This window comes from Caulobacter sp. GW821-FHT05F04 (assembly GCF_059419665.1).
In genome coordinates this window covers 166,435-220,629 of the sequence record NZ_JBWKSF010000009.1, presented here as the reverse complement: position 1 = coordinate 220,629, position 54,195 = coordinate 166,435, and the positions used below count along the sequence as shown (strand labels likewise).

57 protein-coding genes and 1 pseudogene (2 of these 58 cut by a window edge) are annotated in these 54,195 nt (G+C 68.0%); 28 read left to right on the top strand and 30 right to left on the bottom strand.

Annotation, left to right across the window (positions count from 1 at the left end; translation table 11 throughout):
* On the bottom strand, positions 1 to 2,579 hold the 5' portion of the coding sequence (locus AC07R7_RS21995) for a M1 family metallopeptidase (protein WP_494636580.1). It extends 94 nt beyond the left edge of the window; only the first 2,579 of its 2,673 coding nucleotides appear in the window; its start codon is at positions 2,577 to 2,579; its stop codon lies off the left edge, out of view.
* A 92-nt stretch (positions 2,580 to 2,671) separates the two neighbouring features.
* On the opposite strand from AC07R7_RS21995, the gene AC07R7_RS21990 reads away from it, so the two are divergent.
* Positions 2,672 to 3,289 carry an alpha-ketoglutarate-dependent dioxygenase AlkB gene (locus tag AC07R7_RS21990; protein WP_494636579.1) on the top strand — a complete coding sequence of 206 codons (618 nt, stop codon included), beginning with the start codon at positions 2,672 to 2,674 and terminating at the stop codon, positions 3,287 to 3,289.
* On the opposite strand, the gene AC07R7_RS21985 is transcribed toward AC07R7_RS21990, so the two are convergent.
* The 4 genes from AC07R7_RS21985 to AC07R7_RS21970 form a co-directional block, all read right to left on the bottom strand.
* The gene (locus AC07R7_RS21985) at positions 3,286 to 3,759 is read right to left on the bottom strand and encodes a MerR family transcriptional regulator (RefSeq protein ID WP_494636578.1); all 474 of its coding nucleotides are present in this window, start codon (positions 3,757 to 3,759) and stop codon (positions 3,286 to 3,288) included. The two genes, AC07R7_RS21990 and AC07R7_RS21985, sit on opposite strands and share 4 nt — an antisense overlap.
* A 113-nt stretch (positions 3,760 to 3,872) precedes the next feature.
* Positions 3,873 to 5,348, bottom strand: a complete 1,476-nt coding sequence (gene dnaA, locus AC07R7_RS21980; RefSeq protein WP_492887278.1) for a chromosomal replication initiator protein DnaA — start codon at positions 5,346 to 5,348, stop codon at positions 3,873 to 3,875.
* A 404-nt stretch (positions 5,349 to 5,752) separates the two neighbouring features.
* Positions 5,753 to 6,028 carry a 30S ribosomal protein S20 gene (gene rpsT / locus AC07R7_RS21975; protein ID WP_004617408.1) on the bottom strand — a complete coding sequence of 92 codons (276 nt, stop codon included), beginning with the start codon at positions 6,026 to 6,028 and terminating at the stop codon, positions 5,753 to 5,755.
* A gap of 207 nt (positions 6,029 to 6,235) precedes the next feature.
* The gene (locus AC07R7_RS21970) at positions 6,236 to 7,024 is read right to left on the bottom strand and encodes an enoyl-CoA hydratase (protein ID WP_492887279.1); all 789 of its coding nucleotides are present in this window, start codon (positions 7,022 to 7,024) and stop codon (positions 6,236 to 6,238) included.
* A gap of 182 nt (positions 7,025 to 7,206) precedes the next feature.
* Here AC07R7_RS21970 and AC07R7_RS21965 point away from each other — a divergent pair, with 182 nt between their 5' ends.
* Entirely contained in the window at positions 7,207 to 9,351 is a 2,145-nt protein-coding gene (locus AC07R7_RS21965; protein ID WP_494636577.1) for a hypothetical protein, read from the top strand.
* Between the two features lies 1 nt (position 9,352).
* Here the strand turns inward: AC07R7_RS21965 and mutM are convergent, their stop codons facing one another.
* Entirely contained in the window at positions 9,353 to 10,216 is an 864-nt protein-coding gene (gene mutM, locus AC07R7_RS21960; protein WP_494636576.1) for a bifunctional DNA-formamidopyrimidine glycosylase/DNA-(apurinic or apyrimidinic site) lyase, read from the bottom strand.
* 85 nt (positions 10,217 to 10,301) lie between these two features.
* Between mutM and AC07R7_RS21955 the strand changes: the two genes are divergently transcribed.
* The gene (locus tag AC07R7_RS21955) at positions 10,302 to 11,060 is read left to right on the top strand and encodes a class I SAM-dependent methyltransferase (protein ID WP_492887282.1); all 759 of its coding nucleotides are present in this window, start codon (positions 10,302 to 10,304) and stop codon (positions 11,058 to 11,060) included.
* 153 nt (positions 11,061 to 11,213) lie between these two features.
* A complete protein-coding gene (gene ubiB, locus AC07R7_RS21950) occupies positions 11,214 to 12,722 on the top strand; it encodes a 2-polyprenylphenol 6-hydroxylase (RefSeq protein WP_494636575.1) in 1,509 nt (502 codons plus the stop codon).
* Positions 12,723 to 12,724: 2 nt separating this feature from the next.
* Here ubiB and AC07R7_RS21945 read toward each other — a convergent pair whose 3' ends face one another.
* Entirely contained in the window at positions 12,725 to 13,288 is a 564-nt protein-coding gene (locus AC07R7_RS21945; RefSeq protein WP_494636574.1) for a hypothetical protein, read from the bottom strand.
* A gap of 167 nt (positions 13,289 to 13,455) precedes the next feature.
* On the opposite strand from AC07R7_RS21945, the gene coaBC reads away from it, so the two are divergent.
* Both coaBC and dut read left to right on the top strand, forming a co-directional pair.
* Positions 13,456 to 14,652: a bifunctional phosphopantothenoylcysteine decarboxylase/phosphopantothenate--cysteine ligase CoaBC gene (gene coaBC, locus AC07R7_RS21940; protein ID WP_492887285.1), complete on the top strand. Its 1,197-nt coding sequence runs from the start codon at positions 13,456 to 13,458 to the stop codon at positions 14,650 to 14,652.
* A gap of 70 nt (positions 14,653 to 14,722) precedes the next feature.
* Positions 14,723 to 15,190 (top strand): dUTP diphosphatase, encoded by a 468-nt coding sequence (gene dut, locus AC07R7_RS21935; RefSeq protein WP_492887286.1) that lies wholly within the window; start codon positions 14,723 to 14,725, stop codon positions 15,188 to 15,190.
* A gap of 57 nt (positions 15,191 to 15,247) precedes the next feature.
* On the opposite strand, the gene AC07R7_RS21930 is transcribed toward dut, so the two are convergent.
* Complete coding sequence (locus tag AC07R7_RS21930; protein WP_492839018.1) at positions 15,248 to 15,376, bottom strand: hypothetical protein; 129 nt, start codon at positions 15,374 to 15,376, stop codon at positions 15,248 to 15,250.
* A 309-nt stretch (positions 15,377 to 15,685) separates the two neighbouring features.
* Here AC07R7_RS21930 and AC07R7_RS21925 point away from each other — a divergent pair, with 309 nt between their 5' ends.
* The 3 genes from AC07R7_RS21925 to AC07R7_RS21915 are packed head-to-tail and all read left to right on the top strand — an operon-like array spanning position 15,686 to position 19,035.
* Positions 15,686 to 16,804: an HlyD family secretion protein gene (locus AC07R7_RS21925; RefSeq protein ID WP_492839017.1), complete on the top strand. Its 1,119-nt coding sequence runs from the start codon at positions 15,686 to 15,688 to the stop codon at positions 16,802 to 16,804.
* Positions 16,805 to 16,820: 16 nt separating this feature from the next.
* Positions 16,821 to 18,410: a DHA2 family efflux MFS transporter permease subunit gene (locus tag AC07R7_RS21920; RefSeq protein WP_492887288.1), complete on the top strand. Its 1,590-nt coding sequence runs from the start codon at positions 16,821 to 16,823 to the stop codon at positions 18,408 to 18,410.
* A 16-nt stretch (positions 18,411 to 18,426) separates the two neighbouring features.
* Positions 18,427 to 19,035, top strand: coding sequence for a TetR/AcrR family transcriptional regulator (locus tag AC07R7_RS21915; protein WP_492887289.1), 609 nt, complete (start codon positions 18,427 to 18,429; stop codon positions 19,033 to 19,035).
* 54 nt (positions 19,036 to 19,089) lie between these two features.
* Here the strand turns inward: AC07R7_RS21915 and AC07R7_RS21910 are convergent, their stop codons facing one another.
* The 4 genes from AC07R7_RS21910 to AC07R7_RS21895 form a co-directional block, all read right to left on the bottom strand.
* Positions 19,090 to 19,905, bottom strand: coding sequence for an enoyl-ACP reductase FabI (locus AC07R7_RS21910; RefSeq protein ID WP_494636573.1), 816 nt, complete (start codon positions 19,903 to 19,905; stop codon positions 19,090 to 19,092).
* A gap of 72 nt (positions 19,906 to 19,977) precedes the next feature.
* Positions 19,978 to 21,192: a beta-ketoacyl-ACP synthase I gene (gene fabB / locus AC07R7_RS21905; RefSeq protein WP_492839013.1), complete on the bottom strand. Its 1,215-nt coding sequence runs from the start codon at positions 21,190 to 21,192 to the stop codon at positions 19,978 to 19,980.
* Between the two features lie 104 nt (positions 21,193 to 21,296).
* Complete coding sequence (gene fabA, locus AC07R7_RS21900) at positions 21,297 to 21,812, bottom strand: 3-hydroxyacyl-[acyl-carrier-protein] dehydratase FabA (protein ID WP_125158983.1); 516 nt, start codon at positions 21,810 to 21,812, stop codon at positions 21,297 to 21,299.
* 80 nt (positions 21,813 to 21,892) lie between these two features.
* Positions 21,893 to 22,417, bottom strand: coding sequence for an SH3 domain-containing protein (locus AC07R7_RS21895; protein ID WP_492839011.1), 525 nt, complete (start codon positions 22,415 to 22,417; stop codon positions 21,893 to 21,895).
* Between the two features lie 72 nt (positions 22,418 to 22,489).
* Between AC07R7_RS21895 and AC07R7_RS21890 the strand changes: the two genes are divergently transcribed.
* Entirely contained in the window at positions 22,490 to 23,476 is a 987-nt protein-coding gene (locus tag AC07R7_RS21890) for a 2-hydroxyacid dehydrogenase (protein ID WP_492887292.1), read from the top strand.
* 4 nt (positions 23,477 to 23,480) lie between these two features.
* On the opposite strand, the gene AC07R7_RS21885 is transcribed toward AC07R7_RS21890, so the two are convergent.
* The 4 genes from AC07R7_RS21885 to AC07R7_RS21870 form a co-directional block, all read right to left on the bottom strand.
* Positions 23,481 to 23,864 carry a group II truncated hemoglobin gene (locus AC07R7_RS21885; protein WP_492887293.1) on the bottom strand — a complete coding sequence of 128 codons (384 nt, stop codon included), beginning with the start codon at positions 23,862 to 23,864 and terminating at the stop codon, positions 23,481 to 23,483.
* Between the two features lie 82 nt (positions 23,865 to 23,946).
* Entirely contained in the window at positions 23,947 to 25,461 is a 1,515-nt protein-coding gene (gene scpC, locus AC07R7_RS21880) for a succinyl-CoA:acetate CoA-transferase ScpC (RefSeq protein WP_492839007.1), read from the bottom strand.
* 79 nt (positions 25,462 to 25,540) lie between these two features.
* Entirely contained in the window at positions 25,541 to 26,503 is a 963-nt protein-coding gene (locus AC07R7_RS21875; RefSeq protein ID WP_494636572.1) for an alpha/beta fold hydrolase, read from the bottom strand.
* Between the two features lie 58 nt (positions 26,504 to 26,561).
* Positions 26,562 to 27,299 carry a HesA/MoeB/ThiF family protein gene (locus AC07R7_RS21870; RefSeq protein ID WP_494636571.1) on the bottom strand — a complete coding sequence of 246 codons (738 nt, stop codon included), beginning with the start codon at positions 27,297 to 27,299 and terminating at the stop codon, positions 26,562 to 26,564.
* 5 nt (positions 27,300 to 27,304) lie between these two features.
* On the opposite strand from AC07R7_RS21870, the gene hslV reads away from it, so the two are divergent.
* The 3 genes from hslV (at position 27,305) to hslU (ending at position 30,120) form a co-directional block, all read left to right on the top strand.
* On the top strand, positions 27,305 to 27,904 hold the full coding sequence (hslV, locus tag AC07R7_RS21865) for an ATP-dependent protease subunit HslV (RefSeq protein WP_494636570.1): 600 nt from the start codon (positions 27,305 to 27,307) through the stop codon (positions 27,902 to 27,904).
* A gap of 84 nt (positions 27,905 to 27,988) precedes the next feature.
* Positions 27,989 to 28,828, top strand: coding sequence for a DUF4440 domain-containing protein (locus AC07R7_RS21860; RefSeq protein ID WP_494636569.1), 840 nt, complete (start codon positions 27,989 to 27,991; stop codon positions 28,826 to 28,828).
* The gene (hslU, locus tag AC07R7_RS21855) at positions 28,825 to 30,120 is read left to right on the top strand and encodes an ATP-dependent protease ATPase subunit HslU (RefSeq protein ID WP_494636568.1); all 1,296 of its coding nucleotides are present in this window, start codon (positions 28,825 to 28,827) and stop codon (positions 30,118 to 30,120) included. Before AC07R7_RS21860 ends, hslU begins: the two co-directional genes overlap by 4 nt.
* A gap of 111 nt (positions 30,121 to 30,231) precedes the next feature.
* On the opposite strand, the gene AC07R7_RS21850 is transcribed toward hslU, so the two are convergent.
* Together AC07R7_RS21850 and AC07R7_RS21845 are read right to left on the bottom strand one after the other, a co-directional pair.
* A complete protein-coding gene (locus AC07R7_RS21850) occupies positions 30,232 to 31,134 on the bottom strand; it encodes a methylated-DNA--[protein]-cysteine S-methyltransferase (RefSeq protein WP_494636567.1) in 903 nt (300 codons plus the stop codon).
* Between the two features lie 73 nt (positions 31,135 to 31,207).
* Positions 31,208 to 31,684, bottom strand: coding sequence for a DUF2244 domain-containing protein (locus AC07R7_RS21845; protein ID WP_494636566.1), 477 nt, complete (start codon positions 31,682 to 31,684; stop codon positions 31,208 to 31,210).
* A 69-nt stretch (positions 31,685 to 31,753) separates the two neighbouring features.
* Here AC07R7_RS21845 and nth point away from each other — a divergent pair, with 69 nt between their 5' ends.
* Positions 31,754 to 32,461 (top strand): endonuclease III, encoded by a 708-nt coding sequence (gene nth / locus AC07R7_RS21840; RefSeq protein ID WP_494636626.1) that lies wholly within the window; start codon positions 31,754 to 31,756, stop codon positions 32,459 to 32,461.
* Here the strand turns inward: nth and AC07R7_RS21835 are convergent.
* Entirely contained in the window at positions 32,458 to 33,315 is an 858-nt protein-coding gene (locus AC07R7_RS21835) for an ATP-grasp domain-containing protein (protein WP_492887300.1), read from the bottom strand. The genes nth and AC07R7_RS21835 overlap by 4 nt on opposite strands.
* A 146-nt stretch (positions 33,316 to 33,461) precedes the next feature.
* Between AC07R7_RS21835 and AC07R7_RS21830 the strand changes: the two genes are divergently transcribed.
* From AC07R7_RS21830 to AC07R7_RS21805, 6 genes are read left to right on the top strand one after another with little or no spacing between them, the layout of a single operon-like run.
* Positions 33,462 to 34,451 (top strand): adenosine kinase, encoded by a 990-nt coding sequence (locus tag AC07R7_RS21830; RefSeq protein WP_492887301.1) that lies wholly within the window; start codon positions 33,462 to 33,464, stop codon positions 34,449 to 34,451.
* A 24-nt stretch (positions 34,452 to 34,475) separates the two neighbouring features.
* Positions 34,476 to 35,066 (top strand): imidazoleglycerol-phosphate dehydratase HisB, encoded by a 591-nt coding sequence (gene hisB / locus AC07R7_RS21825; RefSeq protein ID WP_492838991.1) that lies wholly within the window; start codon positions 34,476 to 34,478, stop codon positions 35,064 to 35,066.
* Between the two features lie 9 nt (positions 35,067 to 35,075).
* Positions 35,076 to 35,717: an imidazole glycerol phosphate synthase subunit HisH gene (gene hisH / locus AC07R7_RS21820; RefSeq protein WP_492887302.1), complete on the top strand. Its 642-nt coding sequence runs from the start codon at positions 35,076 to 35,078 to the stop codon at positions 35,715 to 35,717.
* The gene (gene hisA, locus AC07R7_RS21815; protein WP_199170688.1) at positions 35,705 to 36,439 is read left to right on the top strand and encodes a 1-(5-phosphoribosyl)-5-[(5-phosphoribosylamino)methylideneamino]imidazole-4-carboxamide isomerase; all 735 of its coding nucleotides are present in this window, start codon (positions 35,705 to 35,707) and stop codon (positions 36,437 to 36,439) included. Before hisH ends, hisA begins: the two co-directional genes overlap by 13 nt.
* Positions 36,439 to 37,215: an imidazole glycerol phosphate synthase subunit HisF gene (gene hisF, locus AC07R7_RS21810; protein WP_492838985.1), complete on the top strand. Its 777-nt coding sequence runs from the start codon at positions 36,439 to 36,441 to the stop codon at positions 37,213 to 37,215. The genes hisA and hisF overlap by 1 nt, the downstream gene beginning before the upstream one ends.
* Positions 37,212 to 37,538 (top strand): phosphoribosyl-ATP diphosphatase, encoded by a 327-nt coding sequence (locus AC07R7_RS21805; RefSeq protein WP_492838984.1) that lies wholly within the window; start codon positions 37,212 to 37,214, stop codon positions 37,536 to 37,538. Before hisF ends, AC07R7_RS21805 begins: the two co-directional genes overlap by 4 nt.
* A gap of 18 nt (positions 37,539 to 37,556) precedes the next feature.
* Here AC07R7_RS21805 and AC07R7_RS21800 read toward each other — a convergent pair whose 3' ends face one another.
* The 3 genes from AC07R7_RS21800 to timA are packed head-to-tail and all read right to left on the bottom strand — an operon-like array spanning position 37,557 to position 39,908.
* Positions 37,557 to 38,123: a Smr/MutS family protein gene (locus AC07R7_RS21800; protein WP_492839142.1), complete on the bottom strand. Its 567-nt coding sequence runs from the start codon at positions 38,121 to 38,123 to the stop codon at positions 37,557 to 37,559.
* Between the two features lies 1 nt (position 38,124).
* Positions 38,125 to 39,303, bottom strand: a complete 1,179-nt coding sequence (gene mltA / locus AC07R7_RS21795; RefSeq protein ID WP_494636565.1) for a murein transglycosylase A — start codon at positions 39,301 to 39,303, stop codon at positions 38,125 to 38,127.
* Positions 39,303 to 39,908 (bottom strand): TIM44-related membrane protein TimA, encoded by a 606-nt coding sequence (timA, locus tag AC07R7_RS21790; protein ID WP_494636564.1) that lies wholly within the window; start codon positions 39,906 to 39,908, stop codon positions 39,303 to 39,305. Before timA ends, mltA begins: the two co-directional genes overlap by 1 nt.
* Positions 39,909 to 40,052: 144 nt before the next feature.
* Here timA and secB point away from each other — a divergent pair, with 144 nt between their 5' ends.
* Positions 40,053 to 40,559 carry a protein-export chaperone SecB gene (gene secB, locus AC07R7_RS21785; protein WP_492887305.1) on the top strand — a complete coding sequence of 169 codons (507 nt, stop codon included), beginning with the start codon at positions 40,053 to 40,055 and terminating at the stop codon, positions 40,557 to 40,559.
* A gap of 56 nt (positions 40,560 to 40,615) precedes the next feature.
* Positions 40,616 to 40,739: pseudogene (locus AC07R7_RS21780) on the top strand (hypothetical protein); the annotation flags it as partial.
* 15 nt (positions 40,740 to 40,754) lie between these two features.
* Here the strand turns inward: AC07R7_RS21780 and AC07R7_RS21775 are convergent.
* Complete coding sequence (locus tag AC07R7_RS21775) at positions 40,755 to 41,441, bottom strand: response regulator transcription factor (RefSeq protein ID WP_492839141.1); 687 nt, start codon at positions 41,439 to 41,441, stop codon at positions 40,755 to 40,757.
* 130 nt (positions 41,442 to 41,571) lie between these two features.
* On the opposite strand from AC07R7_RS21775, the gene AC07R7_RS21770 reads away from it, so the two are divergent.
* Positions 41,572 to 42,081 carry a L,D-transpeptidase family protein gene (locus AC07R7_RS21770; protein WP_494636563.1) on the top strand — a complete coding sequence of 170 codons (510 nt, stop codon included), beginning with the start codon at positions 41,572 to 41,574 and terminating at the stop codon, positions 42,079 to 42,081.
* On the opposite strand, the gene AC07R7_RS21765 is transcribed toward AC07R7_RS21770, so the two are convergent.
* The gene (locus tag AC07R7_RS21765) at positions 42,078 to 42,731 is read right to left on the bottom strand and encodes a YggS family pyridoxal phosphate-dependent enzyme (RefSeq protein WP_494636562.1); all 654 of its coding nucleotides are present in this window, start codon (positions 42,729 to 42,731) and stop codon (positions 42,078 to 42,080) included. The genes AC07R7_RS21770 and AC07R7_RS21765 overlap by 4 nt on opposite strands.
* Before the next feature lie 5 nt (positions 42,732 to 42,736).
* On the opposite strand from AC07R7_RS21765, the gene AC07R7_RS21760 reads away from it, so the two are divergent.
* Entirely contained in the window at positions 42,737 to 43,375 is a 639-nt protein-coding gene (locus AC07R7_RS21760) for a thiamine phosphate synthase (RefSeq protein ID WP_492887308.1), read from the top strand.
* Here the strand turns inward: AC07R7_RS21760 and AC07R7_RS21755 are convergent.
* Positions 43,365 to 43,775 (bottom strand): NtrZ family periplasmic regulatory protein, encoded by a 411-nt coding sequence (locus tag AC07R7_RS21755; RefSeq protein WP_199743570.1) that lies wholly within the window; start codon positions 43,773 to 43,775, stop codon positions 43,365 to 43,367. The two genes, AC07R7_RS21760 and AC07R7_RS21755, sit on opposite strands and share 11 nt — an antisense overlap.
* A gap of 252 nt (positions 43,776 to 44,027) precedes the next feature.
* Here AC07R7_RS21755 and AC07R7_RS21750 point away from each other — a divergent pair, with 252 nt between their 5' ends.
* The 4 genes from AC07R7_RS21750 (at position 44,028) to holA (ending at position 48,871) form a co-directional block, all read left to right on the top strand.
* Positions 44,028 to 44,555, top strand: a complete 528-nt coding sequence (locus tag AC07R7_RS21750; RefSeq protein ID WP_492887309.1) for a DUF3576 domain-containing protein — start codon at positions 44,028 to 44,030, stop codon at positions 44,553 to 44,555.
* A gap of 141 nt (positions 44,556 to 44,696) precedes the next feature.
* Positions 44,697 to 47,282 carry a leucine--tRNA ligase gene (gene leuS, locus AC07R7_RS21745; protein WP_494636561.1) on the top strand — a complete coding sequence of 862 codons (2,586 nt, stop codon included), beginning with the start codon at positions 44,697 to 44,699 and terminating at the stop codon, positions 47,280 to 47,282.
* Positions 47,283 to 47,299: 17 nt separating this feature from the next.
* Entirely contained in the window at positions 47,300 to 47,806 is a 507-nt protein-coding gene (lptE, locus tag AC07R7_RS21740; RefSeq protein ID WP_492838973.1) for an LPS assembly lipoprotein LptE, read from the top strand.
* Positions 47,807 to 47,818: 12 nt separating this feature from the next.
* Complete coding sequence (gene holA, locus AC07R7_RS21735) at positions 47,819 to 48,871, top strand: DNA polymerase III subunit delta (protein WP_494636560.1); 1,053 nt, start codon at positions 47,819 to 47,821, stop codon at positions 48,869 to 48,871.
* A 218-nt stretch (positions 48,872 to 49,089) separates the two neighbouring features.
* Here the strand turns inward: holA and AC07R7_RS21730 are convergent, their stop codons facing one another.
* The 5 genes from AC07R7_RS21730 to mnmE form a co-directional block, all read right to left on the bottom strand.
* Positions 49,090 to 50,001, bottom strand: coding sequence for a ParB/RepB/Spo0J family partition protein (locus tag AC07R7_RS21730; protein WP_492887313.1), 912 nt, complete (start codon positions 49,999 to 50,001; stop codon positions 49,090 to 49,092).
* 40 nt (positions 50,002 to 50,041) lie between these two features.
* Positions 50,042 to 50,845 carry a ParA family protein gene (locus AC07R7_RS21725; protein ID WP_492887314.1) on the bottom strand — a complete coding sequence of 268 codons (804 nt, stop codon included), beginning with the start codon at positions 50,843 to 50,845 and terminating at the stop codon, positions 50,042 to 50,044.
* On the bottom strand, positions 50,835 to 51,470 hold the full coding sequence (gene rsmG / locus AC07R7_RS21720) for a 16S rRNA (guanine(527)-N(7))-methyltransferase RsmG (RefSeq protein WP_494636559.1): 636 nt from the start codon (positions 51,468 to 51,470) through the stop codon (positions 50,835 to 50,837). The genes AC07R7_RS21725 and rsmG overlap by 11 nt, the downstream gene beginning before the upstream one ends.
* A 4-nt stretch (positions 51,471 to 51,474) precedes the next feature.
* Entirely contained in the window at positions 51,475 to 53,331 is a 1,857-nt protein-coding gene (gene mnmG, locus AC07R7_RS21715; protein WP_492887316.1) for a tRNA uridine-5-carboxymethylaminomethyl(34) synthesis enzyme MnmG, read from the bottom strand.
* Between the two features lie 170 nt (positions 53,332 to 53,501).
* Positions 53,502 to 54,195, bottom strand: partial view of a tRNA uridine-5-carboxymethylaminomethyl(34) synthesis GTPase MnmE gene (gene mnmE / locus AC07R7_RS21710; protein WP_494636558.1) — the 3' portion only. Its footprint extends 647 nt past the window's final position; 694 of the gene's 1,341 nt are visible here — the last part of the coding sequence; its start codon lies off the right edge, out of view; it ends in the stop codon at positions 53,502 to 53,504.

The following is a 54,195-nucleotide window of genomic DNA, read 5'->3' as shown; positions in this document are numbered from 1 at the left end:
TCCTTGCGCGAACCTTCCGCCAGATTGGCCGCGGCCCAGGCCTTGATCTTCTCGGCCATGGCCGGGTTCGACGAGCCGGCGCCCAGACCGGGGATGAACCGGGTGCGCGAGGTGGAGTCGACCTTTTCGTTGACCTTGTCCTTGTTGGCCACGGCCCAGTCGAAGGTCATGTCCGGATGCGCGCCGGCGACGCGTGAAATCATCGTGCTGGACATGGTCTCGCCCGGCTCCGGCGTCAGGGCCAGTTCCAACGCCTTCCTGGCCAGGGTCTCGTCCTCGGCCGAGGCCAGCAGCGAGAACAGCTGGGCGCGGATCAGCGGGGTCTTCTCGGCCAGGGCCTGGGCATGGATGGCGTCCCAGGTGGCGGCGTCGGCGTGACGGGCCACGACGCTGAGGATGGTCTTGCGCAGCGGACCGGGGATGGCCGACGGATCGGTCTTCTCGGCGTTGAACCGGCGGGTGGCCTCGGCCACGACCTCCGGGTCACCCAGGCCGCCCAGCGCGCCAATCAGTTCGCCACGCAGGATGGCGGTGCTGTCGGGCTCGCCCGACCGGGCGGTCCAGCCCACCTTGGCCAGCAGCGGGCGCAGCTTGGCGACGGCCAGCTTGCGGAACGCCGCGCGTTCGGCCGGCATGCCCTCGTAATAGCTGTTGATGCTGGAATAGACGCCGGCGATCTTCGAGAACACCTGCGGGTCGGCGTCGGCCGGCGTGGCCTTGGCCAGGTCGAGGAAGTCGGTGGCGGGCTGGTAGCCGGCCAGGCCCATCGACCAGGCGTCGCTCATCACGCCCAGCTGGTCGATCGCCGGCAGCTTGGCGAAGCTCTGGACGATGCCGCCGAAGCGCTCGGCGCCGTATTGGGTGCGGAAATAGCCGTTCTGGCCGGCATTGACCACGACCGGGCCGCAGCCGTCGACCGTGACCGAGCCCTTGCCGCCGGTGACCAGCGTCTTGGCCTCGCCGCCGCCGACGGCCTGGACGGTGACGGGCACGCGCCACAGCAGAGGCTTCTTGCCCGGCATGTCCTTGCTGAACTCGCCCTGCGTCAGGGTCAGGGTGGTCTTGCCGGCAGCGCAGGTCGCCGCGTCGACGGTGATCAGCGGCACGCCGGGCTGCAGGGTGAAGTCGTGGGCGATGGCGGTGATCGGCTTCCTGGCCGCGCCCTCGACCGACGACCACAGGTCGTCGCTGACCGTGTTGCCGTGGGCGTGCTTCTTCATGTAGGCGCGCACGCCGTCGCGCCAGGCGTCGTGACCCACATAGCTTTCCAACATGTGGATGACGGCTTCGCCCTTCTGGTAGGTGATGCCATCGAAGGCTTGGCTGGCCTGCTCGACGGTGGTCACATGCTGAACCACCGGATGGGTGGTCGACAGGGCGTCCAGGCCCATGGCGTATTCGCGGCCGCCCACGGCGTTCAGGTTGGCGTTCCATTCCGGGTGGAAGTGCTCGGTCGCCCGGCCCTCCATCCACGAGGCGAAGCCCTCGTTCAGCCACAGGTCGTCCCACCAGGCCATGGTGACCAGGTCGCCGAACCACTGGTGGGCCATCTCGTGGGCCACGGTGGTGAAGACGGTCTGCTTGTCGCTCTCGGTGGAGATCTTCGGGTCCAGCAGCAGGGCGTATTCGAAGTAGAAGATCGCGCCCCAGTTCTCCATCGCGCTGAAGAACTGGCTGCGGCCCGGAGCGGCGATGTTGTCCAGGACCGGCAGCGGGTACGGGGTGCCGAAATAGTCGTTGTACCAGGGCAGGATGTCGGCGGCCGCCTTCAGGGCGAACTGCGCCTTGGGGGTGTCGCCCTTCTTTGTGACCACGCCAACGTCGGCGCCGGCGGCCCTCACCGAGGCGCGATCGAACTCGCCCAGGCCGAAGAACAGCAGGTAGGTCGACATCTTCGGCGACGTCGCGAACTTCACCAGGGTCTTGCCGTTCCCCAGGTCCTTGGACGCGGCGATCGGCATGTTGCCCAGCGCCATCTGGCCGGTCGGGATCGTCGCCTCGACGCTATAGGTCGCCTTGTAGAACGGCTCGTCCCACGAGGGGATGAAGCGGCGGGCGTCGGAGTTCTCGAACTGGGTGTAGATCGCGCGCTTCTTGCCGGTCTCGGTCTCGTAGTCGAGCGCGAACAGGCCGGCGGCCTGGGTGTAGATCTTGCCCGTGTAGTCGAGAGCCAGGACGTACTTGCCCTTCGGAAGCGGCTTGGCGAACGTGAAGCTGGCGGTCTGGGCCTCGTCGTCGACCTTGACCTTCGCGACGCCCACGCCAGCGATCTCGGCCTTGGAGAACGCCAGGTCGGCGGCCTGTAGGGTAACGGTCGCGGTCGGCTCGACCACCTCGATGGCGATCTTCACGCTGGCGGCGAAGGTCATCTTGTCCGCATCGGGCGTGAACGACAGGTCGTAGTGCGTGGGCCGGACGTTGCGCGGCAGCTGGGTCGTCACCGAGGCGAAGGTCGCGCCCTTGCTCCCGGCCTGGGCGGCGGCGACGGTCGGCTTGGCTTTCACGACGGTCGCGGCGGACGCGGCGCCGGCGGCGAACAAAATCACGGCGACGGCCGCGGAGGACATAAGACGGCGCATGTACGGTCCTGATATGGAAAAATAGTCCGGCGCCCGCGCCGGAGGCGCAAACCAACACCTTCCGTCCCTATGGCGCGTCTTAAATTTCAGTAATGTTTCAGCCCCTCTCCGTTATTCCCGGTTTCGACCTCTGGCCCGGCCTGCTGGACCTGTCGGCTCAGCGCGCGCTGATCGACGCGGTGATGGCCGCGGCGAAGACGGCCCCGTTCGCCCGCTACGACACGGCCCATGGCAAGGCGATGAGCGTGGCCATGACCGCCTTCGGTCCGTTGGGCTGGACCAGCGACAGGGCGGGATACCGCTACGCCGAACGCCATCCGGGCACGGACCAGGCCTGGCCCGAGATGCCGCAAGCGCTGCTCGATCTCTGGAAGGCGCTGGGCGACCCCGACACCCCGCCGGACTCCTGCCTGGTGAACCTCTATCGCGGCGAGGCCCGCATGGGCCTGCACCAGGATCGCGACGAGGCCGATCCAGCCTTTCCGGTGCTGTCGGTCTCGCTGGGCGACACGGCGGTGTTCCGGATCGGCGGGATCAGCCGCAAGGATCCGACGCGGAGCCTGAAACTGGCCTCGGGCGATGTCTGCCGGTTGTCGGGTCCCGCGCGGCTGGCCTTCCATGGCGTCGACCGGATCCTGGCGGGATCTTCGAGCCTCGTGCCGGACGGCGGGCGGATCAATCTGACGCTCCGCCGGGCGAGGCCGGCCTAGGCGTCCTCGTCTTCGAGCGCCTCGCGCATGGCCTTCAACGCCGCCTGCAGCCGCGACTGCGGCGGTCCGTCGGCGCTCGAGATCAGCACCTCGACCCCCGGCGCCACGCGATAGCGATGCGCGGGTTCGGGCACGTTCCAGCGGGAGCGGAAGCGCTGCTCGATCTCCAGCCGTTCGGTCCGGCCGGTCCAGACGGCCAGCGCGCTCTCGAAACCCGACGGACGCCCGGCCAGTTCGGCCTCCAGCTCGCGCAGATAGTCGCCGATCGCCTCAAGATCGTTGCCTGCCCGCTGCATGGCCCGGATGAGCCGCAGCCGGGTCAGGTGGTCGTCATCGAAATTGGCCCCGCGCCCGCGCGCGTCCGGCGGCGGCAGCAGGCCCTCGGCGACATAGTAGCGGACGGTGCGCTCGGAGATGTCGCACAGGGCGGCGAGATCCCGAGCTGTATAGCGAGGCGGATCGTCGGTCATGTCGACATACTGACAGTTCAGTGTCGCATTTCAACTGTCTATTTTATAAGTTCGGACACGAAAAAGGCCGCTCCTTTCGGAGCGGCCTTTTTGTCGGTCGATCGGAGGCCGGATCAGCCGCGCAGCTTGCGGGTGATGACTTCCAGGTCGTGGTTCAGGGTGCTGTCCTCGGCGCGCAGGGCCTCGATGCGGCGCACGGCGTGCAGGACGGTCGTGTGGTCGCGACCGCCGAAGCGACGGCCGATGTCCGGCAGCGAACGGGTGGTCAGCTGCTTGGCCAGCCACATGGCGGCCTGGCGCGGACGGGCCACGGCGCGGTTGCGGCGCTCGCTGAGCAGGTCGGCCTGTTTCATGCCGTAGTGGTCGGACGTCGCCTTCTGGATGTCGTCGATAGTGATGCGCTTCTCGCCCGACCGCAGGTGCGGACGCAGGACCGCCTGCACCTCGTCCAGAGTCATGCGCGACAGGCCCTCGCCCGCGCGGGCCGACAGGGTGTTCAGCGCGCCTTCCAGCTCGCGGACGCTGTCGGTGAAGCGGTCGGCCAGGAACTGCAGCACGTCCGGACGCATGGTCGGCTCGAAGCCGTGGGCCACGGCCAGGGTCTGGATCTTACGTTCCAGGATGCCCAGACGCAGGTTGCGGTCGGCCGGCTCCAGGCCGCACACTAGGCCCGCCGACAGGTGCGAGCGCAGGTGGGCGTCCATCTCGGTCATGGCCGACGGCGGACGGTCCGCCGAGAACACGACCCGGCCGCCGTCGCCGACCAGGGCGGTCAGGGTGTGGAACAGCTCTTCCTGGGTCGACTGCTTGCCGGCGATGAAATGCACGTCGTCGATGATCAGCAGGTCCGCGGCGCGCAGCTCTTCCTTGAAGGCCGCCGTCTGGCGATCCATCAGGGCGCGCACGAAGGTCGACAGGAAGCGTTCGGCGGTCAGATACACGACGCGCTTTTCCGGCGCGTTGCGCATGGCCTCCCAGGCCAGGGCGTTCAGCAGGTGCGTCTTGCCGAAGCCGTAGGGGCCGTGGAACAGTACGGGATTGAAGTGGCCGTCGGCCCAGTTGGCGATCCGGCGCGCCACGGCGTGGGCGAACTCGTTGGCCGGACCCGGGACGAAGGTCTCGAAGGTGAAGCGCTCTTGCAGACCCTGGGTGCGGGTCGACTTGGTGATCGGGGCCGGCACGTCGCTGGACACCGGCAGAACGATCTCGATGGGCTCGGCGGCCACGGCCTTGGGGGCGGCCTCGACATAGGCGGCGCCGTTACCAGCCAGAGCGGCCTCGAACTCCAGGCGCGACTTCAGATCGATACGACGCCCGGTCGGGTCGTTGGCGGCCCACAGCTCGCCGATGCGGCGCCAGGCGCTGCGACGGATCCAGTCGCGGGCGATGCCCGTCGACGTGACCAGGACGACGTCGCCGGCCGCGGCCTCGCGCAGAGCCGCCGGAGCGATCCATGACCCGAAGGCCGCATCGCCAAGCTCGCGTTTCAGAGCCACGCAAACCTTCGACCACACACTCGTCGCCGGCTCTACAGCCGCCGCGATCGCTGTCGAGAAGTCCTGGCTGGCCACCCCGCCCTTCATCGTCATTCGTCCACCGCCTTGTACAAAAAACAACCGCCGCTACCATTCCTGCCGCCCGCCCCCCATGGCGTACGGCCGGTTCACTCAACGCACACAGGTTCTTACCCGGCGAACACAATGGGTCCGCCGCCGCCTCGTTTTTTCCAAGACTGGAGAAGCGCTGAGACGCTTAAACTAGCCAGCGGCGGGGGCCGGTCAAACGGAAAACTTGCGTCCGAGCCCGGATATTTCTGTTGACTCGCGAGAGCCCCTCGCCCGGCAAGGGAATAGTGAAGTCAGCTACTCAGATCACAGATTGCAACGACAGGAATAGGGCGTTGGATTCAAAGCAAAAGCCGACCAGGCGGACCTGATCGGCTTTTGTAAATACTTGAAATCGTTAGACGAACAGTGTTCGTCCAGAATTTGGACTAGGCGGCGGCCTTGTCCAGCTTCTTCAGACGGGCCGCCAGACGCGACACTTTGCGCGAGCCCGTGTTGGGGTGAACCACGCCCTTCGAAACCGCGCGCATCAGCTCCGATTGAGCCTCCACGAAAGCGGCCTTGGCGACGGCCACATCGCCCTTGGCGATGGCGTCTTCGAACTTGCGCAGGAAGGTGCGCACGCGCGAGCGACGAGCGGTGTTGACTTCGGTGCGGCGAGCGATCTTGCGGATCGCTTTCTTGGCGCCGGGATTATTGGCCATTAGGTCGGACCTTCAAACGGACAGCCACGCGGGCGGCCGCGAAGCAGGGAAAATAGAGCGCGCGGATATACGGGAAGCGCCGGCCGGGGTCAACGGTCCACAGGCGGAATCCTGCGAGCCATCCTGACGCAATCGTTTCTAAGCGTGACAGCCGGAAGAGGAGCCCGGTTCCGGCGACGCTCACGCATAAAAAGGACATGCGGCAGATCACACGCCCTTGAACGCCGGCTTCCGTTTCTCGACGAAGGCGGCCATGCCTTCCTTCTGATCTTCGAAGGCGAACAGCGAATGGAACAGGCGCCGCTCCAGCGCCACGCCCGTCGTCAGGGTCGTCTCATAGGCGGCCTCGACCAGTTCCTTGTTCATGGCCACGGCCAGCGGCGACTGGGCGGCGATCTTCGCCGCGACGGCCAGAACCTCGTCGATCAGCGTGTCGGCCGGGAAGACCCGCGAGACCAGACCCGAGCGCTCGGCCTCCTCGGCGCCCATCATCCGGCCGGTCAGGATCATGTCCATGGCCTTGGACTTGCCGACGAAGCGGGTCAGGCGCTGAGTGCCGCCGATGCCCGGCGAGACGCCCAGCGTGATCTCGGGCTGGCCGAACTTGGCGGTGTCGGCCGCCAGGATGAAGTCGCACATCATCGCCAGCTCGCAGCCTCCGCCCAGGGCGTAGCCGGCGACGGCGGCGATGATCGGCTTGCGGCACTGCTCGACCGCCCGCGCCCCGGCCGTGAAGAAGTCGGCCTTGAACATCTGGGCGTAGCTCTTGTCCGACATCTCCTTGATGTCGGCGCCGGCCGCGAAGGCCTTGGCCGAGCCGGTCAGCACGATGCAGCCCACCGCGTCGTCGGCCTCCGCCGCGGCCAAGGCCTGGGCCAGCTCGCCCAACAGCGCCGTGTTCAGCGCATTCAGGGCCTCGGGCCGGTTCAGGCGGATCAGGGCGACGCCGGGCGCGGCCTCGGGCGCTTCGACGATCAGGGTCTGGTACTCGGCCATCGATGAGTCTCTCCTGCTTGAGCGGTGCATTTATAGAGAGCCGGGCGGCGTTGGGGAGCCCTTTAGGCGGCCGGTCGCCGATGCTTGACCGCCGCCTGAGATTTAGACCAGACTCTGATTCAATTTTGAGTGGCGTCGTGGCCTTGCATCTGTCCGCGCGCTTGTGGGCAGGGAGTTTCGGCATGGGCGTCTTCATCGGTACGTCGGGCAACGACACGATCGACGGCGGCCCCGTCAACGACACGCTGATCGGGCTCGATGGCGACGACATCCTCAGGGGCGGCCAAGGCCACGATATCCTCGAGGGCGGCCCCGGGGACGATCTACTCGATGGTGGGACAGGCTCCAACACCGCCGACTACACCCGCGCCACAAGCGGGGTGACGGTCGACCTGACGCTCACCGGCCCGCAAGTCACGGGCGGCGCCGGAACCGACACCTTGAAGTCCATCGGAGCGCTCCTAGGCTCCGACGTCGCCGACCGGCTGACCGGGGACAACCTCTCGAACCGCCTCGTCGGCAACGGAGGTGATGACGTCCTGCGCGGTGGCGGCGGTGACGACGCTCTCTACGGCGGGCTGGGCGACGACGTGCTCGACGGCGGCGCCAACGGTCAGTGGGGCGATGGGGCCAGCTATACCGATGCGACCAGCGGCGTAACGGTCGACCTCTCGAAGTCCGGCCCGCAGGCGACCGGATGGGGAAACGACACCCTGATCGGCATTGAAAGCGTTGACGGCTCGGCCTTCAACGATGTGCTCACCGGCGGCCTGGGCGCGGACGCTCTCTACGGCAACAACGGCAATGACATCCTGCGCGGCGGGGCCGGCGACGACGTCCTGGTAGGCGGCAATGGCGACGACATCGTCGATGGCGGCGACGGTTTCGATACCGTCGACTTCGGCCTGGTCAATTCAGGAGACTGGGCTTTCTCCGGCGCGACGGTGGATCTCTCCCTTGCCGCTCCTCAGGGGCCGGCCGGACAGCAAAAGACCTATATCAGCATCGAGCGGGTGGTCGGCGGCCTCGGCGCCGACCTTCTCAAGGCCGGCGCGACCGGCGCGACGCTGGAGGGCTCCGACGGCGCGGACATCCTCTACGGCGGGACCGGGGACGACATCCTCGACGGCGGCTACGGCGACGACACCTTCTATATCGGCGTTGGCGACGACAAGGTGACCGGCGGCTTCGGAACCGACACGGTCCACTTCGTGGCGGGCGCGACGGCCCTGAACCTGGATCTGAGCACCTTCAATAACGGCCAGTTCGCCGCCGGCGGCCTCTCGATCAAGGAAGTCGAGGTCATCGGCTCGATCACCGGCAGCGCCCAGAACGACAAGATCACAGTCGGCGCGGGCTATGCCGGTTCGGTCACGATCTACGGCGGGGCCGGCGACGACGTGCTGGTCGGCGGTGGCGGCGACGACATCATCCGCGGAGGGGCCGGCGTCGACACCATCGATGGCGGCGCCGGCAAGGACACGGTCCGCTACGCGGGGACGATGCGGGACTACCGCGTCGTCACCAACGGTGACGGCTCGATCACCGTTACCGATCTGCGCGCGGGGGCGGCCGACGGCGTTGACCACCTGACCAGCATCGAAACCCTGGCCTTCGCGGCGGAGCCCTCGATCGGCGAGGTCTCGGCGCGGGTGCTCAACATCCTGAGGCTGCCCGCGAGCGGTGCGGGCGCGGCCTTGTCTCAGACCCTGTTCGCCCAGTGGCAGACCGGCCAGCTGTCGGACGACCAGGTGACCAAGGCCATGGTCGACGCCGCTGACGCCACGACCTCGGTGGCCTCGATGAGCTACCAGTTCTTTACCGGCAAGGTCCCCACCCAGGGCGGCGTCGACTTCTTGATCGCGCCGACGGGGCCGAACCCGACGAACCTGAACAGCGCCTATTACGCCGAGTTCAACACGGTGAACCGTTACATCAACTTCGCGGTGAACCTGGGCAAGAAAGGCGAGGGCGCCGATAATTTCCTCGGCGGCTATCAGTACCTGTCGCTATTTGACGCCACCAAGAAGGCCTATGCGGCGATCTTCGGCGGCACGCCCAGCGACGCCAAGGTCCACAGCCTGATCGACAGCCGCGTGGACTATCTCGCCTATTACGGCGGCGACGGGCCGGAGGGCATGGGAACCAAGGCGGCCATGGTCGGCTTCCTGCTGGCGGCGGCGGCGACCGAGAACCTGGGCGTGATGGCCCGTTCGAACGACGCCTGGCTGACGGACCTAGCCGACGGCATGGCGCCGTACGCGGTCAACATCCTCGATCCGGCCGCCGGCTACTACAAGACCGAATACATCTTCGGCGGCGGCTAGCTCACACCTGGCAGACAGGGCAGAAGAAGGTCGAGCGGCCGGCCTGGACCTGGCGGGCGATGACGCCCTCGCAGCCCGGCGTCGGGCAGGGTTCGCCCTCGCGGTCGTAGACGCGGAAGCGGTGCTGGAAATAGCCCAGCGCCCCGTCGGCGGCGGCGAAGTCCTTCAGGGTGGAGCCGCCGACCTCGACGGCCTCGGCCAGCACCTCCTTGATCGCGAGGGTCAGGGGCGCGAGACGCTTCTTCGCGATCCCGCCCGACGGCTTGAACGGCGAGATGCGCGACCGGTGCAGGGCCTCGCACACATAGATATTGCCCAGGCCCGCGACGGTGCGTTGGTCCAGCAGCAGGGTCTTGGGTCCCTGCTTGCGGTTGGCGAACGCCTTTTCCAGCGTTTTGGCGTCGAAGCTCTCGCCCAGCGGCTCAGGCCCCATGGTGGCGAACCAGGGATGATGGCTGACGCGATCGGTGGGGATCAGGTCCATGAAGCCGAACCGGCGCGGATCATAATAGGTGACCATCGCGCCCTCTTCGGTCTCGAAGACGATGTGGGCGTGCTTGTCGTCCGGCTTGACCTCGCGGGCGAAATCGCCGGGACGGACAGCGCCCTCCGGCGCGGCGATCTCGAAGCGGCCGGTCATGCCGAGATGCATCACCAGGGTGTCGCCCCGGTCCAGCGGGGCGAGGATGTACTTGGCCCGGCGATCGAGGCGCAGGATCTTCGCGCCCGTCAGCCGCTGGACGAAGCCATCCGGCAGGGGAAAGCGCAGGTCAGGCCGGTTGGCGCGAACACGGGCCAGGCGCGCGCCGGACAGGACGGGCTCGAGACCGCGTCGCACGGTCTCGACTTCGGGCAATTCGGGCAAGGATCATTCCTTAAGGCGATGACGCGGCGCGAGGCGCAAGCTAATAGCGGACGTTCATATAGTAAGAGCGCGGCCCAAGGACGTCATGAGCAACACCTCCGCCAGCTTCGGTTTCAAGGACGTCGACGCCTCGCTGAAGGCCGGGATGGTGCGGGGCGTGTTCGACCGCGTGGCCAAGAACTACGACATCATGAACGACCTGATGAGCGGCGGCGTGCACCGGCTCTGGAAGGACGCCGTGGCCGCGCGCCTCAACCCGCAGCCGGGCGAGGTGATCATCGACTGCGCCGGCGGCACCGGCGACATGGCCCGCCGCTTCGCCAAGATGGCCCGGAGCGCCCAGCAGCGCCGAGGCGGCCCCGACGCGACCATCAACATCATCGACTACAATGCCGAGATGATCATGGCCGGCATCGAGCGGGGCGGCGAACCGGAAATCACCTGGACCGTCGGCGACGCCCAACGCCTGCCGCTGCCGGACGCCTACGCCAACGCCTATGTGATCTCGTTCGGCATCCGCAATGTCACCGACATCGACGCGGCCCTGCGCGAGGCCCGCCGCGTGCTGAAGCCGGGCGGCCGCTTCCTGTGCCTGGAGTTCTCGCGTCCGGTGACCGAGGCCCTGGCCAAGGCGTATGACGCCTACAGCTTCAAGGTCATCCCGCAGGTCGGCGAGTGGGTCGCCAAGGACCGCGAGGCCTATCAGTACCTGGTCGAGAGCATCCGCCGCTTCCCCGACCAGCGCACCTTCGCCGGCATGATGGAAAACGCCGGCTTCAAGCGGGTGACCTTCACCAACTTCACCGGCGGCGTCGCGGCTCTGCACCAGGGCTGGGCGCTCTGATTTGCTGATGGCCTTTTTTTCTCCCGACTTCCCCGGCGAATGCCGGGGCCCAGATCACGGGGCTGAGCTGCGCCAGGTTTGGTCAGCGCTCAGGCTGTATCTGGATCCCGGCATTCGCCGGGAAGATCGGGGTGAAGGGAAGGGGCGCGCCAAGTGACAAACGTCTCCGCGCTTCTACGCCTGACCGGCGCGGGCTGGGCCCTGGTCCGGGCCGACGCCCTGATCCCGCGCGAGGTCGAGCCGCAATTGCCGCCGTCGGCCAAGCTGGCGGGGCGGCTGCTGCGCCTGTTCGCCGGCGGGGCGGCCAGGCGCGGCCGGCCGGGCGAGCGCCTGGCGCGGGTGCTGGAAAAGCAGGGCCCGGCGGCGATCAAGATGGGCCAGTTCCTGTCGACACGGGCCGACATCTTCGGGACCGCCTTCGCCGAGGACCTGTCGCACCTGAAGGACCGCCTGGCCCCGTTCCCGCTCGAGACGGCCAAGGCGGAGATCGTCCGCAACCTCGGCAAGCCGCTGAGCGAGGTCTACCTCGAGATCGGCGAGCCGGTCGCCGCCGCGTCCCTGGCCCAGGCTCATCCGGCGGTGTTGATCGACGGCCGCAAGGTCGCGGTGAAAGTGCTGCGGCCCGGCGTCGAGCGCCAGGTCGCCCAGGACAGCGCCGTCCTGCGCCTGGCCGCGCGCCTGGCCGAGAAACTGGCCCCCGCCGCCCGCCGCCTGCGCCCGACCGAATTCGTCGAGGTCGTGATCCGATCGCTGGACCTGGAGATGGACCTGCGCTTCGAGGCCGCCGGTTGCGCCGAGCTGGGCGAGGCCATGGCGGTCGATCCCTATATGCGCGCGCCGCTGGTCTGCTGGGAGGGCGTCGGCAAGCGGGTCCTGACCCTGATCTGGGCCGAAGGAACACCCCTATCCGACCCCGCCGCGTTGGAACTGCCCGGCCTGGATCGCAAGGCCCTGGCCGAGAACGTCACCCGAGGTTTCCTGGCCCAGGCCCTGGACCACGGCCTGTTCCACGCCGACCTGCACGAGGGCAACCTGTTCGTCGCCGCGCCAGCCGAGGTGGTCGCCGTCGACTACGGCATCGTCGGTCGCCTGGGTCCCGGCGAGCGTCGCTACCTGGCCGAGATCCTCTACGGCTTCCTGAACCGCGACTACGCGCGGGTGGCCAAGATCCATTTCGACGCCGGCTATGTCCCCGCCCATCAGGACATGGACGCCTTCGCCCAGGCCCTGCGCGCCGTCGGCGAGCCGGTCTTCGGCCGCAACGCCCGCGAGGTCTCGATGGGCCGGCTCCTGGCGCAGCTGTTCGAGATCACCGCCCTGTTCGACATGGCCCTGCGGCCGGAGCTGGTGCTGCTGCAGAAGACCATGGTCACGGTCGAGGGCGTCGCGCGCCGCATCGACCCCACCCACGATCTGTGGGCCGCCGCCGACCCGGTGGTGCGCCGCTGGATCGGCCGCGAGCTATCGCCCGCCGCCAAGGCCCGCGACTTCGCCGAGGAAGCCCTGCGCGCCATCAAGGCCCTCGCCCGCCTGGCCGAGGCCCCGCCGGCGCCCGTCCCGGTCAAGGTGGAGCGTGACCAGACCTGGCCACTGCTGTGGTTCCTGGTCGGCGCGGCGACGGCGGGCGCGGCGTTCGTGACGGGCCTGCTGCTGGCGCGGTAGCCTTACCCTTCCGCCTGTTCCCGCCGCTTGGCCGCCGAAGCCCGGCGCGCCTCGCGGGTCTTCTGTTCGTCCCAGTAGGCCGCGCCCTCGTCCGGCTTGAACATCGTGCGCGGCGCGCCTTCGCGCGACACCACCGCGAAGACATTGCCCTTGGGATCGTAGATCAGCAGGTCGCCGTTCGCGCGCTTGAGCGTCTCCGCGCCCTTGGGCGGGTCGCTGACGAAGGCGTGGACCTTGGCGACATAGTCGTCGGTCGACCGGGCGTCGAAGGTCTTGCCGTTGCTCTGGAACGAACGCTCGGCGTTTTCTTCGGCCGTACGGGTGCGATTGGCGGCCCAGTACGGCTTGCCCGCCACCAGCTTGACCGGCGCATCGCGCGGATCGGCGCGGCGGACGCCCTCGCCCCTGCCGCCGTCGGTGGTCTCGGTCGGAGACCCAGCCTCCACGCTGGCGCGCTCGCCGGCCTTGGGCGCCTTGACCGCCGACGCCCCGCTATCGCAGGCCGAAAGGCTCATCAGGCCGAGCGCGGCCACAACGCCCGCCGAGATATGTCGCACAACCTTCATGATCGTATTCGCCCCATAACTCTATCTATGCGATTACTGAACGAAAGCGGAACGAGAGTCGAGTCCCTATCTTCGCCTTGTGATTGCCGGTCGGATTGCCTCTGGCGCTTTGGTTCGAGCGTGGGCATGTGCAGGGGACGAGACGAACGCGGAAAGCGGAGCGCGACGTGAGCGGAAAACGGGTTCTTCTGATCGTTGGCGGCGGGGTGGCGGCCTACAAGGCGCTGCTGCTGACGCGTCTCCTCCGCAAGGCGGGCGTCGGCGTGCGGCCGATCCTCACCAAGGCCGGCGCCGAGTTCGTCACGCCGCTGTCCCTGGCCGCCCTGGCCGAGGACAAGGTCTATCAGGAGCTGTTCTCCCTGACCGACGAGCACGAGATGGGCCATATCGAGCTGTCACGCTCGGCAGACCTGATCGTCGTGTCCCCCGCGACGGCCGACCTGATCGCCAAGGCGGCCCATGGCCTGGCCGGGGATCTGGCTTCCACCACCCTACTGGCCACCGACAAGCCGGTTCTAATGGCCCCGGCCATGAATGTGAGGATGTGGCTGCATCCGGCCACCCAGCGCAACATCGCCGCCCTGAAAGCCGACGGCGTCAGCTTCGTCGGGCCGGACGAGGGCGCCATGGCCTGCGGCGAGTTCGGCCCCGGCCGCCTGGCCGAGCCGGAAGAGATTTTCGCGGCGATCATGGCGCTCCTTGAAGGAAAGGCCGCCCGGCCGCTGGCCGGGAAGAAGGCCCTGGTCACCGCCGGCCCGACTTTCGAGCCGATCGACCCGGTGCGCGGGATCACCAACCGCTCCAGCGGCAAGCAGGGCTTCGCGATCGCTGAGGCGCTGGCGAAACTCGGCGCCGAGGTCACCCTGATCGCCGGCCCAGTCGCCCTGCCGACCCCGGTGGGGGTCAAGCGGATCGATGTCGAGACCGCCCGCCAGATGCTGGCGGCCAGCCAGGCGGCCCTGCCGGCCGACGTCGGCGTGTTCGTGGCCGCCGTCGCCGACTGGCGGGTGGACGAGGCGTTCGGGACCAAGCTGAAGAAGGAAAAGGGCGGCCCGCCGGCCCTGACCTTCGTCGAGAACCCCGACATCCTGGCGACCCTGTCGGCCACCGGACCCTTGCGGCCGAAACTGGTCGTCGGCTTCGCAGCCGAGACCGACCATGTCGAGGAGCACGCCCGCGCCAAGCTGGCCCGCAAGGGCTGCGACTGGATCATCGCCAACGACGTCACCGAACCGGGCGTGATGGGCGGGACCGAGAACGCCGTGCTGTTGATCACCAAGGACGGGCTTGAGCGCTGGGACCGCGCGGCCAAGGATCAGGTGGCGGCCCAAATCGCGAAGCGGATCGCCGACGCCCTCGCTTAAGCGGCGCTGGCCGGAGGCCCGGCAAATCAGCTACAGCCGGGCGCACCTTTCCAGATCAGGAGCCGCCAGCATGTCCGCCATCCCCGCCGGCCTCGCCATCCGCTTCAAGCGCTGGGACGGCAATGCCGACCTGCCGGTTCCGGCCTATGCGACCGCCGGCGCGGCGGGCTTCGACCTCCGCGCCCATGTTCCCGAAGACGAGCCGATCGTCCTGAAGCCGGGCTCGCGCTGTATGGCCCCGACCGGCTTCTCTGTGGCGATTCCGGACGGTTATGAGATGCAGGTGCGCCCGCGCTCGGGCCTGGCGTTCAAGAACGGCGTCACGGTGGTCAACGCCCCGGGCACCGTCGACAGCGACTATCGCGGTCAGGTCTGCGTGCTGCTGATCAATCTGGGCGAAGAGGATTTCACCATCCGCCGGGGCGACCGCATCGCCCAGGGCGTGATCGCGGCGGCCCCGCAATGGACGCTGGTCGAGGTCGACGACCTGGACGCCACCGACCGGGGCGCGGGCGGCTTCGGCTCGACGGGCGTCTAGACTTTATCCTGGATCGCGCGGTGGCCGCCAAAAATGGCGGTCACCCTTGGCAATCGCTCAGACGGCCGGGTGGATAGCCCGCAGGCCCAGCATCAGATAGCCGCCAAAGCCGGCCGCGAAAGCAGCCGCAGCCATCCAGAGCACCGGGCGGATCATGTCGAGCGGCGTCTGAGGGTGGGACTTCATCTGAACCTCCTGCGACCTTCAGCGGGGCCGGCGAATACTGACGCCGGAGGAGATACGCGCTCCCGAACCGTTGGTTGCCGTTGGGGAGCGGCTTTTAGTCTGTCGTGATTCCGGCGCAAGAAAAATCGTGGCGTGTCGTCGCAGGGTCAGGCTCACGCGGCTGCCGAGACCGCGACGGCCCGTCGGCTCGACGATGTCCAGGAACCTTTCGTCGATCGTTGATTTTTGGACGGGTGCGTCCATTTATCCCTTGAAGGGCGCGTCGGACCCCAGTATCCGGCGCCTTCGAACTTTCGATCGGAACAGATCATGGCCTCGCCGGAAACCTCCGCGAACAGGAAGAGCAAGCTGGTCCCGATGATCGCCGGAGGGGCCATCCTGGCCGGCGTGGTCGTCGGCGGGACGTTCTGGTTCCTCGACAAGCAGCACTTCGAGAGCACCGACAACGCCTTCGTCCAGGCCGACACCGTGTCGGTCAGCCCGCAGGTCTCCGGCTATGTCGCCGAGGTGCTGGTGGCCGACAACCAGCGGGTCGAGGCCGGCCAGGTGCTGGCCAAGATCGACCCCTCGACCTTCCAGGCGCGCCTGGATCAGGCGATCGCCAACGCCAGCGCCGCCGACGCGGCCATCCGCGCCATCGACGACAAGGCCAGCCTGGAGCAGGCGATGATCGCCCAGAAGGCGGCCGGCGTGACCAGCGCTCAGGCCGACGCTGGGCGCGCCAAGGCCGACCTCGAGCGCTACGACGCCCTGGCCAAGCAAGGCTGGGTCTCGCAACAGAAGGTCCAGACCGAGCGCGCCGGAGCCACCCAGACCGCGGCCGGCGTCGCCAGCGCCCAGGCCGCTCTCGAGGCCGAGAAGCGCGCCGCCCAGTCGCTGGGCTCGGCCAAGGCCCAGACCATCGCCCAGGCCGCCGCCGCCCACGCCGCCGTGGAGCAGGCCAAGCTGGACCTGGAGCGCACCGTGATCCGCGCGCCCGCCGGCGGCGTGGTCGGCGCCCGCTCGGTCCGTCCGGGCCAGTTGGTCCAGCCGGGCGTGGCGCTGATGTCGATCGTGCCGCTGGGCCAGGCCTATATCGTCGCCAACTTCAAGGAGACCCAGGTCTCGCGCATCCGTGTCGGCCAGCCGGTCGAGATCAAGGCCGACGCCTTCGGCAAGCAGAAGATCGTCGGCAAGGTCGACAGCTTCGCCCCCGCCACCGGCCAGGAGTTCGCCCTGATCCCGGTCGAGAACGCCGTCGGCAATTTCACCAAGATCACCCAGCGCCTGCCGGTCAAGATCGTGGTCGACCGCAGCCAGCTCGGCCAGGCCCTTCGCCCGGGCCTGTCGGTCGAGATCAAGGTCGACGTCCGCGACCGGTCGGGCCCCTCGTTCGCCGAGGCCGGCCAAGCCACGCCGCAAGTCGCCCGCCAGGGCGTGGATCGCTAGAGCGAAGGAGCGCGTCATGACCGACGCCGCCCTGCCCGCCGCCGCTCCCCAGGCCCCGACAAAACCCGAGGTCGACTGGACCAAGCTGTTCCTCGGCTTCGGCGCCATGGTCATCGGCCAGTTCATGGCCATCCTGGACATCCAGATCGTGGCGGCCTCGCTGCCGCAGATCCAGGCCGGCGTTGGGGCCAGCACCGACCAGATCAGCTGGATCCAGACGGCCTATCTGATCCCCGAGGTCGTGATGATCCCGCTGTCGGGATACCTGTCGCGCCTGTGGGGCACCCAGCGCCTCTATCTGATCTCGTGCACCGGCTTCATCGTCATGAGCGTGCTGACGGGCCTGTCCTCGTCGATCGACATGATGATCCTGACGCGGGCTCTGCAGGGCTTCATCGGCGGGGCGATGATCCCGACGGTGTTCGCCGTGGCCTTCACCGCCTTCCCGCCCGAGCGGCGCATCACCGCCAGCGTGATCATGGGCCTGATCGTCACCCTGGCCCCGACGGTCGGTCCCACCCTGGGCGGACACCTGACCGAGGCGTTGAGCTGGCGCTGGCTGTTCTTCATCAACGTCCCGACCGGGTTGGTGGTGCTGTTCGGCGTCTATCGCTGGGCCGACTTCGACAAGGGCGATCCCAGCCTGGCCAAGGGCTTCGACTGGTTCGGGCTGATCGTCATGGCGATCTTCCTGATGAGCATGCAGTTCGTGCTGGAAGAGGGCGCCAAGGACGACTGGTTCGACGACAGCGGCATCCTGTGGCTGACCGTGGTCGCCGTCCTGGGCGGGGTGACCTTCATCTGGCGACAGCTGACCTACAGGAACCCGATCGTCGAACTGCGCGCTTTCGCCAATCGCAACTTCTCGGTCGGCGTGCTGATGACGGCCGTCTCGGGCGCCAGCCTGTTCGGCGGCACCTTCCTGCTGCCGCAGTTCCTGGGCCGGGTGCGCCACTATTCGGCGTCGGAGGTCGGCACCACGATGATCGTCTCGGGCCTGTCGATGTTCCTGACCGGGCCGATCGCCGGCCGCCTGGTTCGCAAGACCGACCCGCGCGTGCCGATGTTCATCGGCTTCATTCTGGCCGGCTGGGGCATGTACATGGCCCACGGCGTGACCAAGGACTGGGGTTTCTGGGAATTCGCCGGCGTCCAGGCTTGTCGCGGCGTCGGGGTCATGATCGCCATGATCGCCACCCAGCAGATCACGATGAGCACCCTGCCCCCGCATATGGTCAAGAACGCCTCCGGCCTGGTGAACCTGTCGCGCAACACCGGCGGGGCCATCGGCCTTGCCCTGCTCGCCACCTCGATCTCCCAGCAGACGGCGCTCTACTACGACGACCTGACCTCGAAGGTGACCCAGGGCGGCGCGACGGCCGGCATGATGGCAGGCCTGATGGAGCGGATGCAGCAGTTGGGCGTCGCCGACCCCGGCGGCGCGGCGCGCAAGGCCATCGGCGGCATGTTGCAGCAGCAGGCCACGGTCATGGCCTTCGGCGATAGCTTCACCCTGCTGGCCATCGGCTGCTTCGTCGCCGCTGGCGTCTCGCTGCTGGCCGCGCCGGTCAAGAACGCCGCCCCGCCGCCTTCGGACGCTCACTGATGCCCGGAGTTTTCTGATGCCAAGGGTGCCCGGACAGATCGACGTCGCCAAGACCGAAGCCATCCTCGACGCCGCCGTCGAGGTGATCGGCGAACGCGGCCTGGCCGCTCCGATGGAGGCGATCGCCCGCCGCGCGGGGGTCTCCAAGCAGACGGTCTACAACCACTACGGCTCCAAGGCCGAGCTGATGCGGGCCTTGATGAACCGGCGGGTCGAGGCCATCACCGCCTCGCTGCGTGAACCGGGGGCGGTGGACAACCCGACCGAGACGCTGGAGGCCTATGCCCGCTCGGTGCTGGAAACGGTGATCACCAGCAAGAGCTACTCGATGATGCGGGTGATCATGCTGGGATCGGGCGAGATGCCCGACGTCGCCAAGGAGGTCTTCGAGGCCGGCCCGTTGAGCGCCCGCCGGCAACTGGCGGCGTTCCTGAAGACCGAGACCGAGCTGGGCCGGATGAAGGTGGAGAATTTCGACCAGGCCGCGGAGTTCTTTTCCGGCATGGTCATGGGTCACAGCCAGCTGCGCTCGCTGCTGCGCCTGCCGTCCGACAAGACGCCGGACGAATACGGCCGCCTCGCGCGGGAGGCGGCCGTTCGTTTCATGCGGGCCTACGCGCCGTAAGCGCGATTAGCCGAAGTGGCCGCCGGTCTTGGCGGCCATGGCGCTAGAGAAGCCTTAAGCCTCTTCGGGGTCCGGCATGCCCATCATGTGGAAACCGGCGTCGACGTGGACGACTTCACCCGTGGTCGACTTGCCAAGATCCGAGGCCAGCCACAGGGCGCAGCCCGCGACGCCTTCCATCGAGGTGTCTTCCTTCATCGCCGAGAAGGCGCGGCCCTGGGCGATCATGCCGCGGCCGCCCGAGATGCCGGCCAGCGACAGAGTGCGCATGGCGCCGGCCGAGATGGCGTTGGCGCGGATGCCTTTGGGACCCAGGTCGCGAGCGATGTAGCGGGTCGAGGCTTCCAGAGCCGCCTTGGCCACGCCCATGGTGTTGTAGTTCGGGATCGTCCGCTCCGACCCCAGATAGGTCATGGTCACCAGCGAGCCGCCGTTCGGCATGATCTTGCTGGCGCGCTTGGCGACATCCACGAAGCTGAAGGCCGAGATGTTCATGGCCGTCAGGAAACCTTCGCGGGTGGTGTTGTCCACGAACGAGCCCTTCAGCTCGTTCTTGTTGGCGAAGGCCACCGAGTGGATCACGAAATCCAGCGCGCCGAATTCCTTCTCGATCAGCGCGAAGGCCGCGTCCATCGAGGCGTCGTCGGTGACGTCGCAGGGGATCATCGTCTTGACGCCGATGCTCTCGGCCAGCGGGCGCACGCGGCGCTCCAGGTCCTCGCCCTGATAGGTGAAGGCCATCTCGGCGCCCTGGGCGGCCAGCTGGCTGGCGATGCCCCAGGCGATCGAGTTGTGATTGGCCACGCCCATGACGAGGCCCTTCTTGCCCCGCATCAGCTCGCCCTTGGGGAACGCGTATTCGTCGGCCATGTGTCGGGCCCTTTCCGGAAGTCGTTGACCGCTGGTTAGCAGGCGGCTCCGCCGGGCGGAACCCTCCCCAACCTAGTCGGCGCGGCTGAAGATCAACGTGCCGTTGGTGCCGCCGAAGCCAAAGCTGTTGGACATCACCGTCTGCAGCGGCTTGTCGACGCGCTGGCGCAGGATCGGCAGATCGGCGAACTCGGGATCCAGCGTCTCGATGTTGGCGCTCTCGCAGGCGAAGCCGTTGTTGAGCATCAGGATCGAGTAGATGGCCTCCTGCGCGCCAGCCGCGCCCAGGCTGTGCCCGGTCAGCGACTTGGTCGACGAGATCATCGGGGCCTTGTCGCCGAAAACCTCGCGCACCGCGCCCATCTCCTTGCTGTCGCCGACCGGCGTCGAGGTGCCGTGCGGGTTCAGGTAGTCGATGGTCCGGCCGCCGGCGTCGGCCATGGCCAGCTTCATGCAGCGCGCCGCGCCCTCGCCCGACGGGGCGACCATGTCATAGCCGTCGGAATTGGCCGCATAGCCCACGAGTTCGCCGTAGATCTTGGCCCCGCGCGCCTTGGCGTGCTCGTACTCCTCCAGCACCACGACGCCCGCGCCGCCGGCGATCACGAAGCCGTCGCGGTCCTTGTCGTAGGCGCGGCTGGCCACCGCCGGGCGGTCGTTGAAGTTGCTGCTCATGGCGCCCATGGCGTCGAACAGGTTCGACAGGGTCCAGTCCAGCTCCTCGCAGCCGCCGGCGAAGATGATGTCCTGCTTGCCCATCTGGATCTGCTCGGCGCCCGCGCCGATGCAGTGGGCGCTGGTCGCGCAGGCCGAGCTGATCGAATAGTTGATCCCGCGGATCTTGAACCAGGTCGACAGCACCGCCGACGGACCCGAGCTCATGGCCTTGGGCACCGCGAACGGACCGATCCGCTTGGGACCCTTCTCCCTCGTCGTGGCGGCGGCCTCGACGATGACGCGGGTGGACGGGCCGCCCGAGCCGACGATCAGGCCGGTGCGCTCGTTGGAGATGTCGCTCTCCTCAAGGCCGGAGTCGGCGATCGCCTGCTCCATGGCGATGTGGGCGTAGGCCGTGCCGGGCGCCAGGAAGCGGGCGGCGCGGCGGTCGACCAGCGGCTCCCACTCGATCTGGGGCGCGGCGTGGACCTGACAGCGGAAGCCGAGCTCGGCATATTCCGGCGCGGCGATCACGCCGGACTTGGCTTCCTTCAGGGACGCCAACACCTCATTGGCGTTGTTGCCGATGGACGAGACGATCCCCAGTCCGGTGACGACGACGCGACGCATATCGTAAATCCTCTTCTCCCCCTCGAAATCCGCCAGGGGCCAGCTCTCCCAAATCCCCGAGCGCGGCGTCGCCGCTCCCGGAATGGCCGGTCTCGTCTAACGGATCAGGACGCCATCTGTTCGGGCGTGAACAGCCCGACCTTGAGGTCCTTGGTTTCGTATATGGCCTTGCCGTCGGCTTCCAGGACGCCGTCGGCGATTCCCATGACCAACTTACGCATGATCACCCGCTTCAGGTCGATCTTATAGACGACTTTCTTGACGTCCGGCGTCACCTGGCCCGTAAACTTGACCTCGCCGACGCCCAGGGCGCGGCCACGGCCGGGACCACCCGACCAACCCAGGAAGAAGCCGACCAGCTGCCACATGGCGTCCAGGCCCAGGCACCCGGGCATGACGGGATCGCCGATGAAGTGACAGCCGAAGAACCAAAGGTCGGGATTGATGTCGAACTCGGCCTCGACATAGCCCTTGCCGTGCTTGCCGCCCTCGGCCTCGATCCGGACGATGCGATCGAACATCAGCATCGGCGGGGCCGGAAGCTGGGCGTTGCCGGGGCCGAACAGCTCGCCGCGGCCGCAGGCCAGGAGTTCTTCGAAGGTGTAGGCGTTCTTCTGCATGGGGACGCCCTAGCACGGCGGCGGGTCAGGTCTCAACGTTTCCCTGACGGGGGGTGTTCCGACGCCGGGCGGACGGGCGCCTAACCCTTGCGACACTGCACGGCCGGATCCGCGCCCCAGATGTCGCTTTCCTTGGCCCAGCCGGACGAGCCGTCGGCGCGCAGCTTGCACCAGCCCTCTTCGCACTTGTCGAGCTGGGCGACCGAGCGGCCCTTCAGATAGGCGCTGACCTTGGCTCCATCCCGGGGGGCGCCGAGCAGAGGCAGGTTGGTCGGCTGCACGCGCATGGCCGAGCGGCGGCCGTCGGTGGTCCGCTTGTGCACCCAGGCCAGTCCGCCTTCCGGATCGCAGATCCGACGCCACTCGCGGGTTTCGGCCACCACCTGCACCGGCAGGCCCTTGGCATGGTAGATCCAGAGCAGCCGATGGGCCTCGTCCGGGCCGTTGCGCGCGTTGACCTCGGCGTATTTCAGCGACACATAACGTGGCACCTCCAGGCCCGACGGCGTGATCTTGGGACCCTCCGCCAGGGCCGGACCCGCCAGCAGACCGACGATCGCCCCAAGAACGACATGAAACGAACCTTGTTTTGTTTTCGACGGCATGTTGCTTGGCCCCTTCGGGCCCCTTTGCTACAGCTTTCAAACGCCCGTCAGTGAGAGCTTTTCAAACCGCCCATGGCCGCCCGCAAGCTCAAAGTCATCGTCACCCGCAAACTCCCCGATCCGGTGGAGACGCGAATGTGCGAACTGTTCGATACCGAACTGAACGTCTCCGACAAACCCTTGACGGCGGATGAACTGGTCGAGGCCATGAGCCGCGCCGATGTGCTAGTGCCGACGATCACCGATCGTATCGACTCGCGCCTTCTGTCGCGATCCGGCGATCGGCTCAAGCTGATCGCCAATTTCGGGGCCGGCGTCGACAATATCGACGTCGCCACGGCCAATGCGCGCGGCATCATCGTCACCAATACGCCGGGGGTTCTGACCGAGGACACGGCCGACCTGACCATGACCCTGATCATGGCCGCCTCGCGCCGGATCGTCGAAGGCGCCGAGGTGGTCAAGTCCGGCGGCTTCCACGGCTGGTCGCCGACCTGGATGCTGGGCCGCCGCCTGTGGGGCAAGCGCCTGGGCATCATCGGCATGGGCCGCATCGGTCAGGCCGTGGCTCGGCGCGCCAAGGCCTTCGGCATGCAGGTGCACTATCACAACCGCAAGCCCGTCAGCCCGCGCATCGCCGAGGAGCTGGGCTGCACCTACTGGGAAAGCCTCGACCAGATGCTGGCCCGGATGGACTTTGTCTCGGTCAACTGCCCACACACCCCGGCCACCTATCACCTGCTGTCGGCTCGCCGCCTGAAGCTGCTGCGGCCGCACGTGGTGCTGGTCAACACCGCCCGCGGCGAGGTGATCGACGAAGGCGCGCTGGCCAACATGCTGGCCAAGGGCGAGATCGCCGGCGCGGGCCTCGACGTCTACGAGCACGAGCCCGCGATCAACCCCAAACTCCTGAAGCTGCCCAATGTCGTGCTGCTGCCCCACATGGGCTCGGCGACGGTCGAGGGCCGGATCGACATGGGCGAGAAGGTCATCGTCAACGTGAAGACCTTCATGGACGGCCACCGGCCGCCAGACCGGGTGATCCCGGCGATGCTGTAAGGGCTCAGCGGGTCGTCATGTTGGCGGCCATGCGCCCGAAGACGTCGTTGAGCGCCCCGGCCATCTCGCGATCGACCTGAACCTGGTCCAAGGCGCGGCGCATCGCCTCCGTCCATTGCCCCGCCGTGGCGGCGTCGATCGGCATCGCGCGGTGCATGGACATCATGCAGACGCCTGGGTTCGCGACGAACCAGTCGCGCGGGCCGCCCAGCCAGCCGGTCAGCCAACCCTTCAGCGCGGCGCGCACGTTGGTCATGTCGGGCGCGTGCATGGCCCGCAGTCCCGCATAGGCCTGGTCGGTCTCGACGAGGTCGTAGAAGGCTTCGACCAGGGCGTCGACGCGGGCGGCGCCGCCGATCTGGTCGAAGGCGGTCTGTTGAACGGTCATCGAAGGCTCCGGACTCGAAACCGGCAGGATCGACGCGATCGACCGACCGCGCCTTGATCCCCCTCAAGCCCGTCGCGCGAACCTAGCCGCGCATGTCGCCCGTCTCGACGAACCGCTGGTGCCAGGCGAAGGCCTCGTCCAGCAGGGTCGGGGATTGCTGGCCGTAGGAGTCGCGGCGGGCGCGGGCCAGATAGTCCTTGAGGGCCGGACGGTAGTCCGGGTGCGAGCAGTTCTCGATGATCACCTCGGCCCGCTGGCGGGGCGACAGGCCGCGCAGATCGGCCAGGCCCTGTTCGGTGACCAGGATCTGGACGTCCTGATTGATGTGGTCGACGTGCGGCGCCTTCGGGACGATGGTCGAGATCTTGCCGCCCTTGGCGGTCGAGGGGGCCATGAAGATCGAGACATAGGCGTTGCGGGCGAAGTCGCCGCTGCCGCCGATGCCGTTCTGGATGCGCGAGCCCATCAGGTGGGTCGAGTTCACCGCCCCGTGGATGTCGGCCTCGATCATGCCGTTCATGGCGATGCAGCCCAGGCGGCGGATCAGCTCGGGGTGATTGCTGATCTCCTGGGGCCGCAGCACCAGCCGATCGCGGAAGCGGGCCATGTCGGCGTTCAGGGCGGCGGCCGCCTCGGGGCTCAACGAGAACGCGGTGGCCGAAGCGGTCAGCAGCTTGCCGGATTCCATCAGCTCCAGCATCCCGTCCTGCAGCACCTCGGTAAAGGCGGTCAGGTTGTCGAACGGACCGTGGACCAGGCCCGACATCACCGCGTTGGCGATGTTGCCCACGCCCGACTGCAACGGCAGCAGGCTGGCCGGCAGGCGGCCGCGCGCGACCTCGTGACGGAAGAATTCCAGGAGGTGGCCGGCGATGGCGCGATGGTCCTCGCCCGGGGCGTCGAACGGCAGATTGCGGTCGGGGGAGTCGGTCTCGACGATGGCGACGATCTTGGAGGGGTCGCAGCGGAAATAGGCCTCGCCGATGCGCTGGTCGGGCCGCACCAGAGGGATCGGCACCCGGTTCGGCGGCAGGGCGGTGCCGTAGTAGATGTCGTGCATCCCTTCCAGCGCCGGGTTCTGCCAGCGGTTGACCTCCAGGATCACCTTCGAGGCCCGGTCGATCCAGGTCTTGTTGTTGCCCACCGACGAGGACGGGATCAGCGCGCCGTCGGGGCGGATGCCGCTGACCTCGATGATCGCCGTGTCCAACGGACCCAGGAACCCCTGCCAGGCCATCGGCGCGACCTGGGACAGGTGCATGTCGAAATAGTCCATCTCGCCGCGATTGATCTTGTCGCGGGCGATGGGATCGGAGTTGTACGGCAAGCGGAATTCGATGCCGTCAGCCTTGGCCAGGGCGCCGTCCAGCTCCGGCCCCGTCGAGGCCCCGGTCCAGACTCTCAGGCGGAAGGGGTTTCCAGCCGCGTGCTCGGCTTCGATGCGGCTGGCCAGGGCCATCGGCACGGCCTTGGGATAGCCCGATCCGGTGAAGCCGCTCATGCCCACCGTTTCGCCCGGCGCGATCAGCGCCGCGGCCGCCTCGGCCGGCATGATCCTGGCCGCCAGGCTCTCCAGTCCGATCCGTGATCCGCTCATCTTCAAAGCCTCCGTACAGGACGCCGAGGGCTTAGCTTGGCCGTCGGGCCGGTGTCTGTCCCGTATTAGCCCGCAGCGGTCAATATCTGACGGGGTGCGTCGCCAGCCACGCCTTCAGATCGGCCACCGATCGGTCCGGAATCTGCTCCATCGGCACGTGGCCGACTCCCGGATAGAGGATCAGGGTCGCGCCCGGTATGGCCTTGTGGAATTTCTCGCCGTCCAGGGCCGGGATCAGCCGATCGTCCTGGCCGAACATCACCAGGGTGGGAACATGGATCCGCGACAGCTCGGACGCCGAGGCCAGGCGGCGCGGGCCGGTCTGCAGGCCCAGCAGGATATCCCGGTGACCCGGCGCGCGCGCCAGGTCGACATAGCGATCGATCAGCGCCGGGGTGACCAGCCTGGGATCCAGATAGGCCGCGCGCAGGCCCTGGGCGACCAGCGGCCGGGCGTCGATGTTTCGCAACAGCTTTCGTCCCAGCGGATTGCGCAGGATCGCGAAAATCGAGGCCCCTCCGGCCTTGCTCATCGGCCAGCCGGCCGCATCGACCAGGACCAGGCGCTGGACCTTGTCCGGATGGTTCAGCGCATAGGCCCAGGCCACCCCGCCGCCCATCGAGTTGCCGCCGAGGGTAAAGCGGGTCAGGCCCAGCTTGCCCGTCACGCCGTCGACAACAGCGTCGAAGCCGTCTCGCCCGGCCGCATAGCCCAGGGGCGTACGGGTCAAGCCATGGCCGGGCAGGTCGAGGACAACCACGCGGTAATCGCTCGACAGCGCCTTGGCCCACGCGTCCCAGGCATGGGTCGAGGCCGAGAAGCCATGCACCAGCACGACGGCCGGGGCCTCGCGCGGGCCGAGATCGCGATAGTGCGCCCGAACGCCGCCCGGCAGGTCCATGTACCGGGAATCGGCGTAGCCATACCGCGCTTCCAGCGCGGCGTAGGGTATGTCCGGCCGCTGCAGCAGAAGCCAGCCGGCGGTCGCCAGCACCACGATCAGTCCAAGAGCGGTCGCGAGGCCGCGCGCCAGCGTCTTCATCCCGCCCCTCCCGGCGCCTGAACCCCAGCTTCGGAATTTGGACGAACGTCGTTCCGCGTCAAGCGCCGCACGACGGACAATGGGGATCGGCCCCGATCCGCACGGTGCGGGTTTCGGCCGAAAGGGCGTCATAGATCAAAAGCTTGCCCGACAAGGGTTCGCCTGCGCCGACGACCAGCTTGATCGCCTCCAGGGCCATCATCGATCCGATCACCCCCGCCAGCGCGCCGACCACGCCGACCAAGGCGCAGGTCTCGGCGTCCGGCGGGGTTTCCGGCACCAGGCAACGGTAGCACGGCCTGCCGTGGAACACCCCGACCTGACCGGTCCAGCGCCCCAGGGCCCCGCTGACCAGTGGCTTGCCGTGGACCAGGCAGGCGTCGCTGACGGCGAAGCGAGTGGCGAAGTCGTCGGTGCCGTCCAGGACGAGGTCATACCGGCCGACGATGTCGCCGGCATTGGCGGAGTCCAGCCATACCGGATGGGTTTCCACGACGGTGTGCGGGTTCAGGGCGGCCAGACGCTCGACCGCCGCCTCGACCTTGGGCCGGCCGACATCGGCGGTGGCGTAGAGCACCTGGCGCTGCAGGTTCGACAGCGAGACGGCGTCGGGATCCACCAGGCCGATCGTTCCAATCCCGGCCGCGGCCAGATACAGCGCCGCCGGCGCGCCCAGGCCCCCGGCCCCGACCATCAGCACGCGCGCGCCTTTCAGCTTTTGCTGACCCGGACCGCCGACTTCGCGAAGCACCAGATGGCGGGCGTAGCGCTCGACCTCGGCTTCTGAAAAACTCATGGCGCTTGACCCTCCGGCCCGGCCTCGCCACATGCGAAGCCATGCAAAGCAGCAATTCCTTCCCCGACTGGCACGGCACGACCATTCTGGCGGTGCGCAAGAACGGACAGACGGTGATCGCCGGCGACGGACAGGTCTCCATGGGCCCAACCGTCGTCAAGGGCAACGCCCGCAAGGTGCGACGGCTGGCCGGCGGCAAGGTGGTGGCCGGCTTCGCCGGGGCCACGGCCGACGCCTTCACCCTGATCGAGCGCCTCGAGGCCAAGCTGGAGCAATATCCCGACCAGCTGGCCCGCGCCTGCGTGGATCTGGCCAAGGACTGGCGGACCGACCGCTATCTGCGCCGGCTGGAAGCCATGCTGCTGGTGGCCGACAAGACCGCCATCTACACCGTCACCGGCGTCGGCGACGTGCTGGAACCGGGCGAGAGCGCCGACGGCAACGCCGTGGCGGCGATCGGCTCGGGCGGAAATTATGCCTTGGCGGCGGGTAAGGCGCTAATCGACCAGAATCTTTCGGCCGAGGAGATCGCTCGCAAGGCGATGGCCATCGCCGCCGAGATCTGCGTCTACACCAACGGCAATCTCACGGTCGAAGCGCTTTAGGGCGAGGCCCAGCGGGGTTTCGTCGCAAACGAGATGCGCGGCACATTCTCCCGACGCTTGGCTAGGCGCGGGGAGGATTCCGCCATGCTGAAGACCCTTTTGATCGCTTGCGTTGCGTTGGCCGGCGCCGGCGCCGTTCAGGCCGAGTCCAAGAACCCCGCCGACCAGGTGGAGGCCGCCGAGCGCGCCTTCGCGGCCGACGGCCTGACCCTTGGCGTGAAGCGAGCGTTCCTGAAGCATATGGCCGACGACGCCATCATCTTCACGCCCACGCCGGCCAACGCTCGCGCCTTCTACGAAAGTCGGGCGGGCGACAATGGGCCCAAGCTGGAATGGTGGCCGGCGTGGGTGGTCGCCGCCAGGTCCGGAGACCTGGCCCTTTCCACCGGCCCGTCCTTTTTCGAAGGCAAGCCGGGCGGCTGGTACGCCAGCATCTGGCGCAAGGACGCCGACAATGTCTGGCGCTGGATCTATGACGGCGGCAGCGCCGCCGACCCGGTCTCGGCCCCCGTCCAGACGACGCCGGCGCGGAAAGGGCCAATGTCCAAGACTGGCGAAGGCTCGGCCGCCAAGGCCTTCGACGCCGTGCGGGCGGCCGAGACGATGCTGAGCCAATCGGCCGAGAAAGACGCGCCCCTGGCTTACAAGGCCGTTCTGTCGGCCGACGCCCATTTGATCGGTCCGCGCGGAACTCGCGCCTTGCTCCCAACGGCGATCGCGGAACGCTTGCAACAGCGTCCGACGGCCATGACCCTGACCTTACGGGGCGGCGGCGCCTCCAAGGCCGGCGATTTCGTCTGGACTCATGGCGAAGCCGCGTGGTCGGAGGGTCAAAAAGCCGTCGCCGCGCACTATATGCATGTCTGGCAAAGGCGGCCCAACGGGTGGCGCCTGATCTTCGAGACCCTGATCAACGACCGATGACCGAGTTTTCCCCCCGCGAGATCGTTTCCGAACTGGACCGCTACATCGTCGGTCACGCCGAGGCCAAGAAGGCCGTCGCCGTGGCCTTGCGCAACCGCTGGCGCCGGCGGCGCGTGCCGGCCGATCTGCGTGACGAGGTCACCCCCAAGAACATCCTGCTGATCGGCCCCACCGGCGTCGGCAAGACCGAGATCGCCCGCCGCCTGGCCAAGCTGGCCCAGGCGCCGTTCCTCAAGGTCGAGGCCACCAAGTTCACCGAGGTCGGCTATGTCGGCCGCGACGTCGACCAGATCGTCCGCGATCTCGTGGAAAGCGCCCTGGCCATGGTCCGCGACAAGCGCCGCGCCGCCGTGAAGGCGAAAGCGGAAGCCGCCGCCGAGGAGCGCATCCTCGACGCCATGACCGGCCCCGGCTCGACCGCCGCCCGCGACAGTTTCCGCAAGAAGCTCCGCGCCGGCGAGCTGGACGATAAGGAAATCGAGCTGCAGCTGGCCGACACGGGCAGCGGCGCCAGCTTCGAGATCCCCGGCCAGCCCGGCGCACAGGTGCTGAACCTGTCGGAAATGATGAAGTCGTTCGGCGGCGGTCGCACCAAGACCCACAAGACCTCCGTCACCGGAGCCTGGGCCCCGCTGATCGCCGAGGAAAGCGACAAGCTGCTCGACCAGGAAGCCCTGACTCAAGAGGCCCTGGAGCTGACCGAGAACCACGGCATCGTCTTCCTGGACGAGATCGACAAGGTCGCCAGCAGCGCCCAGCGCTCGGGCGCCGACGTCTCCCGCGAGGGCGTGCAGCGCGATCTGCTGCCGCTGATCGAGGGTACCACGGTCTCGACCAAGTACGGGCCCGTGAAGACCGACCACATCCTGTTCATCGCCTCGGGCGCCTTCCACGTCGCCAAGCCGTCGGACCTGCTGCCCGAGCTGCAGGGCCGCCTGCCGATCCGCGTCGAGCTGAAGGGCCTGTCGCGCGACGACATGCGCCGAATCCTGACCGAGCCGGAGGCCAACCTGATCCGCCAGCACCAGGCTCTGATGCTGACCGAGGGCGTGACCCTGACCTTCACCGACGAAGCCATCGACGCTCTGGCCGACGCGGCCGTGGCCGTGAACAACTCGGTCGAGAACATTGGCGCCAGGCGGCTGCAGACGATCCTGGAGAAGGTGGTCGAGGAGATCAGCTTCTCGGCGGCCGATCGTAGCGGCGAGACCGTGGCGATCGACGCGGCCTATGTGCAGGAGCGCATCGGCGCCCTGGCGGCCAACGCCGACCTGAGCCGGTTCATCCTCTAGGGCGACCGAAAACCCCGCCCTTCGACAAGCTCAGGGTGAGGTTTTCTACTGATCGGCGGCAAGAGTAGTCCTCACCCTGAGCCTGTCGAAGGGCGAGGACGGACCCTGGGTTCATGAGGCGACCGCGACCGCCTCCATCCCGAGGATCGCCGCCTTGCGCGCCAGGCCCCAGTGGTAGCCGGTCAGCTTGCCGCTCTTGCCGATCGCCCGGTGACAGGGGATCAGCAGCGAGATCGGATTGGCCCCGATCGCGCCGCCGGTGGCCTGGAAGGCCTTGGGCTTGCCGGCCCAGCAGGCGACCTGGCCGTAGGTGGCGGTCTCGCCGGCCGGGATCCGCAGCAGGGCCTTCCAGACCTGCACATGGTAGGGCGAGCCGATCAGCACCACCGGCAACGGCCCTTCCCCGCCCGTAAAGGCGTGGATCGCCGTGGCCTGGGCGGCTTCGTCGTCGCGCCGCCAGTCGGCGGCCGGGAAGCGGCGATGCATGTCGGCGAAGGTCGCCTCGTCGTCGCCGTCCGAGAAGGCCAGGCCCGCCAGGCCGCGATCGGCCATCACGAACAGGCCCTTGCCGAACGGCGTCGGAGCCCAGCCCCAGCGCAGCCGCATCCCCGCCCCGCGCCGACGCACCTCGCCGGGCGTCGCGGCCTCTTGGGCGATGAACAGGTCGTGCAGCCGCGAAGGGCCTGACAACCCGGCGTCAAAGGCCGCGTCCAGGACCGTGCCGCCGGCCTCCAGCGAGCGTCGGGCCTCGGCGTGGGCGATGGCCGAGACGAAGCTCTTGGGGCTGACCCCAGCCCAGCGGGTGAAGACGCGCTGGAAGTGGAACGGCGACAGGCCCACGGCCTGGGCCGCCTCGTCCAGCGAAGGATGATCCGACCACCGCTCGGCCAGCCAGTCGAGCGCCTTGGCCATGCGATGATAGTCGACCGAGCGTTCGGCCAGACGAACCAGCTCCTGGCTGGCCGTCTCCGGGATCGCGGTCGCGATAGGGGATGCGTCGTATGCCATGCTCATAGGCTACGGCCCGCGGAAAACGGTGTCCGCCCGGTTCTTGCTGTTGGTGTCTGGGCGGTCGGTTTCGGGGCGGTCATGACCAGCGCTCGTTTCGGGCCGCGCGGATGGCGTCCTGCAAGGCGCTGGCGAAGCGGGTCCGCTCGTCGGGACTGAGCGACCGGGCCAGGGTCAGGCGCTTGCGATAGATCATCAGGCGGACGCGGGTCTCGTGCTCGCCAAGATGGTCGACGCCGACGCGGGTGAAGGCGGTTGGCGAGGTCCAGACGGTGCGTGCGCCCTTCTCGTCCTCGCGGCTTACCGTGACGGCCTCCGCCGTGACCTGGACCCGCTCCACCCGGCGGGCGGCGCGATCCGAGGCCCGCAGCGCCAGCCACAGGGCCAGGACGTCCAGTCCCAGGAACGGCAGAACCGGCGGCGCGCCGACCACCAGCAGGAAGATCGCCACCATCACGTTGAAGGCCATGACCACCGCCAACAGCACCACGGCGCCCCGCGGCGTCAGCGAGCGGTGGGGCGCGATCACGCGGTCCATGTAGATCGGTAGGGCCATGGCGGGATTTTAGGACCGTCCCTGGCGCTTGGCGAGCCGTCCTTCTTGGCGTTTCAGGCGCATCACGGCATGGTCCGCGCCATGGCCAAGCCCGTGCTCGCGAAGAAAAAGAAGCCCGCCCAAAAGCGCATCAGCCCCGCCGAACGCGAGCGGGTCGAGATCCTGTTCAAGCGCTTCGAGAGCCTGGAGCCGCATCCCAAGACCGAGCTCAACTACGCCAACCCCTACGAACTGGTGACCGCCGTGGCCCTTTCGGCCCAGGCCACCGACGTCCAGGTTAACAAGGCCACCGGCCCGCTGTTCCAGGTCGCCGACAGCGCCGAGAAGATGCTGGAACTCGGCGAGGATGGGCTGATCAAGTACATCGCGTCCATCGGCCTGTTCCGCACCAAGGCCAAGAACGTCATCGCCGCCGCCCACATCCTGATGGACAAGCACGGCGGTCAGGTCCCGCTGAACCGCGAAGATCTGGAAGCCCTGCCCGGCGTGGGCCGCAAGACCGCCAGCGTGGTGCTGAACGAGCTGGACATCGAGCCGGCCATCGCCGTCGACACCCACGTCTTCCGCGTCTCGCACCGCCTGAAGCTGTCGGCCGGCAAGACGCCCGACGTGGTCGAACAGGACCTGATGCGGATCGTCCCCCCGCCCTACCAGACCCGGGCGCACCACTGGCTGATCCTGCACGGACGCTATGTCTGCGTGGCGCGGCGACCCAAGTGCGAGATCTGCAAGATCAGCGATCTGTGTCCCTCGCGGGAATTGTTCCTGGGGGCCTAGCCGAGCGCCCTGAGCACCGCCCGGGCGAAAGCCTCGCCGTGGTCATGCGCATGTTCGAGGAACAGGTCCGGCTCGATGGCCTCCAGCTCCATCAGCTGCGGGGTGTGCTCCAGGCCCCGGATCAGATCCACGCGGGCATAGGTCAGCGGCGCGCCGGCCGCCTCCAGCACCATCTCGGCCGCGCGCAAGGCCTCGGGCTCAGGCGCGATCTCGGTCACCCTGCCGCCGAACTGCGGCTGGACGCGGAAGTCGCCCTCCACGGCGACCTTGGCCACGGCGTGGCTGAAGACGCCGTCGAAATAGAACAGGGAAAGCTCGCCCTCTTCCCCGACCGCCGGCAGGAACGGCTGGATCAGGGCCGGACCCGTGGGTCCGCCTTGAAGCGAACCGTGGCGCTTGACCCGGATGGTCTCGTGCGAGCCGGCCGAGATCTGCGGCTTGACCACCACCTCGTCCACCCCGAAAGCGTCGAAGGCGGCCTCGACATGCTCCAGCGTCAGAATGTCGTGGGCGTGGGTCGGCACCACCGGCGCGCCTTTCTCCGCCAGCTCGACCAGATAGGTCTTGGTCGAGTTCCAGCGTAGCACCGATGGCGGATTGACCATGCGCAAGCCGGCGGCTTCGAACGCATCGAGTTGGGCGAACCAGTCGGCCTGGCGCGCATGATAGCCCCAGGCCAGGGACGGCATGACCAGACGCGCCTGATCCTTGCTCACCGGATCCGTCCATGGCTGGGCGGCGATGGTCAGACCGTGGCGGCGCAGCGGCGTCGCCAGCCGCTCCAGCAGCGACGCCCAGCTGTCGCCGTAGCGGTGCTCGTCGCGGGCGGGGACCAGGATCAGGACGTCGGCCATCGGCATACTCGCGTTCAACGAAGCCTCGCAGCTAAGATGTCGCGACACGCGCGGCAAGCCTTGCGTTGCCTTGAGCCCCCACTTCCTTTAATCGCCAAGTGTTTGTGGCTTCCCCGCCCTGTTCTTTCAAAGGTTTGTTCCGCTCCATGACCGCGCTCTACGACGTCGCCGGCATCGGCAACGCCATCGTCGACGTCATCGCTCAGTGCGACGACGCCTTCCTCGCCCAGGAAGGCCTGACCAAGGGCTCGATGGCCCTGATCGACCCGGCGCGGGCCGCGAGCCTCTATGACGCCATGGCCTCCGGCATCGAGGCCTCGGGCGGCAGCGTCGCCAACACCATGGCCGGCATCGCCAGCTTCGGCGGCAGAGCCGCCTATATCGGCAAGGTCGCCGATGACCAGCTGGGCCGCGTGTTTCGCCACGATATGAAGGCGATCGGCTGCGTGTTCACCACGCCCTCGCTGGCCGAAGGTCCGGCCACCGCCCAGAGCCTGATCAACGTCACCGCCGACGCCCAGCGCACCATGTCGACCTATCTCGGCGCCTGCGTCGAGCTGTCCAGCGCCGACGTCGATCCCGAGATCATCGAGGCCGCCCAGGTCTCTTATCTGGAAGGCTATCTGTTCGATCCGCCGGAAGCCCGCCGCGCCTTCGCCAAGGCCGCCGCCCTGGCCCACGGCGCCGGCCGCAAGATCGCGATCACCCTGTCGGACAGCTTCGTGGTCGAACGCCACCGCGCCGGCCTGCTGGGCTTCATCCAGACCCAGTGCGACATCGTCTTCGCCAACGCCGCCGAGGTCTGCGCTCTGTTCGAGACCGACGACTTCGACGCCGCGACCAAGGCGCTGACCGAGATGGTCGAGATCGCCGCCGTCACCCGCAGCGAAAAGGGTTCGGTCGTGGCCTCGGGCGGGCAACTTCACGAAATCTCGGCCTACCCCGTGGAAAAAATCGTGGACACGACCGGCGCGGGCGACCAATACGCCGCAGGTTTCCTCTACGGCCTCACCCAGGGTCTCGCGCTGCCGGTCTGTGGCCAGCTGGGCTCCCTGGCCGCCGCCGAGGTGATCGATCACTACGGTCCGCGCCCGCAGGTTTCCCTGCGCGAGCTGGCCGCCCAAAACGGTCTTTAGGCAAGAACGGACTGTAGGATTTCAATGGCCCGCACCGCTGAAGTGGTCCGCGAGACGAAGGAGACCCAGATCCGGGTCTGGATCGATCTCGACGGGACCGGCGCCTCGACGATCTCCACCGGCATCGGTTTCTACGACCATATGCTGGAGAGCTTCGCGCGCCACGGCGGCTTCGACCTCAAGGTCGAGACCAAGGGCGACCTGCATATCGACATGCACCACACGGTCGAGGACACGGGCATCGTTCTCGGCTTGGCGATCAAGCAGGCGTTGGACGGCTTCAAGGGCGTCCGGCGCTTCGGCCACGCCTATATCCCGATGGACGAGACCCTGACGCGCTGCGCCATCGATCTCTCCAACCGGCCGTATCTGATCTGGAAGGTCGACTTCAAGCGGCCCAAGGTCGGCGAGATGGACACCGAGCTCTTCAAGGAGTTCCACCACGCGTTCGCCATGAACGTCGGGGCGTGCGTCCATCTGGAGACCCTGTACGGCGATAACACCCACCATGTGGCCGAAAGCGGCTTCAAGGCCCTCGCCCGGGCGCTGCGTCAGGCGGTCGAGATCGACCCGAAGACCGGCGGCCAGGCTCCGTCCACCAAGGGCGTGCTGTAAGGATCCTCCATGCAGACCGTCGCCCTGATCGACTACGGGTCGGGCAACCTGCGTTCGGCCGAGAAGGCCCTGCGTGAGGCGGCCCGTCGCCGCGCGCTCGACGCCGAGATCGTCGTCACCGCCGACCCCGACCTCGTCGCCGAGGCCGACCGTGTCTTCCTGCCCGGCGTCGGGGCCTTCGCCTCGTGCCGCGCGGGCCTGGACGCCACCGGCGTCTACGAGGCGATGAACCACGCCGTGCACGGCCGCGGTGTCCCCTTCATGGGCATCTGCGTCGGCCACCAGCTGCTGGCGACCGAAGGCCTGGAGTTCGGCGTCACGCCGGGCCTGGACTGGATCGCCGGCCAGGTGAAGAAGCTCGCGCCGAACGATCCTTCGCTGACCATCCCGCACATGGGCTGGAACGCCATCAGCTTCGTCCGCCCTCACGCCCTGTTCGCGGGGATCGAGGACGGCGCCCACATGTACTACGCCAACTCCTTCGCCCTGGACGCGGCCGACCCGGCCGATGTCGTGGCCACCACCGACCACGGCGGCCCGTTCGTCGCGGCGGTGGCCAAGGACAATGTCGCGGGCGTACAGTTTCACCCCGAAAAGTCACAAGCCTCAGGGCTCGCCCTGCTCGCCAACTTCCTGGAATGGCGCCCATGATCCTCTATCCCGCCATCGACCTGAAGGACGGCCAGTGCGTGCGCCTGCTGCACGGCGACATGGAGAAGGCCACGGTCTTCAACACCTCGCCCGCCGACCAGGCCCAGCGCTTCGTCAAGGACGGCTTCTCGTGGCTGCACGTCGTCGACCTGAACGGCGCCATCGAGGGCAAGTCGGTCAACACCGCCGCCGTCGAGTCGATCCTGGAGTCGATCTCGATCCCCGTGCAGCTGGGCGGCGGCATCCGCACGCTGGAAGGCGTCGAGGCCTGGATCGAGGCCGGCGTCAGCCGCGTCATCCTCGGCACAGTGGCCGTCCACGACCCGGACCTGGTCCGCAAGGCCGCGCGCCTGTGGCCCGAGCAGATCGCCGTGGCCGTCGACGTGCGTGACGGCAAGGTCGCCATCGACGGCTGGACCGGCCTGTCGGACCTGTCGGCGATCGACCTGTCGCGCCGCTTCGAGGACGTCGGCGTCGCCGCCCTGATCATCACCGACATCAGCCGCGACGGCGCCCTGACCGGCGTCAATGTCGAGGGCGTGGGCGAACTGGCCGACGCGGTCTCCATTCCCGTCATCGCCTCCGGCGGCGTGGCCGCTGTCGCCGACATCGAGCGCCTCAAGGCCCGTCCGGGTGTCGAGATCGCCGGCGCCATCCTGGGCCGCTCGCTCTACGCCGGCACGATCAAGCCGTCCGAAGCCCTGATCGCGGCGGCCGCCTGATGCTGAAGACCCGGATCATTCCCTGCCTCGACGTGAAGGACGGGCGGGTGGTCAAGGGGGTCAACTTCGTCTCCCTGCGCGACGCCGGCGATCCGGTGGAGCAGGCCCGCGCCTATGACGCGGCCGGCGCCGACGAGCTGATGTTCCTGGACATCACCGCCTCCAGCGAGGGCCGCGGCCTGATCCTGGACGTCATCTCCCGCACCGCCGAGGTCTGCTTCATGCCTGTCTCGGTGGGCGGGGGCGTGCGTCAGGTGTCGGACATGCGCCGCCTGCTGCTGGCCGGGGCCGACAAGGTCTCGACCAACACCGCCGCCGTCGAGAACCCCGACCTGATCGCCGCCGGCGCCGACGCCTTCGGGGCCCAGTGCGTGGTCGTGGCCATCGACGCCAAGCTGCGCGAGGACGGCTCGGGCTGGAACGTCTGGACCTATGGCGGCCGCAAGGACACCGGCCTCGACGTGGTCGACTGGGCCGCCAAGGTCGTGGAACGCGGCGCGGGCGAGATCCTGCTGACCTCGATGGACCGCGACGGGGCCAAGATCGGCTACGACATCCCGCTGCTGAAGGCCGTGACCAGCGCGGTGTCCGTGCCAGTGATCGCCTCGGGCGGCGCGGGGACCACCGAACACCTGGTCGAAGCCGCCCGCGACGGCCACGCCGCCGCCGTGCTGGCCGCCTCGATCTTTCACTTCGGCGAGATCAGCATCGGCGAGGCCAAGCAGGCCATGGCCGACGCCGGCATCCCCGTGCGCCTGGACCGGAGCGCCGCATGAGCCAGCGCCTGACTGACGTCCTGCAACGCCTCGCCGCCACGATCGCGGCCCGCAAGGGCGGTGATCCGTCGGTGTCCTACACCGCCAAGCTTCTCAACGACCCCGCCCTGGCCGCCAAGAAGCTGGGCGAGGAAGCCGTCGAGACGGTGATCGCCGCTGTGGCTCAGGATCCGGACGCCCTGGCGGCGGAGAGCGCCGACCTACTCTACCACTGGCTGGCGCTGATGGCGGCGTCGGGGGTGTCCCTGGACGCCGTGGCCGAGAAGCTGGAGGCCCGCGAAGGGACCTCAGGCATCGCGGAAAAAGCTTCGCGGAAGAGCTGAGGGGCCCGAAGCCTCGCGCTAACCCTTGCGCTTCAGCGCCACATACAGCGCCCCGTCACCGCCGTGCCGCTGATCGGCGGTCGAGACCCCGGCGATCATCTCCCGCACGGCCGGCCCCGCCAGCCACTCCGGCGTTCGCTGTTTCAGCACGCCGTGGCCGACCCTGCCCTTGCCGGTGATGACCAGCACCGCCCGGTGGCCGTCGTCATAGGCCCGTCGGATGAACCCCTCGAGCGTGGCCCTCGCCTGGTCCTGGTCGAGGCCATGCATGTCCAGGCGCGCGCCGATCGGGTCGTGCTCCTTGGCTATGCGGCGCTTGCGGTTGGGCTCGATGCGGTGGGCGGGGCCTTTCAGGGCCTTGGCCGGAGCGGGCTTGAGCTCCTCGGGACTGACGCGCAGCGGCGCGATCGAGGCCAGGTGCGTGGGCTGCTCCACCGGAATGGCCGTGTCGCTCTTCACCGGCCGGATCCGCGCCTTGGAGCGCATCTTCTCGGGTTTTTCCGGCGCGCGCGGCGTCACGGTCGAGGCGACGAGCTTCCAGAGGCGCTTATCGTCCTCGGGCCCGGGCGGCGGCTTCCTGACCATGTCAGCGCGGTACGAGCCGGTACAGGCGCAGGGCGTGGCGCACGCGCCCAGCCTCGGCCCCGGCGGCCGCGCCCGTGCCCATGTAGAGATCGGCGCGGACGTCGCCCTTGATCGCCCCGCCGGTGTCCAGCGTCACCACCAGGCGGCGATAGGCCGGGAAGGCGCCCGCCAGCTTCGGCGCGGCGGCGTCCAGCCAGTAGAGCTCGCCCATGGCGTGGCGGCTGGGATCGATGGCGATGGCCCGCCCCGGCGGCAACGGCACGCCGGCCGAGCCGACGGGTTCCTTGCCGTCATCGGGGAGCGTCTTGAAGAACACATAGCGCGGGTTCAGCTGCATGATCGCGTCGGCCTCGGGCCCGCGATGGTCGGCCAGCCAGGCGCGGATGGCGTCGCCGGAGGTGTTGTTGTCGGGCAAAAGGCCCTTGTCGCGCATGGCGTTGGCCACGCCCACGAACGGTCGGCCATTCGTGCCGGCGAACACGGCGCGCACCCGGCGGCCATCGGGCAGGACGAGCACCCCCGAGCCCTGGATCTGCAGGAAGAACAGCTCCTCCGGTCGCATCCACGCCAGGGGTCTGTCGGTCGGGGTCGCCTCGATCTCGGCGCGGTCCGGATAGGGTGCGAAGGTCGCGCCCTCGACGTGGCCGGTGATCTTCTTGCCGACGAAGCTGGGCTCGAACGCGCCCAGGTCCAGCACCACCAGATCGGCCGGCAGGCCGCGCACCGGGACGGTGAACTCGGCGTTGCGCGACATCCGCGCCTCATATTGGGGGGCGAAATAGGCGGTCAGCAGGCCCTCGTCGCCCCCTTCCTTCTGGCGAACCGGCTCGACCCGGAAATTGGCTTCCAGGAACGCCCGCGCGCCGGGCTCGTCCTGGACGGTGGCGTTGCGGGCCAGGCCGCAGACGCGGACCGTGGCCGGTGCCCTGGCGACGCCGCAGCCGGCGCGGAAGGCGTCGAGGGCCGCCACATGATCCTCTTCGGCCCAGCCGGCCAGGCTGGCGAAGGACAGCGCCGACGCGGGCGGGGTCGAAGGCGAGGGCGTGGCGCCGGTCGCCGGCGGCGAGACCGTCGGCCCGGTCGGGACGGGCGGCGCCGTCGTGCTGGCGCAGGCGCTCAGCAGCAGACCCGCCAGGGCCAGGGAGGCGAAGGCGGTCGGGGCGCGGCGGATCTTGGCCATTACGCCTCGGCGGCGGCGACGAAGGCCAGGCGCCAGTTGGGATTGGCGCTCTTGACCTCGCGCTCGAAGGTCCAGAGCTCGGCGGTGCGGCGGTCGTCGACACCTTCGCCACGCTCGTCCTTGGTGCGGGTGCGCACCTCGGCCAGGATCCGCACCACGGCCTTGGCCAGGTCGCCGACCACGTCGATCCGCTCGAGGTCCAGGCGCGGCGGGGCCATGAACTCGACCTTCTCGCTGCGGCCGGCGGTCTCGCGCGCGGCCATGGCCTGCTCGAAATTGGCCATGACGTCCGGGGCCAGCAGCGGCTTCAGCGTCTCGCGGTCGCCTTCGGCGTAGGCCTTGACGATCTGCTCATAGGCCGAGCGGGCGCCGGCCAGGAACTTGGTCGGGTCGAAGTCCGGTTGCCTCGACTTCAGGGCGGCCAGGCCTTCGGTGCGCAGGATCGGATGCGTATCGGCCGGCGCCGGGGCCGAGCCGGGCTGAGCCGTCACCACGTCCTCGGGCTGACGGCCCGTGCGGCGCCCCAGGGTGGCGTACAGCTGATACAGGACGACCGCGGCGACCGCGGCGAGGAACAGGATCTGGAGCACTTCAAGGTCCGGCAACGGGCTTTGGGCCCAGGATATCATCTCTATATAGGTGAGACGCGTTCTCCCGTCAGGCGCCCAGCGTTGCGCCGGACGGGCCCTCATGGTAGCAGCGCCCACCTTTCTTAGGCGTTTTAGACGCCGATTACGGATTTTATCCTAATGACCGACACCACCGCCCCCAATGGCGCCCCTGGGGCGACTTCGGACGACAACGCCGCCGCGCAATCGGGCATCCGTATCCTGGCCCAATTCGTCCGCGACTTCTCGTTCGAGAACCCGCTGGCGCCCGACAGCCTGCGGGCCGGCGCGGCCCAGCCCGCCATTGACATGGGCGTCGAGATGAACGCCCGCGGTCGCCCGGATGGCCTGTTCGAAGTCGATCTGAAGCTCTCGGCCCGCGCCACGCGCGAAGAGCAGGCGGTGTTCCACATCGAAGTCGTCTATGGCGGCCTGTTCCACATCGCCGGCGTCGCCGAGGAAGACCTGGAGCCGGTGCTGTTGATCGAATGCCCGCGCTTCCTGTTCCCGTACGCGCGTCGCCTGATCTCGGACGTCACCGCCGAAGGCGGCTTCCCGCCCTTCCTGATCGATCCGATCGACTTCGCCGGCGTCTACGCCGCGCGCAAGGCCCAGGCCGAAGCCGGCGGCGTGATGGGCAACGCCTAATCATCTGGGCGTAGGTAGTTTTGAGAAGGGCTCGGCTGAAAGGCCGGGCCCTTTTCATGTCAAAAACAGCTTGTCATCCCGGCCGCAGCGAAGCGGAGAGCCGGGACCCAGGGGCAGCCGCATTGCGCCGGCCCCTGGGTCCCGGACAGCGCTGCGCGCTTCCGGGATGACAAGGTTTTTATGTTTTACAGCATGTTACGGTTGCAGGCGGTAGCCGCCCATCTCGGTGATCAGGATCCTGGCCGCCGCCGGATCCGGCTCGATCTTCTGGCGCAGGCGGTAGACGTGGGTCTCCAGCGTGTGAGTGGTGACCCCGGCATTGTAGCCCCAGACCTCGGTCAGCAGCTCCTCGCGCGACACGGGCTTGGAGCCGGCGCGGTAGAGGTACTTGAGGATGTTGGTTTCCTTCTCGGTCAACCGCACCTTCTTCTGCTTCTCGTCGACCAGCAACTTGGCCGAGGGGCGGAATTCGTACGGACCGATGCGGAACAGCGCGTCTTCCGACGCTTCGTAGCTGCGCAGCTGGGCGCGGATTCGGGCCAGCAGAACGCCAAAGCGGAAGGGCTTGGTGACATAGTCGTTGGCCCCGGACTCCAGGCCCAGGATGGTGTCGCTGTCACTGACCGCTGCCGTCAGCATGATCACCGGGGCCGTGACCCCGTTCTTGCGCATCAGGCGGCAGGCCTCGCGACCGTCCATGTCGGGCAGGTCGACATCCAGCAGAATCAGGTCGGGCTTGACCTCGCGCGACATCTTCACGCCCTCGCCGGCCGTCGCGGCCTCGGCCACGGCGAATTCCTCGTGCAGGGCCAATTGCTCGGCCAGGGCGCCGCGCAGGTCCTCGTCGTCGTCGATCAGCAGAAGCGTCTTGCGTTGCGCCATGAGGCGGAACATGCACCGCTGCGGCCCTCGGGGACAACCCCGAGCGGGGCCTTAAGCTCAATAGCCGAAAGTGGTAGCGGGTTTCGGCGGCCATTGAGCGCCAAACGGGAATGTCTAGGAGACACCTTCGATGCTGTTTCGAGCCCATGCCGATGGCCGCTTCGAGTTGAACGGGCGCACCGTGCGCTGCGCGATCGGCAAGGCTGGCGCGATCGCCGCCGCCGACAAGCGCGAGGGCGACAACAAGAGCCCGGCCGGGACCTGGGTCATGCGCGAGGTCTGGTACCGGCCCGACGGCTATAAAGGCGGTCCGAAGACCGCCCTGCCCGTCCACGCCACCCGGCCCGACGACGGCTGGTGCGACTCCCCGGGCGATCCGAACTACAACCGCCCTGTCCTGCTGCCTTACCCGGCCAGCGCTGAACGGATGTGGCGTGACGACCACGTCTACGATTTGGTCGTTATCCTGGGCCACAATGACCGTCCGCCCGTGCCAGGCATGGGTTCGGCGATTTTCATGCACCTGGCCCGCGACGGCTATCCGGGCACCGAGGGCTGCGTGGCCCTGGCGCGACCGGACCTCGAGGCGGTGTTGGCGATCGCCAAGCCCGGCGACGCGGTCCAGATCGTGGCCGACTAACCGTAGTTGCGGCCGCCGAACAGCGCCGATCCCACCCGGACCGAGGTCGCGCCTTCGGCGATGGCGATCTCGAAGTCGTCGCTCATGCCCATCGACAGCTTCTCCACGCCGTTGCGCGCGGCGATGGTCCGCAAGGACGCGAAATAGGGCGCGGGATCGGCGCCGACAGGCGGGATGCACATCAGGCCCTCGATCGTCAGGCCGTAGGCCTCGCGGCAGGCGGCGAGGAAGGCGTCGGTCTCGGCGGGCGCGACGCCGGCCTTCTGGGCCTCCTCGCCGATATTGACCTGGACGTAGAGGCGCGGGGCCTTGCCCGCCCGCTGGATTTCCTCGGTCAGCACGCGGGCCAGCTTCTCGCGGTCGAGCGTCTCGATGACGTCGAAGAAGCCGACCGCCTCGCGGGCCTTGTTGGTCTGCAGCGGACCGATCAGGCGCAGCTCCAGGCCTTCGCGGCGCGGGCCCCAGCGATCCATGGCTTCCTGGACGCGGTTCTCGCCATAGACTTTCTGTCCCGCCTCCAGCACGGGCGCGATATGCTCCCAGGGCTGGGTCTTGGACACCGCCACCAGAGTCACCGAACCCGCCGGCCGGCCGGCGCGCCTCTCGGCGGCGGCGATGCGGTCCTGGATCCGAGCGAGGGCGTGGGACATTGGGGGTGGCCTTGGACGAGAACGTGAGCGAACTGGAAGTCCTGTCTAGTGCGGCCGCGGCCTTTCCGCCAAGGACCGTGCGCGGCCGGACCCTGCCCAGCCTGCTGTTCCTCACCGATCCGCAGCGCGTTCCCAACCCCGAGGCCGTCGCCGAACGCCTGCCGGCCGGCGCGGGCGTCGTCTACCGGGCGTTCGGCGCCGAGGACGCCATCGAGCGCGGACGCCGCCTGCGGGCCATCGCCACGGAACGCGGCCTGCTGCTGCTGGTCGGCGCCCATCCGGGCCTGGCCGAGGGCGTCCGCGCCGATGGCCTGCACATGCCGGAGCGGCTTTCGGCCGAGATCCCTCGCCTGCGGGCCGAGCACGCCCGCTGGCTGATCACCGTCGCGGCCCATGATCGCGGCGCGCTCCAGGCGGCCGAGCGCGCGGGCGCCGACGCCGTCGTCGTCTCGCCGATCTTTCCCAGCAACAGTCCGTCGGCCGGCGAACCGCTGGGCGCGGAGGGCTTGAAGGATCTCGTCGCGACGACGTCGCTGCCCGTCTATGCGCTGGGCGGGGTGCGTGCGCGCACGGTTTCGCGGCTGTTCGGCAGCGGGATTGTCGGGATCGCGGCCGTGGAGGCCCTCTCCGACCCTAGAACTTGAAAGCGGTCTCGAGGCGGACGCGCGGGGCCGGATCGGGCTGCTGAGCCTTGCGGGCGGCGAGCGCCGGGTTGGATTCACCCAGGCTCACGGCGCCGCCGACGCGGATCGACGGGGTCACCTTGAAATAGGCTCCGGCCTGGACGTCCTGCATTTCCATTTCACGGCTGGACGGTTGGTCGAGATCCAGCTTCAGACCCCAACGGCCCTTCTTGGCGTCCCAACGCAGGGTGCGTTTGTCATCCTGCGGATACTGGACGCCGGCGGCGGCGCTGGTGAAGTCGTTCTTGACCGAGAAATCGGGGGTGACGGCATGCGGCTTGGCCTGGGCGAACGCCATCGACGCCGACCCCGTCAGGATCAGCGCGGCGGTCCCCGCCAGAAAGAAACGCGTCGCGGTCATCACCACTCGCCGCCTATACTCAGTTGTCCCCACCCATCCCATGTAGGAACGAGCCCCTTACATTGCGATTAAAGGCTGGAGCAGAACGCGGTCAACCTCGCTTCGGTCGCACCCAGGGCCAAATTGGGCGATTCAATCGAGTCCTGTTGCCACGAGGTCACGCGATTCCTGTTTTGAGGCGGCGCAGCCATGCTATAGACCGGCTCCCGGCCGCGGGGGCGCGCCAGGGTGCGCGCGAGCGCCCGCGAAATATTGGAGCGAGGTACTATGGCGTTTGAGCGTGGGTCTGTGATGCGCGGCGTCGCCGCGGGCGTCCTGGCTCTGTCGATGCTAGGCGTGTCGGCCTGCAGTTCGACCCCCCCGAAGACCTTTTCGACCCAGACCCCCGACGAGCCGGGCTTCAATCCTTTCAAGCGTCTCGGCGGCGGTAACAAGGCCCCGACGTCGGAAGGCTCCATCGGCGTCAACGGCTATCTGTGGCGCGCCAGCCTCGACACCCTGGCCTTCATGCCGCTGGCTTCGGCCGACCCATACGGCGGCGTGATCATCACCGACTGGTACGTGAACCCGGAAACCCCGGCCGAGCGCTTCAAGGCCACGGTCTACATCCTGGACACCCGCCTGCGCGCCGACGGCCTGAACGTCACGGTGTTCAAGCAGTCCAAGGACATCAACGGCGCGTGGGTGGACGCTCCGGTCGCCGACCAGACCGCCACCGACCTCGAGAACGCGATCCTGACCCGCGCCCGTCAGCTTCGACTTTCGAACATCAAGGGCTAAGGCCCTTCCAAGGGTTCTCGTCGACGCGGCGAGGACCCTTGTGACACCCTATATTTCCTGCGCGCTCCAGCCGCGAAACCGCTTAATTTGTCGCGGACGCGCCTTTGGGGCGCGTTCCTGCATCCAAGACCCTGGTTTCCGATGGCCCGCTATAATCCCAAAGACACCGAGCCCAAGTGGCGTGAAGCCTGGGCGAAGGCCGACGTCTTCAAGACCGGCGAGATCAACGACGGCCGTCCGAAATACTACGTGCTCGAGATGTTCCCGTATCCGTCGGGCCGCATCCACATGGGCCACGTCCGCAACTACGCCATGGGCGACGTGGTGGCCCGCTACAAGCGCGCTCAGGGCTTCAACGTGCTGCACCCGATGGGCTGGGACGCCTTCGGCATGCCGGCCGAGAACGCGGCCATGGAACGCGGCGTCCACCCCAAGGGCTGGACCTACGACAACATCGCCGCCATGCGCGAGCAGCTGAAGTCGCTGGGCATTTCGGTCGACTGGTCGCGCGAGTTCGCCACCTGCGATCCGGAATATTACGGCAAGCAGCAGGCCTGGTTCCTGCGCCTGCTGAAGCGCGGCCTGGTCTATCGCAAGGAAGCCTCGGTCAACTGGGATCCGGTCGACATGACCGTCTTGGCCAACGAGCAGGTCATCGACGGCAAGGGCTGGCGGTCGGGCGCGACGGTGGAGAAGCGCAAGCTGACCCAGTGGTTCCTGCGCATCACCGACTATGCCGACGCCCTGATCGACGGCCTGAAGACCCTGGACCGCTGGCCCGACAAGGTTCGCCTAATGCAGGAGAACTGGATCGGCCGCTCCAAAGGCCTGCGCTTCAAGTTCCAGTTCGACGGCGAGGTCCCGGACGGCATGGCCGAGGGCCTGGAGGTTTACACCACTCGTCCAGACACGCTGTTCGGGGCCAGCTTCGTCGGCATCGCGCCCGAGCATCCGCTGGCCGAGCGCCTGGCCATCGAGAACCCCGAGGTCCAGCGGTTCATCGCCGACTGCCGCAAGGGCGGCACCTCGGAAGCCGAGATCGAGAGCGCCGAGAAGCTGGGCTACGACACCGGCCTGCGGGTCAAGCACCCGCTGGACCCGTCGATCACTCTGCCCGTCTGGATCGCCAACTTCATCCTGATGGACTATGGCGCCGGCGCGATCTTCGCCTGCCCGGCCCACGACCAGCGCGACCTGGACTTCGCTCGCAAGTACGGCCTGCCGGTCAAGCCCGTCGTCCTGCCGAACGGCGAGGATCCGGCGACCTTCCAGGTCGGCAAGGAGGCCTATGTCGGCCCCGGCAAGATCTTCAATTCGGAATTCCTGGACGGCATGGACGTCGAGACCGCCAAGGCTGAAGCGGTCGCCCGCATCGAGGCGGCCGGCCAGGGCCAGGGCGCGACCGTCTACCGCCTGCGCGACTGGGGCGTCTCGCGCCAGCGCTACTGGGGCTGCCCGATCCCGGTGGTTCACTGCCAGGCCTGTGGCGTCGTGCCCGTGCCGGAAGACCAGCTGCCGGTCGCCCTGCCCGAGGACGTCACCTTCGACAAGCCGGGCAACCCGCTGCTGCGCCACCCGACCTGGCGCCACACCACCTGTCCCTCGTGCGGCGGCAAGGCCGAGCGCGAGACCGACACGCTGGACACCTTCATCGACTCCAGCTGGTACTTCGCCCGCTTCGCCGACACCCACGCCGCCGAGCCGGTGGGCAAGGACGCGGCCGACCACTGGCTGCCAGTGGATCAGTATATTGGCGGCGTCGAGCACGCGATCCTGCACCTGCTCTACGCCCGCTTCATCACCCGCGCCCTGAAGGACGAGGGTCTGCTGTCGGTCGAAGAGCCGTTCGCGGGCCTGTTCACCCAAGGCATGGTCACCCACGAGGCCTATAAGAACGAGGCCGGCGAGTGGGTCGAGCCGTCGGACATCCGCATCACCGTCGAGGGCAATAACCGCTCGGCGGTCCACGCCACGACCGGCGCCCCGATCATCATCGGCGACGTCGAGAAGATGTCGAAGTCCAAGAAGAACGTCGTCGCCCCCGAGGACATCTTCGAGGCCTATGGCGTCGACAGCGCGCGCCTGTTCGTGATGAGCGACAGCCCGCCGGAACGCGATGTCCAGTGGACCAATTCGGGCGTCGAGGGCAGCTGGCGCTTCACCCACCGTCTGTGGAACGAGTTCGACAGCCAGCCGGCCGGCGACTTCGCTCACGACGACGGCGACGAAGCGGCGCTCACCCTACGCAAGGCGGCCCACAAGCTGATCGGCTTCGTCACCGACAGCATCGAGGGCTTCCGCTTCAACAGCGGCGTGGCGCGCCTGTACGAGTTCCTGAACGCCCTGAAGGCCGCTCCGGCTGAAGGCGCTTCGGACGCCGTCCTGGCGGCCCGCGCCGAGGCCCTGAACATCCTGGCCCGCCTGGTCGCGCCCTTCACGCCGCACCTGGCCGAAGAAGCCTGGGCCCGTATCGGCGGTGAAGGCATGGTCGTCGACGCGCCCTGGCCCAAGGCCGATCCGGCCCTGGCCGCGGACGACGAGCGCGTCCTGCCGATCCAGATCAACGGCAAGCGTCGCGGCGAGATCAAGGTCAAGGCTGGCGCGCCGGAAGACGAGGTCCAGAAAATCGCTCTGGCGGATCCCAACGTCCTGGCCCACCTTGAGGGCGTCACGGTCCGTAAGGTGATCGTGGTCAAGGACCGCATCGTCAACATCGTGGCCAACTGAGACCCCAAGGGACCTCTATGAAACGCACCCTGGCGGCTGGCGCTTTCGCGCTCTCGACCCTCGTCCTCTCGGCCTGCGCCGGCTTCACGCCGCTGTACGGCCGGCCGGGCGTCGAGGGCGGTCTCTCCAGCATCGAGACCGTCGCGGCCGAGGGCCGGGGCGGCTACCTGCTGCGCGAGCAGCTGGACGACGCCCTGGGCCACAAGCAGGGCGACGCCGCCGCCTACAAGCTCTATTTCTCGGTCAAGGAGTTCCGCTTCGCCCGGGGCGTGCGTCTCGACAACGTCGCCAACCGTTACGAACTGCGGATGACCGTCGGCTGGCGCCTGATGGACGCCAAGACCGGCAAGGAAGCCACCAACGGCAACACCGAGGTGTCGGTGACCTACGACTCCGCCGACCAGCCCTATGCGGCCATCGCGGCCCAGAACGACGGCCAGGAGCGGGCAGCGACCGAAGCGGCCCGCAAGATCCAGCTGGATCTCGCCACCTGGCTGGCGGCGGGCAAGAAGAAGCCGGCTTAAGGGCCGCGACCGATGATCCTCTCCAAGCGTCCGGACGTCGAACGCTTCCTGCGGGAGCCGACCCCGGACATCCGGGCCGTGGTCATCTACGGCAAGGATCGAGGCGTGGTGCGTGATCGCGCCAACGCCCTGGCCAAGCGCGTGGTCGCGCGGCCGGACGACCCCTTCGACACCGCCATGCTCACCGACGGCGATCTGGACGCCGATCCGGCCAAGCTGGAGGACGAGCTGTCGGCCATGTCGCTGATGGGCGGCCGGCGTCTGGTGCGCCTGCGCATAGCCGGCGAGAAGGCCGGACCCGACAAGCAGGCCGCCGAAGCCCTGACCCGCCACGTCGAGGGCCAGCTCAATCCCGACGCCTTCTTCCTGGTCGAGGCCGGGGCGCTGGGTCGCGACTCCCAGCTGCGCAAGGTCGGCGAAAAAGCCAATGGCTGCGCCGTCATCCCCTGCTACGAGGACGAGGCCGGCGACCTGGCCCGCCTGACCCGCGACACCCTGGCCAACGACAAGGTCGGGCTGAACAGCGAGGCCCTGGACCTCTTCGTCTCGCGTCTGCCCAAGGAGCGCGGCGTGGCCCGCGCCGAGATCGAACGGCTGGCCCTCTATCTCGGCCCCAATAGCGGCGTCACCGCCACCGCCGCCGACCTGACCGATTTCCTGGGCGTCGAGCCCGAGGCCTCGCTCAGCGACGCCGCCGCCGACGCCTTCGGCGGCAAGGCCGGTCCTGCCCAGCAGGCCCTGCGCCGCGCCGCCGCCGAGGGCGAAGGCGGTCCGGCCGCTGTCCGGGCCATGAGCTACTATCTGGGCCGTCTGCGCCGCGTGCTGACCCTGCACAAGAACGGCGTCGACCTGCAGGCCGCCGCCAAGGCCTCGGGCGTCTTCTGGAAACAGGAGCGTGAGTTCCTGCGCCAGGCCCGCGCCTGGAACCTGGAGGCCATCCTGGAGATCCAGGGCGAGGTTCTCAACGCCGACCGCGCCTGCAAGACGTCTGGCTCGCCCGATCAACTGATCTCCGAGCGCCTGGCGCTGATGATCGCGGGTCGCGCGCGGCGCTTGGGCCTCTAAGCCCGAAAGCGCCGCAAAACAGGCCCTTTGCGCGCCTGTGGACGTTTCTTAAGAAAGCCTTTTGACAGAAGGGTTTGCGGTAGAAATCGCTGTGAACCGATCTCCTCTCACGAAAACGGCGCCTCCGCGGGTACGGAAAGGCGCCGTTCGGTGCGCGACAGGGGCGATTTTAGATGGGCCTAAAATCCGCTCATCCACACACTTTTAGGTGCGACTGATCAGATCCCGCGCGTCAGGCGGTTGCAGAGATCGTCGAGCTGCTCGAGCGTCGCGTAGGTGATGGTCAGGGCGCCTCCCGCCCCGCGATGGTCGATCGAGACATCGAGGCCGAGCACCGATGAGAGGTCCGCCTCGAGCGCCTGGGTGTCGGTGTCCTTCACGCGCGGCGGACGGCCGCCCTTGTTCTTCGACGGCGTGGCGGTCGGCGCCTTACGCGCCAGGGCTTCGGTCTCGCGAACCGATAGGCCGCCGTCGATGATCTGCTTGGCCAGGGCCACGGGGTCGGCCGCCGCGGCGATGGCGCGGGCATGACCGGCCGAAAGCTCGCCGCTGACCAGGTAGGACTGCACTTCGTCCGGTAGGGCCAGCAGGCGCATCGTGTTGGCGACGTGGCTGCGGCTCTTGCCGATGGTCTGGGCGATGGCCTCCTGGGTGCGCTCGAACTTCTCCATCAGCACCTTGTAGGAGAGCGCCTCCTCCAGCACGTTCAGGTCGGCGCGCTGAACATTCTCGATGATGCCGATTTCCAGCACCGCCAGGTCGTCCAGCTCGCGCACCATGATCGGCACGGTGCGCAGGCCGGCGCGCTGAGCCGCGCGCCAACGGCGCTCGCCGGCGACGATTTGATATTCTCCGGGCGCGCCGGGCGCCGGGCGGACCAGGATCGGCTGCAGGACGCCCTTCTCGCGGATCGAGTTGGACAGTTCCTCCAGGTCTTCCTCGCGGAAAGTGCGGCGCGGCTGGTCGGGATTGCGCTTCAGAATCTCGATCGGCGCTTCGCGCGAGCCGGGAGCGTTATCGCCCGGCGCCTGGGCCGGCGCGTTCTCGACCTCGCCCAGCAGGGCGGAAAGCCCCCGCCCCAGACCACGACGCCCTTCGGAACCACTCGCCTCAGCCACCACTGACTCCATCTTCTTCTCGTTCTAGTTCGGATCAATATTCGAAAAAGGCTTAGGCAGCCTGGACCTGGCGGTCGCGCTCGCGGCTGATCACCTCTCGGGCCAGCTTCAAGTAGGCCTGGCTGCCGGCGCATTTCAGGTCATACAACAGCACGGGCTTACCGAATGACGGCGCCTCCGAGACCCGGACGTTACGCGGGATGACCGCGTCATAGACCTTGTCGCCGAAATAGTCGCGGACGTCGCGCGCCACCTGCTCGGACAAGCTGTTGCGGCGGTCGTACATGGTCAGCACCACGCCCTGGATCTCCAGGCGCGGATTGAGGCTGCCCCGGATGCGCTCGATGGTCCGCATCAGCTGGGTCAGGCCCTCCAGCGCGAAGAACTCGCACTGCAGCGGCACGAACACCGCGTCGGCGGCGGTCATGGCGTTAACGGTCAGCACGTTCAGCGACGGCGGGCAGTCGATCAGCACATAGGTGTAGGGCCCGTTGGCGCGGACCGTCTCCAACGCGTCGCGCAGACGGTACGACCGTCGGGCGGTCTGACCCAGTTCGATCTCGATGCCCGACAGGTCGGCGTCGGCCGGTATGACGTCCAGGCCAGGCAGCTCGGTCTTCACCGCGGCGTCGATCACCGGCGACTCGCCCATCAGCACGTCATAGAGCGTGGTCCGGCGCTGGATGCGGGTGATGCCCAGGCCCGTCGAGCAGTTGCCCTGCGGATCGGCGTCGATCAGCAGCACGCGCTCGCCGCAAGCCGCGAGGGCGGTGCCCAGGTTGATAGCCGTCGTGGTCTTGCCGACGCCGCCCTTCTGGTTGGCGATGGCGAAGACGCGGAGAGGATTAGCGGGCACGGGAAAGCCTCTTCACTTGAACGATGCGGCCGCGAGGGTCGCTTTGACTGGGGAGCAGCTCGCTGGCGAACGACCAGGCCTTGCGGGCCTCCGTCAGCTCGGTCGCGACATCCTGACCCTTGAGGAACAGACCGGTCGCGCCGCGATAGAGATAGGGCTCGGCGAAGCCCAGCAGCCTGGTCATCGGCGCGCAGGCGCGGGCAGTGACCACATCGACTTTCAGCTTCAGCTCTTCGGCCCGGACATTGTGGATCTCGACGGGCAGATCCAGCGCCTTGGCCGCGACCTCGAGGAAGCGGCAACGCTTGGCCATGCTCTCCACCAGATGGACCTTGGCCCCATCCTGGCCCTTTAGCAGTATGGCCAGCACGACCCCGGGCAGACCGGCGCCGGCTCCGAGGTCGGCCCAGGTCCGCGCCCCCGGCGCCAGGGCCAACAGCTGCGAGCTGTCCAGCGCATGGCGGGTCCAGTAGGTGGCGATGGTCAACGGCCCGACAAGGTTCATGACCGCGTTCCATTCCGCCAGCAGGTTCTGGAAGCGCGTCAGATCGGCCATCTGGGCGTCGGACACGCCGGTAAGGGCTTGGTAACCAGCCGCGTCCAGCACCGGAGGTTCAGCAATCATGGCTTCAGGCTGCACGGCTGCGCCTCACATGGGCTAGCAGCGCGGTCAACGCGCCGGGAGTGACGCCCTCGATGCGGGCCGCCTGGCCCAGGGTCAGCGGACGCACGCGGGTCAGCTTTTCGCGGACCTCGTTCGACAGGCTGCCGATGTCGGCATAGTCCAGATCGGCGGGCAGGCGCAGATCCTCGTCCTTGCGCAGCGACTCGGCGTCGGCGCGCTGGCGGTCGAGATAGCCGGCATAGGCGGCCTCGATCTCGATCTGCTCGCGGACGTCGGTGTTCCACGTGAAAACCTCCGGCCATACGGCGCCGAGGTCGTCCAGCGTCACCTCCGGATAGGCCAGCATGGCGAACAGGTCGCGGCGCACCCCGTCGCTATTGACCTTGAAGCCGGCCTTCACGGCTTCGTTCGGCGTCAGGCTGACCGAGCGGGCAAAGGCTCGGGCCGTTTCAAGACGCGCCTTCTTCTCGCCCCAGGCGGCGGCGCGGCGCTCACCGACCACGCCCAGCGCGATCCCGCGATCGGTCAGGCGCTGGTCGGCGTTGTCGGCGCGCAAGGTCAGACGGAACTCCGCCCGGCTGGTGAACATCCGATACGGCTCGGTGACGCCCCGGGTGACCAGGTCGTCGATCATCACGCCGATATAGGCCTCGTCGCGCGCGAAGACGGCCGGCTCCCTGCCCTGTACGGCCAGGGCCGCGTTCAGGCCTGCGACCAAGCCCTGGGCCCCCGCCTCTTCATAGCCGGTGGTGCCGTTGATCTGGCCGGCCAGGTAGAGACCCGGCAAGCGCTTGGTCTCCAGCGTGGCGTACAGCTCGCGCGGATCGACATAGTCATACTCAATCGCATAGCCGTAACGCTTGACCTCCACGGCCTCCAGGCCGGGGATGGTGCGCAGGAACAGCAGTTGGGTCTCTTCCGAGACCGAGGTCGAGATACCGTTCGGATAGACCGTGGTGTCGTCCAGGCCTTCCGGCTCGAGGAACACCTGGTGGCTGGTCTTGTCGGCGAAGCGGACGACCTTATCCTCGATCGACGGGCAATAGCGCGGGCCGATCCCGGTGGCGCGACCGCCATAGACCAGCGACTCGCTCAGTCGGTCGGCGATGATCTGGTGGGTCTCGGCGGTCGTGAAGGTGATGCCACAGGCGATCTGCGGGGTCTCGATCCGATCGTTCAGGAACGAGAATGGCACGGGTTCGTCGTCGCCGGGCTGCATCTCCAGGCGATCCCAGGCGATGGTCGAACCGTCCAGGCGCGCGGGCGTGCCGGTCTTCAAGCGACCCATCTGGAAGCCCAGCCCATAAAGTCGATCCGACAGGCCGATCGCCGGTTGGTCGCCGACGCGGCCGGCCGGGATGCGGGTTTCACCCAGATGAATGACGCCCTTCAGAAAGGTGCCAGTGGTCAGGATGACCCGCGGGGCGCGGTATGACCGCCCTTCCCCGTCGATCGCGCCAGCGACCTTACCCTCCTCGACGATCAGGTCCTCGGCGGCGGCGGCGATGATGTCGAGGTTTTTCGTGGCGGCCAGTTCCGCCTGCATCGCTTCGCGATAGAGCTTGCGGTCGATCTGGGCGCGCGGACCGCGAACGGCCGGCCCCTTGGAACGGTTCAGCATCCTGAACTGGATGCCGCCCTTGTCGGCCATGCGGCCCATGACGCCGTCCAGGGCGTCGATCTCACGCACGAGATGCCCCTTGCCCAAGCCCCCGATAGCCGGGTTGCAGGACATCTCGCCGATGGTTTCCAGCTTGTGGGTCAGCAGCAGGGTGCGCGCGCCGGCGCGCGCCGAGGCGGCCGCCGCCTCGCAGCCGGCGTGACCGCCGCCGATGACAATGACATCCCAGGTGTTGGACAACGGACTCGCCTCAATGCGAACGCCCCCGGGATACTGCGGGGGCGTTGGACTCGATCTATACGCCAATCAGGCGAGGCGGTCGATGTGACTCAGCGGCGTTCCACGTGAAACACCCCCGCCCCAGCTGTGAGCGCGCTGTGGATAATATAGGGGATGTTTCACGTGGAACATCATTTGCCGATGCAGAAGGTCGAAAAGACGCGACCGAGCACGTCCTCCGGATCGACGCGCCCCGTGATCTTCTCCAGCGCGCGGGCGGCAAGCCGCACGTCTTCAGCGGCCAGTTCGACCTCCAGACCGACTTCGGACAGAGCCCTGAGGAGATGGTCTTGGGCCTCCCTGAGACGTTCCGCGTGACGCAAGCGGGTGGCGGCGGGGAACTCGGCGCCGGAAAGGGCCTCGGCGACGTGCGCGGATAGCGCCTCTCGAACTTCGCTCACCGCGGCCGCCGAGCGCGCGGACAGACGAACGACTCTCAGCCCCTCCCCCGCCCAGCGCGCGGCCGCCTCATCGAGCGCCGAACCCTGGGCGATATCGGCCTTGTTCAATATCAGCCAGTCCCCAGGCCGAACCGCCTCTTGAAGCTTCACCGTATGTTTCACGTGAAACCCATCGACGACCCAAAGCCTTAGGTCAGCTTCTTCAGCCCAGGCTCGCGCGCGGCGGACGCCCTCAGCTTCGATGGCGTCGCTCGTCTCGCGAAGACCTGCCGTGTCGGCGACCAGAACCTTGTAGCCGGCGAGAACCAGAGGAACCTCGATGACGTCCCGGGTCGTACCCGGTGTGTCCGTCACGATCGCCGCTTCTCGCTCGACAAGCCCGTTCAGCAATGTGCTCTTCCCGGCGTTCGGCGCGCCGACCAGC

Coding starts and splice junctions, on each gene's coding strand:
- AC07R7_RS21775 (WP_492839141.1), bottom strand. CDS start 41,441: ATGGCGCAACGCAAGACGCTTCTGCTGATCGACGACGACGAGGACCTG.
- rsmG (WP_494636559.1), bottom strand. CDS start 51,470: ATGATTGCTGAACCTCCGGTGCTGGACGCGGCTGGTTACCAAGCCCTT.
- AC07R7_RS21945 (WP_494636574.1), bottom strand. CDS start 13,288: ATGAAGGTTGTGCGACATATCTCGGCGGGCGTTGTGGCCGCGCTCGGC.
- AC07R7_RS21770 (WP_494636563.1), top strand. CDS start 41,572: ATGCTGTTTCGAGCCCATGCCGATGGCCGCTTCGAGTTGAACGGGCGC.
- AC07R7_RS21955 (WP_492887282.1), top strand. CDS start 10,302: ATGAGCAACACCTCCGCCAGCTTCGGTTTCAAGGACGTCGACGCCTCG.
- secB (WP_492887305.1), top strand. CDS start 40,053: ATGACCGACACCACCGCCCCCAATGGCGCCCCTGGGGCGACTTCGGAC.
- AC07R7_RS21930 (WP_492839018.1), bottom strand. CDS start 15,376: ATGAAGTCCCACCCTCAGACGCCGCTCGACATGATCCGCCCGGTGCTC.
- leuS (WP_494636561.1), top strand. CDS start 44,697: ATGGCCCGCTATAATCCCAAAGACACCGAGCCCAAGTGGCGTGAAGCC.
- mltA (WP_494636565.1), bottom strand. CDS start 39,303: ATGGCCAAGATCCGCCGCGCCCCGACCGCCTTCGCCTCCCTGGCCCTG.
- AC07R7_RS21910 (WP_494636573.1), bottom strand. CDS start 19,905: ATGGCCGACGAATACGCGTTCCCCAAGGGCGAGCTGATGCGGGGCAAG.
- AC07R7_RS21925 (WP_492839017.1), top strand. CDS start 15,686: ATGGCCTCGCCGGAAACCTCCGCGAACAGGAAGAGCAAGCTGGTCCCG.
- AC07R7_RS21965 (WP_494636577.1), top strand. CDS start 7,207: ATGGGCGTCTTCATCGGTACGTCGGGCAACGACACGATCGACGGCGGC.
- hisA (WP_199170688.1), top strand. CDS start 35,705: ATGGCGCCCATGATCCTCTATCCCGCCATCGACCTGAAGGACGGCCAG.
- AC07R7_RS21860 (WP_494636569.1), top strand. CDS start 27,989: ATGCTGAAGACCCTTTTGATCGCTTGCGTTGCGTTGGCCGGCGCCGGC.
- AC07R7_RS21895 (WP_492839011.1), bottom strand. CDS start 22,417: ATGCCGTCGAAAACAAAACAAGGTTCGTTTCATGTCGTTCTTGGGGCG.
- AC07R7_RS21730 (WP_492887313.1), bottom strand. CDS start 50,001: ATGGAGTCAGTGGTGGCTGAGGCGAGTGGTTCCGAAGGGCGTCGTGGT.
- AC07R7_RS21890 (WP_492887292.1), top strand. CDS start 22,490: ATGGCCGCCCGCAAGCTCAAAGTCATCGTCACCCGCAAACTCCCCGAT.
- AC07R7_RS21755 (WP_199743570.1), bottom strand. CDS start 43,775: ATGACCGCGACGCGTTTCTTTCTGGCGGGGACCGCCGCGCTGATCCTG.
- hisH (WP_492887302.1), top strand. CDS start 35,076: ATGCAGACCGTCGCCCTGATCGACTACGGGTCGGGCAACCTGCGTTCG.
- AC07R7_RS21850 (WP_494636567.1), bottom strand. CDS start 31,134: ATGAGCATGGCATACGACGCATCCCCTATCGCGACCGCGATCCCGGAG.
- AC07R7_RS21990 (WP_494636579.1), top strand. CDS start 2,672: ATGTTTCAGCCCCTCTCCGTTATTCCCGGTTTCGACCTCTGGCCCGGC.
- AC07R7_RS21915 (WP_492887289.1), top strand. CDS start 18,427: ATGCCAAGGGTGCCCGGACAGATCGACGTCGCCAAGACCGAAGCCATC.
- AC07R7_RS21805 (WP_492838984.1), top strand. CDS start 37,212: ATGAGCCAGCGCCTGACTGACGTCCTGCAACGCCTCGCCGCCACGATC.
- fabA (WP_125158983.1), bottom strand. CDS start 21,812: ATGCAGAAGAACGCCTACACCTTCGAAGAACTCCTGGCCTGCGGCCGC.
- nth (WP_494636626.1), top strand. CDS start 31,754: ATGGTCCGCGCCATGGCCAAGCCCGTGCTCGCGAAGAAAAAGAAGCCC.
- AC07R7_RS21875 (WP_494636572.1), bottom strand. CDS start 26,503: ATGAAGACGCTGGCGCGCGGCCTCGCGACCGCTCTTGGACTGATCGTG.
- AC07R7_RS21845 (WP_494636566.1), bottom strand. CDS start 31,684: ATGGCCCTACCGATCTACATGGACCGCGTGATCGCGCCCCACCGCTCG.
- AC07R7_RS21835 (WP_492887300.1), bottom strand. CDS start 33,315: ATGGCCGACGTCCTGATCCTGGTCCCCGCCCGCGACGAGCACCGCTAC.
- hisF (WP_492838985.1), top strand. CDS start 36,439: ATGCTGAAGACCCGGATCATTCCCTGCCTCGACGTGAAGGACGGGCGG.
- AC07R7_RS21985 (WP_494636578.1), bottom strand. CDS start 3,759: ATGACCGACGATCCGCCTCGCTATACAGCTCGGGATCTCGCCGCCCTG.
- rpsT (WP_004617408.1), bottom strand. CDS start 6,028: ATGGCCAATAATCCCGGCGCCAAGAAAGCGATCCGCAAGATCGCTCGC.
- AC07R7_RS21765 (WP_494636562.1), bottom strand. CDS start 42,731: ATGTCCCACGCCCTCGCTCGGATCCAGGACCGCATCGCCGCCGCCGAG.
- dnaA (WP_492887278.1), bottom strand. CDS start 5,348: ATGACGATGAAGGGCGGGGTGGCCAGCCAGGACTTCTCGACAGCGATC.
- dut (WP_492887286.1), top strand. CDS start 14,723: ATGTCCGCCATCCCCGCCGGCCTCGCCATCCGCTTCAAGCGCTGGGAC.
- AC07R7_RS21970 (WP_492887279.1), bottom strand. CDS start 7,024: ATGGCCGAGTACCAGACCCTGATCGTCGAAGCGCCCGAGGCCGCGCCC.
- holA (WP_494636560.1), top strand. CDS start 47,819: ATGATCCTCTCCAAGCGTCCGGACGTCGAACGCTTCCTGCGGGAGCCG.
- AC07R7_RS21800 (WP_492839142.1), bottom strand. CDS start 38,123: ATGGTCAGGAAGCCGCCGCCCGGGCCCGAGGACGATAAGCGCCTCTGG.
- AC07R7_RS21920 (WP_492887288.1), top strand. CDS start 16,821: ATGACCGACGCCGCCCTGCCCGCCGCCGCTCCCCAGGCCCCGACAAAA.
- AC07R7_RS21885 (WP_492887293.1), bottom strand. CDS start 23,864: ATGACCGTTCAACAGACCGCCTTCGACCAGATCGGCGGCGCCGCCCGC.
- AC07R7_RS21870 (WP_494636571.1), bottom strand. CDS start 27,299: ATGAGTTTTTCAGAAGCCGAGGTCGAGCGCTACGCCCGCCATCTGGTG.
- scpC (WP_492839007.1), bottom strand. CDS start 25,461: ATGAGCGGATCACGGATCGGACTGGAGAGCCTGGCGGCCAGGATCATG.
- fabB (WP_492839013.1), bottom strand. CDS start 21,192: ATGCGTCGCGTCGTCGTCACCGGACTGGGGATCGTCTCGTCCATCGGC.
- lptE (WP_492838973.1), top strand. CDS start 47,300: ATGAAACGCACCCTGGCGGCTGGCGCTTTCGCGCTCTCGACCCTCGTC.
- AC07R7_RS21830 (WP_492887301.1), top strand. CDS start 33,462: ATGACCGCGCTCTACGACGTCGCCGGCATCGGCAACGCCATCGTCGAC.
- hisB (WP_492838991.1), top strand. CDS start 34,476: ATGGCCCGCACCGCTGAAGTGGTCCGCGAGACGAAGGAGACCCAGATC.
- hslU (WP_494636568.1), top strand. CDS start 28,825: ATGACCGAGTTTTCCCCCCGCGAGATCGTTTCCGAACTGGACCGCTAC.